Genomic DNA, 57,671 nt, shown 5'->3' with positions numbered 1-57,671 from the left:
ATCCTTTTCCGCTGATCTTTCCCCTATACTAATAATCATGAAGGCTTTTGGCCAAATATAATTACATAGATTTTTATCATACTCCAAAAATCCATAAATTTTTTCTCGCGCAGTGATCCAGTACTGGGGGGGCAGTTGCCACTATTATTTTAATCTCCTATAAGCTTACTATTTTTGCCAATCAATTCAACATACAAATTATTTAACCTCTCATATTCCCTGTCCCAGTTCGCCTTATCTTTTGCAATCTTCAGGTTCCTTTCGCCGAATGAACTCGCCAATTGACTATTCTCTAATAACTTTATAATAGCTTTTGCAGTCGTTTCCGGATCTCGTGGCGGAACAAGGAAACCATTAATTCCATTTTCTACCCACTCCCGATTCGCTGGTATATCTGTTACCACAACAGGTTTACCACACGCAAATGCCTCAAGAAGAGATACCGATGACCCGTCACTCAAGGATGTTGATACATATATATCAGCAGCATTAAGATATTCTGCCATTTCTGTCTCTGTAACTGACCCGGCAAAATGTACAAAATTTTGAATACCTGAATTGGCGACTTGTGTAATACAATCACCTCTATTTGGCCCATCCCCTATTAAAATCACATATACGTTAGGAAACTTTTTTGTTATTGTTGGTAACGCCTTAATAAAATACTCATTGCCATAAACAGGCATGAAATTCCTATTCATAAGCAAGATTGTTTTTTCTTCCAACCCCATTCTTGCTCTAACGTTACGCCCGGAGGCATTTTTATTGAATATATTTTGGTTAACGCCACACAATACCTTGGTTATCTTGTCGGATGAACAATGACTTAATTGGATAATTTTCTGTTTCACCAACTCACAATCACAAACTATTCTGTCAGCCTTTTTCAAGGTAAATTTTGTAGCAAAATTATCAAACTTCGATCGCTCAGGATTAATCAAAATATCAGAACCCCATGGCATAGAGATTGTCGGCTTAAAACCTGCAAGTGCACCATAGAATCCGTCATATTGTATAAAATTAGTGTGCAAAATGTCCGGTTTAATATTCTTTAATAGTTTTCTAAGATGAAATGCTATCTGAAAAGTCCATGTTATTTTTGCAAACTGAAATCCTAAAAAAGGAGCTATATAACGATTAAAAGCATATAGCCTTCTATAATAGTTGTACTTGTAAACTTTAACACCCTCGACATTAACAAGGTTGTTACCAAAATATGATATAAGAAATGTCTCATGGCCATACTCAACCATTTTAGATAAAAAGCGATAATCATGTATGCTTACGCCAGTAGAAAGATAAGCAATCTTCATAATCTAAACCTTATCAACTAACAATCTTGATGCATACAGTTCACTAATAACTTTTTCTGTTACTTCATTTTCCTGTCCATACCAAATAGGCAAACAAGCATGATGGGTAGTAATTGATTTCGAGTTCCCCAATGAATAATCATATACACCGGAAGTTTTTGTTTTTAAGGTAGGTAAATATTCACTTATCGGTATTTTTGCATTATAAACGATAAATTTATAATAATTGCCCAAAGAAGTTTTTGCATTTTGCTTAATGTAAGGAATAGATAATTCATTACACACTGCAATATACTTATCAGCTATTCCCTTTTTATTTTTAATAATTTCATCAGTACATTTTACAACTGCATAAATGAGCAACGCTTGAATTTCTGAAGGTCTATTATTATTACCAATCTTCATTTTCTGTTCGAATCTATCATATATAATAAAGCGTTTAATGTATTCCCCAATATCATCATGTTTAGTGATAACAATTCCTCCCTCTCCGGCTGGAACAGATTTGGTTGCATAGAAACTGAAAGCTCCCGCGTCTCCAAAAGTACCTGAATGTTTACCATTTATTGTAGCTCCGTAACTATGGGCACAGTCTTCAAGAAGAATAATATTCTCAGATCGGCAGAATTCAGCAATTCTCTCAATATCAGGGTTTATTATACCCCCTATATGACTGAGTAATATAATCATCTTTTTTTTATCACCAACAAAGTCTTCCACTGCTTGTTTTACTTGTTCGAAAGATGGCATGAGAGTATCTAAAGTACAGCCAATAAAACCGGATAAATGACAACCGGCAGAATAAACCATGGTCTTTACACCATACATCGTATTCGATTGCAGTAGCACTTCCGATCTATTAAAATATTCCTTGTAAATCAGCATCAACGCAACTAATCCGCTGCCGTTTGAAGATGTAGGCGTAGCGTGCTTTACACCGCAATATTCTGAAACGTGGTTTGATAATTCTTTATTCCACTTTCCCTCGGCAAGATTACCAGTAAAGAATATTTCATCAATGTTTTGTTTAAAGAATTCAACAGCACTTTGAGGAATCTTAATCATTCCCACAGCAGAACCTCCATTTATTTATTTTGATGATATGTATCATACCAAACTGTATTTGAAATTAATTGAGAATTAAATTTATTGTCATTTGAAGAGTTAAAATATTTTCTCGGATTCTTTTTATATACTTGTCTATAAAATTCGGGCGCAATGCTGAACCCTAAAGCAAACTTACCCGGAATTATTCCCCAAATATTCTGTCGTAATTTTAATATATGATATAAGTAATTTCTGGGTTGATCCTTAAAGGTAATTTCACTTTTTACTCCGTTATAAGTATGCAATACCTTTAGCTCGGGATTATATTCTTTGTGCTTTTCGATAACCTCTTTGATGTAAGAATCACATCTGTTGATATTTGAAAATGATATTCCGCCAATTAATCCAATACCATCACTTTTGGTTATGATGTTAATGCAATTTTCGGGGAAGTAATCTAATTCAACAAATGAATTTGTGTCAGGATGGATATTCTTCACAACTGCCAATGGGGCATAACTTATCTTTACGCTTGAATCAAAATGTTTAACGATATCGCCGCTAATACAAAGTAATAGTCTTTCAACTTCAAATTTCTTTTTTAAACAATTAACAAGAATTTTCCCTTCTTTTTCTTCAAAATTTACAAATTTATTGGAAGTTGAGATTTGAAGACCATTATTAACTGACTGACATATTAGATCATTAAGGATATTTCTTGAGTTCATTGTAAAGTCTGTTGTTTCACAATCAAAAAATTTCTCTCTATGCTTTAGAAGATTTCGAATTATTAAATACAATTCACGCTTTTTTAGCTTGAATTGATCTACAACACCTGCGCGCCTCCTTAGCCAGTCATGTTCTTTTATTTTGCCTATAAGGAAAACCGCTCTTGCAACACCAAGAACCCAAGGTAAGGTCCATTTTCTATTTTTTATACGGAACTTAAAATGAATATTATTATTCTCAAACCAAGGTCTTTCTTTTTGGCTAATCGCTAAACCCTTTTCGGTGGGTAATAAATTCATATTCCCATACGAACCATAATACTCTAATAGATCGTCCACAGCCCCAAGTATAAATTTTAATGTCTTTAAATTATCAGGAATTAGCGTATAGAGTGAACCTGTGTGCATCCATTCATGAAAATCGCGTGTTGTCTCGGAGGCCAGCTTTTCATTTTTTTCTATCAGTACCGTGCTATGTCCTTCTCGTGTCAAAATTTCTGCAGCAACTATTCCAGCTATACCGCTACCAATAACAGCCCACTCAAATTTTTTCATTATTAATATCCTTAAAGTATTCAACTGTATGTTTCAACCCATAATCTAAAGAATAAAATTCTGCTTGATCGATTTGCAGTAATTGATCAAGTTTATTAAATATTCCACTCGATTTTTCCGGATCACCCAAAGGAAGGGGTTTGTATATTACATCCGGTTTAAAATTAAATATATTACACAACTTCTGATATAATTCATCAACAGTTGTAGATAATCCTGTACCAACATTAATAAACTCACATACTTTATTTGATTTAGCTAAGTCCATTGAGCGAATTAAAGTTTTTACAATATCTTTAACATAGACAAAATCACGTGTCTGATAACCACCATTGATGGTAACCGGTAATTTATTTAAGAACTTATCGATGAAAACAGAAATAACCCCGGAATAAGGATTGGCCGGATCTTGTTTTGGACCATAGACATTAAAAAATCTGAGCCCTATAGAGCTTATTTGATATAATTCAAAAAATAATTTTGCATATTGTTCTAATACCAATTTATCTTGTGCATAAGGAGATAAAATCTCATAGATCGGTCTTTCGTCATCTCCGATAGGCAAATTTCCATAAATAGCTGATGAGGAAGCATAAACAACGGGTATGGCGTAATTTTTTGCTATTTCGAAAACCTTTAAGGAACTTGCTAAATTGTTATTACTGCTTTCATAAAATTCCTCAATCGAAATCGGAACTGAAGCCTGAGCCCCAAAATGGAAGATTCCGTCTAAATTCCCAATTTCTTGGAGGTTCACGTCTTGTATTCTTTTTCTTATGAAAGCCAATGATTCATGTATCGGTAAATTGCTTTCATAACCGCTTGACAGATTATCGTACACGCAAACTGAATGACCGATATTTAACAATTCTTCTGTTAAATGCGACCCTATAAATCCGGCACCACCAGTAACTATATATTTCATAATAGAGAGGTTTGTTTGTAAGGACTCCCCATAAGGCGGTAAAAAGGGAGCATGACCAACAGTATTCTTTCATCGTTCATGATAATCCTTTGTCAAATATTCAGTTGCGACATGCTGTGAGAGTACTGATAATCTTATAAAATCATTAATATGTTTTGTTATTTTGAACAACTATGACATTGATAGAAATCAAGCGATTTTTCGAAATATGTTCCAAAATTCTTTTTTCATGGACCGCAGATAGTAAACAAAATATTTCTTGTTTGGATGTACTATTCCGTTCCAAATCAGTAAGCCAAACCAAGACCATAATATTGCAATATAATTCAATGGATTCTTTTTAAATAATTTTCGAAAGATATAGACCTGAGCGCTGATTGCGGATCGAATATAAGCCTCTGTTCTATACCATGCTATTTTGCTTGGTGGTTGATTATGAAACAACTTTGCTTCTGGAGTGAAATACATCTCATATTTTTGTGACACTCGATGGGATAATTCTACATCCTCCCCATGGGAATATCCATTGTAGTTTTCATCAAATCTGAACTCCTCTAATGCCTCCCTTCGATAGCTCGTTATTCCCCCCGGTGCACAATAGACCCTGATTATTTTCGAAGAATGCCTGATTTCTGGTGATGCATAATCTAAATGGACAGTCATCCCAGAGGGTAACAATCTTGCGAGGCTATCATTTCGATCCAGCATAAACAAACGATAGAATAGCAACCGTCTTTTCCCTGATAAGAAAGACTTCGTAACATTCAAGTCGACGCCCTGTACACACCCAATAACTCCAGATTTGTCATCTTCATAGACCTTCAAGCTGTTTGCGATAAAGTCTTTATCTAAAATAATATCGTCATCGAAAAAGAAAATGATATCGCCAATGCACACATCTATCCCTTTATTGCGTTGTCTTGCCGAGCTGCGATCAAGCGTATGAATATATTTTATTGGAATCTTCTCGGTAGGATTGCAGTTTTCATAGAGTTTGCTTCGTTTGTCGCTTGAATCAACCACAATAATCTCATCCGGGGGTATCGTTTGCAGGTGGATTGATTTCAAACATTCAGCAAGCTCTTCTGTTCTGTTCCTCGTTGCAATTACTACCGAACAACTCTGCTTCATTAAGATAAAACCTCTATTAATGAATTGCTTTGCGACTGATCATCATACAGCCCCATATACCGTTGAAGCTGCATCGATACCCGGGCCGCATCGTGATGTTGTTTTGCAACACGGAGAGCATTAGCTACTATACGCTCGCAAAGAACACCATCAGTCTTCAACTGCAAGATAGCCTGCCTTAACAGCTCAATATCCGGACGATCTACGACTAAGGCAAACCCTTCTTCTCGCCCATATACCGCAACGTAACTGTATCCAGGGGCATGAACCAGGATAGGCCGGCCTGCTACCAGGTATTCGGGCAACTTACTTGGAGAAGCAGTACGAATGATCTCTGGACAATCCCACTCGAAAGCAAGCGGTAGAAATAAAATATCTGCAGACTGCTGTATCAAGGGGATTTCTTTCCGGGTAGCTTGTTTACATTCCACATTTGGACCATTTATCCCGAATTCTTTCAAATATTTTGGTGAATTGTTTGAATAAACAGTAAACTTGACTTTTAAATCCGGAAACTCATTAACCACCTTTACCATGTTGAGTATTGCATCTAACTGAGCTGCACTTGCCTCTCCGGTAAATACAATATTAAAATATTCTTGTGGTTTTTTACTGCACGGTGGTTCCGGCGAATAGGCACTAAAATCCGTGGAGTGTTGAATCAGTTCTGTATGTCGCCCATATTTTAACTGATAATATTCACAGGTAGGCTTGCTGCAAACAAATATGCTTTTTGCAACCCTCACAAGAATTGGCTCTGTTATCCTTTGCAGCAATGTTGTCCAACCTGGCGCTTTGCGGCTTCTCACAAAATAAAGGTCTGGCATATAGATGTACAATGGTTTTCGTGTAGCCCAATGTATAAAAAGTGCTGCGATCTCCATTTCACGATCAGTAACTGCAAAAAGAAGGTCTATCTTTTCCTTTCTTACAATCTGTATTCCCTTCCACACGATCATGGGTATTACCAGGAGTTCTCTGAAAATGCTACGAATATGACGCCATCCCTTGCCTTCTATTATCGGGTAACGGGTGTGGTAATATTTGCAGGGCATAACGGAGCCCATATCTTTAAACTGCCATATATGATCTAAACGTCCCATTAATACACAATATGAGTCAGGAGGAAAATATTTGAACAAGTTACCAAGTAATACGGCGGGCCCCACAACCACAGGAGGAAAACAAACACCAGCAATTATTAGAGTCCTTTTCATAGTTTTTCTGATGTGTGTAATTCAATCAGAATGTGGAGTGTCATGCCTTCTCTATTTCCCATACACCTGCTTCATCCACTCTATCGTTTTGGGTACGCCCTCCTCCAATATAATCCTGGGATTGTGTCCAAGGTCTTTCTTTGCCTTTGATATGTCAGGTTTCTTATTCATCGTATTGTGCTTGTCCTCAGGTAGATATTCCACAAGCGAATCATCTGCACCGGTATGTTTCAATACTAAATTACTGAGTTCTTTCACGCTCCTGAATTCTTTTCCACCAATATCATAAACCTCACTTTTTCGCTCATAATATTTTATATAGCACGTAATCGCCGTTTGAATGCACTAAACTCAAATATTTTTCCATCCCATTACTGAATAAAAGATTTTTTCTCGGGTCATATCCCAAATGTCCATTCTCATATAGCCGGATCAATACTCGATGATAATCCCAGGCTAACAGGAGATAATTTGCTTTATATTCCTCTTTTAAAATCTTCCTCCATTCTTCTACAGAGTCAACTTTGAGCATTTCCGATACCATCCAATTCCCGCTCAAAAAATTACAATCAAAATAATAGAATCTATTTTCCCATGGAGAAAAAATAGTTGAATTTATGGGCAAGTTATTGTTGACATATTCTGCCATAAAATAATAATCTCGAAGACTGTTTCTTAGATATTGTTGACGGCTTAATGATCCCAGCGCCACCTTGAATTTGGGGACATTCACTTTGACAAGAGCATATAGATTTTGAGAAAAGAATGAGAAAAGTAATATTAAAGTAATTATTTTATAGATTTTATGATCACTCCTTAATATTTTGTCAATCAAATAAGCGCATACTATGGCTAAGCCGACAATACCCACAAGAAAATAACGGCTTTGAACATGGAGAAAATAAAAGGTATAGATATAGATCATGCTAAATAGTGACAAATAAATTATAGGCTTGCTTATCCTTTTTAAAATAAATATTACCGGGAAAATAGCCAAATAAATTGGTGTTATACCTCCTTCCGCCAAGAATACATTCGTATTAAAAGTTAAATCCCAAGGATATTTGATAAATCCCATTAAAGACTTTTGGTGGCTTATTTCTGTAATAAATGATCTTCCAAAGAATTTAGTTAAATAAGGATAAATCGGATCTCCGGTTATGAACCAGGTTCTAATTAACCATGGGCCCGCTATAATTACTACGGGCAACAAAAAAATAGCTGATTCTGATAATATCCTTCCAATTCTTATTCTGTGTCTATAAATACTTTTAAAAAGAATAGGGATAAACAAGTACACGGCGAGGATTAAACCCGATAATTTTCCGGCCAAATAAAAGCCGGAAAAAATGCCACAAAGCAATAACCATTTTGAATCATTTTGTCGAAACCAATTAACGATAGAATAGACAGCTAAAACAGCATACAAGAGAAGCGCTGTATCCGGTTTGGCTGAAGACATGAAAGGAGCAACCGCAGGCTGAAACGATAATATTGCTATAGCCATCAGTCCTACACGAGCCGAAAACAAATTTGCAGTGCAATTATAAACAGCCAATAGTGCAATCATTGTTGAGCCTAATTGAAACAGTTGAGCAAGCGCATCTCTTCCAAAAAAAAGTGGAATTATGTAAAGCATCTCAAAGTTAAATGGCATTATTTTACCAAGAGGTATGTCTATTCCTGGTACCTGTTGATAAATAAGCTGTTTATATTTAAGAAATGCTTTAGGATCGGCGAGATGGTACACAAGGGAATCATACTCGGTTGGGGGACATAATGCCTGGATCATTAGAATAAGGATATATATTCCAATGATAGTGAAAATAATGATATTTAAATAGGGCCAATTTATTTGTTTTATCATTAATGATGACTTATTTAAAGATTTCAAAAAAGCGAATATCTTTGGAATAGAAGCTATAACCAGCAGAAACAATATTGGATATAAAAAGGTTGAATATAAAAAACCAAATGAAGCGATATAAAATATGAGCAACGAAATTAACCCTATCCCAATAGCATATGAAAAAACAAATGAATCAAACAGAGATGTTTTCTTAATTCTTAACAAATCAATAAGATAAGCTCCCAGCGCTGTAGATATAACAACAAACAAGAATAAGAGTAATAAATTAATCATGACGAGAATAGTATAGTCGTTAATTTTTTTATATAACCTGCTACATTCGAATATTTAATAAAATAAGTACCAAAAATGAAAAGCATCCATATTACACATAAAAGAGTGCCCAGATATTTAAATCTAAATTCCTCGTAACTATAATTATTTTTTTTCATCGTCAGATACTGTTTGATAGTCCCAACATAATAGTTTTTTCACTCTCATACCTATACTCTGTATGTTGCTTTCATCCACTCTATTGTTTTTGGCACGCCCTCCTCCAATATAATCCTGGGATTGTGTCCAAGGTCTTTCTTTGCCTTTGATATGTCAGGTTTCTTATTCATCGTATTGTGCTTGTCCTCAGGTAGATATTCCACAAGCGACTCGTCTGCGCCCGTATGTTTCAACACTAAATTACTGAGTTCCTTAACGCTCCTGAATTCTTCGCCGCCAATATTGTAAACCTCACCTGCCTTGAAATTTTCGCAGACATTAGAAAGAGTGGGGATAAAATCATCAATATACATAAAGACTCTATGATACCCTTCATATACTTGCCAGGGAATATTATGCAACGCCCTGTAACAAAATAAACAAACCACACTTCTGTAATGATGATAATGCTCCCCCGGGCCGTAGGCATTGAAAAACCGGCATCGGACGGTCTCAATGCCGTATCTTTTTTCAAAGTTCATTATCTGAACTTCATTGACCCATTTTGTGGTCGCATAATCGTTATGCTGAATGATGGATTTATTGAGAGGAATATCCTCCGAAAGAATTTCCTCGTGTTTATCCCCATATATCTCCGAGGAACTGGCGAATATGAGCCTGAAACCTTTTCTTTTTTGCCACTCAAGGATATTCCTGGTCCCTATTACATTTGTCTCCCACAATGTATCGTAATATTCCTCTCCATTGATACGTCCGAATTCAGCGGCAAGGTGATACACATAGTCGTATTGATTTGCCTCGAAAACTCTTTCCAACTGACGGTGGTTTGATACGTCTGCTCGAATATAGTTTTCGTCCCGCTGATGCTGCAGGTCGCACTGCCACACTTCGTGACCCCGCTTTTTCAGCTCCGCAACAAGAGGAACTCCAAGAGTACCTTTACTTCCCGTAACAAGAATCCTTTTTATTCTGTTTGTTTCCATTTGACTCACCTCTTTAAAGTTGTTTAGATTTATATCATTATTACTTTTGTTTACCTGGGTAGTGAAATTCATTATTATTATTTTCTTTGGATCCAAAGGCTGCCCGGTGAAAAAGATGGTTTAAACCGTGGGAATAGGTTATTAAGCTTGCTGCGGTACTTTCGGCTTAGATACTGGGCTGCAAGCTTTACTGTGAACTCTTGGTTATACATCAAAAAAGCGGTAACAACATATTGTTCGGTCCAAAAAAGATCATTTTTAACAACCCAATCATGAAAATAATCATTTGGAAGAAAAATATCATGAATATGGACGCAGCAACCCGATCCGATCAAAGGAAGTATATGAAAATAAAGATAGTTTACATCACTTCCATACTTTGCAACATGGCTTGTGTCGATAAATAAAATGTCATTTTGACCCAAACCAACAAATAAATCAGGCGATATTTCTTGAACCTGTTTTTTGAATATAACAATCTGCATTATTAATAAAATGTAAGAGAGAACGATTAGGATATGGCTCTATTATCGTATGCGTACATCCATATCCTCTTTTTTATTCTTTTCAATAGCATGCAAAGAGACCAGCGTAGACCACCCAGCGCCAATCTCAATGAACTTTTTCGGTTTTATTAATCGGATCATACCATACAAAAACTCCAGATCCATATCAAGAAAACTCTGATTCTTCTGGGGGTTAAGAACATCTTCGGGTAATTCATTAATCTCATTTGCAAAAGATGATATTTCCTCCAATAAACTTAGTTGTGCCGTATCGTTAAATTCTATGCCGTGACAAGGATATGGCTGTTTCCAATAGCCTTGCCCATTAATATACTCTTTATCTGGAATGGGGTTGTAAAAATGAGGTCTTGCGACAAAATAGCCTCTTGATTTTAATGAATCAATTGCTTTTTCTCGAATTATCTTCTTCACCAACTGCAACATTTAACTCATTCTCCTATCGCTAAGTTTGCCAAGATCTCTACAATTCGCTGAGATGCCCTGCCATCCCATAGTTCAGGGATGCTCCTTCTCATGCTTCCCTTGGACAAATTGTCCATTGTATCTTTTACAGCTTCTATTATTTGCCTGCTGTCATTTTCCACCAATCTATTTGTGCCCTTGGAGATAGTCACCGGTCGTTCGGTATTTGGTCGCACTGTCAGACACGGCACGCCAAGGTAAGTGGTTTCCTCTTGAATACCGCCAGAGTCGGTTAACACCAATTTCGCATGCCGCATAAGGGTCAAGAAATCGAGATATCCAAGCGGGTCTAAAAAAATGAGAGAGGTCGATGTTTGTAAATCCATATCAGCTATTTGTCCCCTGGTGCGGGGATGAACAGGAAAGATAACCGGCATATGCTTACTCAATTCAATCAAAGTACCTATAATTTCCTTTAGCGTTTCACTGTTGTCCACATTTGAAGGGCGATGCATTGTTACAAGCATGTAGCTTCTCGTTTCAGCCTGGCCATCACTTTTCAGCAAACCAAGTTCTTTCAGAATTAGCCGGTTGTCAGTTTTCGGTAACAAATGAACCAGCGTATCGATCATAACATTACCGACAAAGTAGATTTTCTCTTTTGGAATGCCTTCCCGCAACAGGTTTTCATTGGCACTTTCTTCTGTTGTGAACAAAACATCTGAAATCTGATCCGTCAGAATACGATTTATCTCTTCAGGCATGGTTCTATCGAAAGAACGTAAACCCGCCTCCACATGGGCAACACGAATTCCGAGTTTACTGCATACCAGCGCACAGGCAATCGTTGAGTTCACATCACCTACCACAACCACCCAGTCGGGTCTATTTTCAAGCAGCACTGATTCGAATCGGAGCATGATCTGCGCTGTTTGATACGCATGGGTGCCTGACCCGACCCCCAAATTAATATCTGGCTTGGGCAGATCCAGATCAGAAAAGAATACCTCCGACATGCTTTCATCATAGTGCTGACCGGTATGAACGAGGATTTGGGTGAACCTGTCGGGATATTTGCGCATCTCTCTCATGATGGGAGCAACTTTCATAAAATTGGGTCGCGCACCGACTATATGCATTATCTTTTGTGATTTCATTTCGTTAATCGGGTACAATTTAGAATTTAGAAATGAGAATTTAGAATTTATTTATAACGCCCTGCTAAACCATGCGAAGCAGGTCTTGACCAAGGTGATAAATGCTTTTTTTAGCCACAGATAACTGCGGATGAATGCGGATGTTATTTTTCTTTACCTGATTTGAGATAGAGCGGCAAATCAGGTAAAACAATCAGCGCCTTCGGTGCTATTGTTGAATGGATAGTTACCAGAAGATACTTTAACTCTGTGTGCTCTGTGAGAGATAAAGATTTTAAATCATTTTCCTCTCGCCCGTTCTCCCGTCATCGACGGGATCACTCGAGTCCGCAGAGGGCACCCCAGTGCAATAGAGTAGCAAATGCGTTACACGGGGTAAACTGAGAGGAGATATCTTTGCTGGAATGAGGAGAAAGATTCATTCCAGCAAACCCGCACATCCTGCGGGTAAAATTTACTTCTATCAGCGTCATTTATTTGGGTGCGCTCACCGTTGAGAAACATGGTTTTAAATGTTGGTTTGAGATTTAATTTACTTCTGCCCTGTAAGGGCATGGAGTGTGGACAGAATTCGTCTGTCTCTGAATTCTGTCCACCATTATATCTCATCTTTCTCTGCGAACTCTGCGTACTCTGTGAGAGACAAGGCCTTAGATTCTTTTTCATGCACTTCAAGTTTTGTATTTAAATCCGCATTTCGCAATCCGCAATTTCTTTTATCTGTGGTCTCTGTGAGAGATGATGTACAAGAACGGATGATATTTTCTTAGTACACTTCATCATGGCCACCTATGTCTACCAACAAAACTTCATTCTTGTTTAAAAACTTAAAAATGACTCTACAATCAAATGCTACACTGAAAGCCCAAAAAACCATCAAGCTTTCCCGTCAACTTATGGGTTCTCAGGCTGTGATTGAAAGGTTCCTTTGAAAATAGCTCAACAGCATCCCAGAATCTCTCTTTAAGTTCCTGATTATTTTTAACTTTCTTTTTGTAAATTCTTTTAAAGCCCTGATCCCAGGTAAGCTCAATCACTTTCCAGTTCCTTATATAAATCCTTCACGGTTCCTGCTTTCACTGCTCCTTTTTTCAAATTTGACATTGCTTCCTTTGCTCTTTTTGCAATTGCCAATCTCTTTGTCTCTATAAACTGTTTGGTTATAATATTAAGAGCGTATTCTTTGTCATCTATGGGCAATTCCTTAAAGTCATCCAACAATCTATCTAAAGTTGTACCGCTCATATTTTACCTCCCTGGTTTATGAAATACAGTTTTGCATTTTTTTGCGTTAATAGCGTTCATTGATAACTTATTATTCAGCCACAGATGGTAGCTGGATTAGGGATTAAAGGGCAAACCCGCACACCCTTGCGGGTAAAATGTGTATTAACAATTGGGGTCGGACCAAGGCACAAAAGGCACCTTTAAAGAAAGGGTCAAAAAAGCGAGCCGACTAACACATCAATAATGGAACCGGCATGATATAATAAACAAATCTCCATTTTCGTATTTGTACACAAGTCTATGTTCATCGTCAATCCTTCTTGACCAGAACCCGGAGAGGTTTTTTGTTAGCGGCTCCGGTTTTCCGATTCCTTTAAAGGGGCTTCTCGTGCAGTCTTTTATGAGATTATTAATTTTATTAACCATGGTTTTATCGACATTTTGCCAGTATGTGTACTGCTCCCATGCCTCTTTTGTGAAGTTGATCATGCCTTATAGTTCACCGGCAGAAATCGATACGAATTCCCGTCTTTTGAGCTGTTCCAACGATCTTTCAAGGGATTCACGATTTGCTGGAGTTGACATTAAGTATTCTGTTTCATCAAGACTGTCCGATATATTAATCTCAACAACATTATCGTTTTTAAATACACTCCTCAGCTTTTCAATGAGGCTTGAATCAAGATCGTTAAGTTTCACCACAAAACTCGCCCTGATCATTTGCACCTCCATTTATTAATCTTATTATAGTATAGCATGTTTCAAGAAAAAATTGGTTGTTGGTTGTTTTGATTGGGTCGTGATTATTACTTGGTGTCGGGCCACGCCATAAAAGCGGTCTTGAGTTTTGTCCAAGTAATTTCAATTTGTTACTCTCAGATGACCAACACCTTCCGTAGCGCCTTAGGCGCTATTGTTGAATGGATATTACAGTTACCCGAAGGGTGAGCTGTTTGGGCAGAATTTGCGGGGTATCCATAATTCTGACCAAAACCAATACATCTCTCATTCATCAGATTTATATCCGATCTTATCTGTGGCAAAAACTGCTTTTTTTAACTGTCGGAAACCTTGTAACCTTTCCCGTGTGATTCAGTGTCAGCACGGTGGGCGGCAAGATCGTCAGCTACTGCCCTGATCTCCTGTTTGAGGGATTTTTCCACATCATCAATCTTATCTGAGAGTTTCTTATCCACGGAATCAATCTTATCTGAGAGTTTCTTATCCACGGAATCAATCTTGTGGTTGAGGGCATCAACCTTGCCATTCACCAGGCCGATCTCTTCACGAAGCTCCTGCCTGGTATCTTGAATTTCCCTGTGGAGTACTTCGTGGCCCTCAAGGACAAGGTCAAACTTCTCTTTAATATCTTCCAGTATCATTTCAAGATGGTCTTTTTTCATATGTTACCCCCAAAATAATTACCATGAATTACCACTAATTACATTTATAATCTTCGTTACTTCCTCATCTTTCAATTATGGCTCATTCATTTCCCCTTTTTAAAAGCAGTGTTGTGTGTTGAGTTGTCCCTCCTCAGTCGGGATTGAATCGTATGAGTTGAAAAACATTTACTTCTAAATTCTTTCCTCTCGCCCAGTCGCTTACGCTACTTCGAGACGCAGAGTTCGCAGAGAGGAGATGTTTCTTAAAAATTTACTTGTGCCCCGAAGGGGCATGGAGTGTGGACTGTATTGACGGCTTATCACAATGCAGGACACAGGGCAAACTATCGCATTGTATTCATCTGTGTACATCAGATTTATATCTGTGGTTACATTTCCCTTGGATGAATCGCCTATTATATCTCTTACTGCTTCCATTATCAGCCTGCCGTCGTAAAGGACTTCAACGGTTTTGCAGCCATTCTTTTGAGGGTTCTTGTAACAGGGTCAACTCCTATGCCTGTATTTTCTAATGCCACTACACCGAGGATTGGCTCTGAATCTTCAGATCCAAATATTACTTGTGTTACTGTTTCCGATCCCATGAATGAAACTCTTGCAAATCCAAATTTGTATTCTACAGACTGCCCATTGGCTAATTCATATACTTCTTTTCCCTCAACCTTTATACCTGCTTTAATTAATTCAGACTCAGGGGCCATACAATCAATAGCTCCCGTATCAACTAAAAAATCTGCTTCGTATGGCTCTCCTGTTTTTTCTAAATTAGTTAATCTTGCTGTTATTCTTATAATTCTCATATTCAAACCCCACTTTTTTGATTTAAAGACAGTTTTGGTTAATCAGCGATTCGATATTTCCATTAGTTCTGACTTTTACCATTTCCTGATCCCCTTGCCCCTTGCCTGTCTTTTCCACCTTTCACCAAAGAATAATACAACTCTTCCATTTTACCCATCCAGTATTCCTGGTCGCCTTTTTCCTGTATCAATTGCAAATTTCTTTCAGCAAAGGATTTCCTCATTTCATCATTTTCCAACAGTGTAATAATGGAATCTGCAACCTGATCAACATTGTTCATGTCAACCAATAATCCATTCCAGCCATCTTGTATCCACTCTCTTACAGAAGGCAAATCGCTTATCACCGGGACATCCCCGCATGCCATCGCCTCCTGCAAGGCCATCGGTCCCGAATCCCTATCGGAGATTGAAACCATTACATCCGCAGCCCTATGGTACAGTGCAACTACATCATGATTGACATAACCTACTATTTTCACTGCATCCTTCACACCCAGATTCGATGCCAAACCAAGTAACTCATTTCCCTTTTCTGCAGGCGAATGCCAGATAAAGACAAAAACGATGTCATCAACAGACTTTCTTACCTTTGGTATGGCCTTTACGATCTTGTCCAGATTGTAGAACAAACCGGTGTTTCGAGGACTTAAGACAATCTTCGAGTCTGCCTGAAGGTTTAACATACGGCGAATTTCTGCCTTGTTTCCGTTTGGATTAAACACTCTTAAGTCAACCCCTCCATTGCGCGTAACATGAACTTTGCTTTTATCAGCACCGTGCACCACACATGCATCTATCAAAGCCTGAGACTCACCAGTTATTAAGTCGGCCTTCTTTATTGCGTATTTTGTCCTTATCTTTGTATAAAAATCTATATGTTCTTGTTTCCACAAAACGTCACCATTAAAAACCGTGACCATATAAGGATGAAAACTCAGATAAACACCAAGATATCCAGGGTACCAAAGGGTAAACGAATGAACAATGTCAGGCTTTATTTCCTTAACAATTTTTCTAATACGAATAATTTCATTCAGTTTGAAGAGCCATTTCCAGTGTACGTTGGAATAAGCGTCTTTATATCTCTCGAGGCGCGGCCTCAGGTCAGGTTTTCTCCGGAGGTCATATACTGTAACGCTAGGTATTTCTTTGGGTATATCTGTTAGTATCGAGACCTCATGACCCCTACTTGCCATCCAGGTCATCATCCTTTCTACATGGATGCTACTTGCCCATCCAATGCACAATATTCTTAATTTCTTCAAAGTGGCCATGGATAGATTCACAGATAAAAACGAATATTTTTCCTACTTACTTATAAAGTGTGACCGTAATATTTCAGTAATCAGTTTTTTTAGTATCGCAGTTAAACCGTACTAATTCCCCGGATAAAAGGCCGACAAAAAAGGCTACGATTATTCCAGCTATAGACTCAAGCCTCCCGTTTCTAATCGAGTAAAGCATTGCAAGGGCAAACAATGAAACAGATGTTATTCGATAAATGTTTATTTTAAGTAATTTCCTTAAGATTACTTTCAATATCAGGAATCGAAAGATTAGAAATCCTACCAAAACAAAAGACAAAAAGGAGAGGGCATTGACAAAATTTACTTTCAATTTCGCGATTTTTTTTATTGAAATTGCCTTGTCTGCTTCTAAATAGTAAAGCTTATCAGAAGGAATCATGGCTTTGGGGTTAAAGAAAGGAAGGGGCAAGAATAATTGTGGTAAAAACAGAGTGGTATAGAGCTTGTTTCGAGCCATCAGGCTTTCTGTAGTATAAGGATATTGCTTTGCAACGCCACCTATATTCATAATTTCAACATCATCTTGCTTTTTTAGTTCATTCAGAATCAATTTAAACGCTGACATCGATCTTTTTTTTATGTCATAATCGACTACATCTGATTCCATAAACTCGTATCGATTAAATACATTAATCACTATCGGATTTAAGAAATTGTACTTCTTTGCTTCTTTGACAGTTTTGATCAGATCTATCGTAGTGCATGTTGAAGGTAGAAACTTCAACTTTGAATCTCTTGAAATTACGCCATTTCTATTGGCCAACAATATTTCTATGCCCGCTTCTTCTAAGGCCGCCAATGCGTTTCGATCGTACTCTTTAGAGGAAACAAAGATCTTTACATTCTTTTTAAAAATACTCTCTAATTCCTGCTTCCCATGTAATATTTCTTTCTTTTGCTCGGATGCTAGAATAAATGAATACTCCAATTTTACTCCGCTTTTATTAAAGGCTATTGCCTCATCCAGGAAACCGTGCAAAGCAATTTCTACAATTCCCGCATCAGAAGCTTTTTTCAACGCAGTCTTTTCCTTTATTTCAAAAGGAATCGGTCTGTGGGTCTTAATGTCCCTCTCAAAGGGGATTATCGCAACCGTTAAGGGTATGTTTCTTTCCATGAATACATTCATAACCATATTATCAACAACCGGATCTGAAGTATTAGATACATAGTCGTACCTGAAACATACAATTACCTTTGAAAGTGCGCTCTCAGAAAATACGAAAATTGCAATAATCACCACAGCAAGGCAAAAAATCCATTTTGTAATTACTTTCATTTTTTTAGTTTAAAAGATTATTTTCTTGGAGAGCATTATAAATAGCTCTGGCAATAATATGGTTACCTTGAGGACTTATATGAGTTCCATCCATGTATAAATATTCACCGTTAATTTTCTTCTTTATTAGCGTTTCACGAAAAATATCGAAAATATCAATAACAATCAAATCTTTAAAATCGATTGCATCTTTTAGTTGGCTCAAGTTATGAATGTTAAACTCATAATAAGTCTTTAAATCCTGATTAGTCGGAAAAAAAAGAACTATCGGAATAAACTGTTTTTCTTTCGAATAATCTATGAACCTTCTTATTATGTGCTTTGTTGTTTCAATTCCACTCTTATTAATAACGGCAACTTTAGTATCGTAGTCTAAAACTACGAAGGGAGGTGATTTCTTGATAAAATTGGCCTTCACTAGTGCCCAGAAGAAGGGAAACTTGAATTTTGGAATGGAATTATAATAAGGATACCAGTAATCATACTTTTCGCATATTTGTGATACAAAATCACTATTTTTAAGCCTATACAAATCTTCTGGTTTCTTCACTGGATTTTCAAGAAGTACATATTCGTTGTCCTTAGCAGGAAAAAACATAGGCTTAGTGGAACCCCAAAGGTCGACTCCATAGCGTCCCATATAATAGACTGCTCGATAACGGTTAACATTGCGACCCAAATTCTCACTTAAAATTCCAAGTATGACTATTTTTGTGGGGCTATCACCATATTGCCTTTCAATTTTCAGTAATGCTTGATCTGTCCCGTAACCACTAACTCCAAAATTGTAAACTCTTGTCTTCGTCATATCAGACAAATAATATTGCCATGTTTCATCATCACAAACTTGATTACAAAAAGTAAAAGAATCGCCATAGGTTGAAATATATGCCATGTTCTTTGAACTGTTATTCGATCGCGCTCCATTATGATCAATATGATAACTCCAATCCTCATATATCTTTGAACTATAAGGCACCATGATCCAGCCAAGAACCGGATCGAAATCGTATAGAAAATTACCTTTTGTAAAGTTAGCTATGCCATCGTTTATCTTTGATGCAGTTATGATTTTTATTTTATTGTAAGGGATTAAATAATATTCTATTAAAATCCAAGAACATATCTCTACAGAAGTGTACATAATCAAAAAAAAGATAATCAAAAAAAGAAAAATCTTTAACCGTGCTCTTGAAGTCATTTTATGTTCATCACATCGGTTTATTATCATTTCAATGAAAGAGACATATCATTTTATGGAATATAGCAGGGGAATTCTACTTTTGCCGAAAGTATGGATACTCAGTTATGCCAGACTTCACGATGGCTTGGATTTAATATCAGTTTCTGAATAAACGGTGAGATATTCTTGAAATTATGCCTAGTTTTTTTGTCTGTTCCGGGTAGCAATGTTGTAAAAAGTCATTTTTGCTCCCTTCGATAATACCCCGCTGCTTTATGTCAGAGACTAACTTTAATGCTTTGTCGTACTTTTCCAGTAATGGCGTTACCGGGCGATCGTCGGTCTCAACAACAATTTTCGCTATGCGTTCTCCTGACTTCCCGTCTGTTTTAAAAAACAGTTGTCTTTCTAATTCCTCATTCAACTGTATCCGTTTCCCAAGATTGTTTTGTATTGCGCGAGGAAGATCTTTGGGGATGGTTACGGTTTCCACTAATCTTTGGCCTCTATTATCGGATGATAAAATCTCATTCTCAAAAATATCAATACCATATTCCTCAACAGAGGAACCAAGCATAATCGTTGGTTTGCCTAAAAGTAACGCATCAAATGTTGAGCCACTTAATCCGTCCGTTAAAACCAAATCACTTAGCCTGTAAAGAACTAATGGGTCCATATAGTCCCCAAAAACATTAATCTCGGGATAGGACATGAATTTGCAAAGTCTATCGATTTCCCCATTAAACGTACAATGATGCAGCTTGATAATGATATTATAATCGTTACTTAAGCCGAGCACTTCATCTGCGAAGGTGTTTATTGAAGAATACGTGTTCCACGTTGGCAAGTATAGCAGTGTCGGCTTGCCGTGATCTAATCTTGTCTCGATTTGCTCCAACAGAACTTCATCAATGTTGTCGTTAAACCAATCATCAAACATCGGGTTGCCTGCATAAAATATGTTATCATACCCCCTGCTCTTATATCTCTCTGACGCTTCCTCTCCGAAAGCTATGATGAAATCCATTAAATAGTTGAGTTCATATTTAAACTGCGCCTGTATATTTCGGGGAATACCATAGACAATTTTAAAAATTCTTACGTTATCTAATAAATGGACGCCGGTAAACATATGCGGACATATGATATTACGAACATTTTTTTTAATAAAATCCGCAAAATTATCTATATCAGCAGGTCCATAATCCACAACATTTACATGTTTCTGTTTCAAGAAAGAATACACATAATCATAAAGGCCCCTCGAACTCATACCGCCACCATATTCAACTATTGGCTTATCCGTTTGGGGGGGGATTAAAAAAACTGAATCCTCCAGGGATTCGTAAATGCTTCTAAAAACGTAGTAGTGCAATGGTACCATACAAACAAAAGCGTTCATCGCTGCTCCATTTAACGAATGCCCCGTTTTAAAAAAATCTCATCAGGATCGAGCAAATGTCGTGACAAGTGGAGCTCTTTAAGCGCCGCCTGTGCGAGTGCGATATTGGAGTCGAACGCCTTAAGACCATCCTTCTTGCTTCGGTCCAGCAAGGACGAAAGTTCGGTGCATCCCAAGATAGCCGCCTCAACACCACCTGCCCACAGCCGTGTGATCAACTCATCAAACTTAATGAGATTAGCATTGGTAATTGCACCGCGTATTTTTACATCTTCAATCATGCTCGAAACCATCATTTGTTCATCTGCGTTCAGCCGACGACACTGAAGGCTGAATTCTCCCGCTAATTTTCCATAGAGATCATGTAATGCAAGGGAAGCGGAAGTGAAAGGCGTAAAACTCTTGATACCGGCACGCTCTGCCAGCGCCAGCGTTTCACGCACAATGTGGGGTAGCGGGACGGGTGAATCCTTAGACCATCTTTCATACAAAATATGTGCTGTATTGCACGGAACAACGACCACAGTTGCACCTTGCGCGTATAACTCTCTTATGGTCGCAGCAATAGCTGGGGATGGGTCTATTTCTCCAAGCTGCAGATGTCGGCCACGGCTCGGCAATTTTGTATTGATATCCGCAATCACACGAGGGTAATGCCAGTCTCTCGTTGCTCGGATTCGCTCATACAGCACTTTGCAGAAATCTATTGTTGCCCAAGGTGCGACGCCGACAATTCCAAGCACACCTTCATTCTCGGGCCAATCTACTTCACCACCACTTGGTTTAATAACAGGCATTGTTTTATTTGACCTTGAAGAGATATACCCGCAGGCGTGTTTCAGGGTATTTGTTTAATGAACAACTCTCATCGAACATATTCTCATCCTTAATACGAGAGAGCCCGGCCTTATTGAACATCTCAAGATATTCATTTCGACTACGATATGTTGCCGAATAATGGACATTTAGATGCTCCGAAAATCTGTCGTTGATTTCGTATCGCCCCTCAATTCCCGTTCCATCCCGCAGAAGAATTATCGTTTCAGCATGACATGCCTGAATAAAGTTGGCCATCAATTTAGCTGCCTGGTCGTCGTTCATGTAAACAAACAAACCCGATATAAAGATAATATCGAATGATCGGTCCGCAATGTAATCCTCCGCTGGTGATACCACAAACTCTATATTCTGGACACCACGACATAGCGCTTCCAGTCGACCAATCTCGCTTAACGGCTCGGAATATTCTACAGCTACAATTGATTTTGCGCCATAATCGACAAATCGAAATGACCATTGTCCAACCCCAGCGCCCAAGTCGAGAATGTTTCGGTCTTTGATCTGTGGAAGCCAAGCAAAAACTTTCTCTGTTTCCAAACGAATTTTTAATTCGAGGTTATCAGCATCTTGTTCTAAATTAGCGATGCTCTCAAAAGGCAATGAATCATAAGTTTGTGCACGTGCATCCCAAAATCGTTTCACTTTGTCTTTTTCAATCATCTATATTTTGGACCTCCATTTAAACGTTTTTTTTGTTGGAATGAGCCTTGACGGTGCCAACATTCCAAAGGCATGAGCAGCACTTTCCAAACTGCGATCAGTGGCGCTAAGTCCCATTACACGGCTATCACAAAGAAAATCAAGATTGAACTGTGTAAGTTCGTTGTTTGACCGCCCCGGAATCGGCAACAAACGGATGCCAAGCGGTTTTTTCAACGAAAGAGACATCGCAGCAATATCTATCATCACAGCAGCAAGTTCCTCAGGAAAACTATTACCAGGCACGGGAACCATGTCAACACCACAAGCACAAACGGATGCCAAGGCAACGAGTCCATCCAAACTTATCAAGCGCCTGCTATTGGCGGATGCAAGACCATTGTCCTCGAGCAGTGAGTACATGACACCATTGAATCCTACTGGAAGTGCGCCGCTTTTCAGCAGCGCTGCTCGAATAACATCAGTTAAAATAGCGGTAATAAATACACTGCCATGACTCCCCACTGGTGCGCCACTCAACCTTTCCACAAGCGTTGCAACTGACATATGCCCATCGGGGAATGGTGAAAATGAGGCATCAATGCCGCGAAACTCACAACCAGAATCCTTTGCGATCCGCTCTCCTAATCGCTGAATATCAAATAAAATAGGTGCAAGCCGGGCTACAAGGTTATCGCGATAGCTGTCTATGTTTGGATACGGCCCCAATTCATTTGCAACTGCAAGTGCGACACCGGTGGTCTCAAGTGCAAAGCTGAACGCAACCTCGCCACCTTCATGACGGGAGAAAGGGAAAAAAGGTGCATTGGGTGGACAGCCGCAAGATGTGCCGACGCGAAAGTTATCGAACCCATTATTACTTCTCTTTGAAATTCGACTGATGAGCACGGCGACGTCGTTAATTGCAGGGAGAGATAGTCTCTCTGTATTGGCAACCATCAGATTCAAGAACAGTTTGGGAAAGCGGCTGATAATATCGATGGCAACACTTAATCGCTCGCGTCTTGAACCACCCGTGATAAAATCTAGTGGTAAACAGAACCACCTCACATTAGTCTCCGTGGCCAAGCCGTCAACGAACTTAATCATAGAAAGAATCAGACCTTCGTTCTCTCCTTCAATGCCAATAGGTGGAAGAGTATATCGAATAGTCCGTGGTGTCAATTGCACCTCACGAAGTAACTCGCCGGAAATCTGAAGCATTCGCTTAGAAGCAGCTTCAATTTTAGACTGTGACTTCGTACCTACAGGAATGCCAATGGTTAAGGATCTTATCATTTTGATCGAGTCTTCTGTATAAATCGCAGATAATCAGCAGGCGTATTAATTTCCACAAAGGCATGATTTTTTACCGGCACTGAATCAATTGGCTTTCCATCACAAGGAAGGGTCTGTGCAACAAAAAGATTGCCGTGTCTAACACATAACTGTTTCCAATTTTTCAGCAACGCCTCATCACTTATTTTAAAAAGACCAATAGCTTCCGGATGACTCATATCGCGTACTGCGCCTTGGTAAACTTCTGCGACAGTGTTGTCTTCACGCAGAATACAATGAATAGCCGTCAATGTACGATTCTCCCGCTGCTCGGTCAGCGCTATGTTTGGTCCACATTCATCGAGCTCGCTAATCAACGGACTGTCGATGAAGATGTCGCCGGATATTACATAGGATGGCTCGTTGTCCAAGGCCAAACCAAGACTCATAGCATTGTTGGAAAGCGCCCATTCATGATTGATGACATAATCCAACTGTGGATATTGCTGCATGATTTGTATTGCCCGGAACCCAACTACGACAGTTATCTTCTTTCCGTGAAAGGCTAATATCGCATGATCTAAGATTGTCATTCCAGTTACCGGATGTTTAATAAGGATCTTACTTACGCCATCAACCTGATGCCCGCGACCAGCCGCAAGGATAATAGCACGAGAAACTTTTCTCATCTTTTTAACTCCTCCAACGAATATTGACATAACGGTAACGGTTCCGGGAATCGATGTTTCACCGTCTTATAAGGATAAATATCCCCAACGAGCGCTCGCTCCGTAACTAACTGCCAGTCAAACTGGTATTTTTTGCGAAGGCTCCACACTTCGACTCTCGCATACTCATATTTTACTGCCGGAACCTTCTTCAACTCCAACGCAAGTGCCACTTCCATGCGATGTTGGCCATCGAGTACCAAAAAGTTATGGGCATCTATTGCGATTGGTTTAACCCAAAATTCTTCTTTCAATATCTTTTCCCTAAGCCATTCAACACGCCGGCGACTAAACCCTTCGATATGCCGTAAACTACCCACATCAACCAATTCGATCACCGGAACACCCACGATGTTACTCCTTTTCTCTTTGAACAGCCCGTTCATATCCTTTATCTGCTTTTTTATACGCTTCAATATCGTTAAACGAAGCCGCATAATAGTTACTCAAATCGAGCTCTTGGCAGGGAAACTTATTAATATTTTCTATCCACGGCATCAAGTAGAATTGTGCAATTGAACGCTGTATCGCTTCTTTCCGCACCGCGATATCCAAGGCTACTTCGTTTGCTCCAACATAAAGGGTTCCGAGCAATTTTTTCCAGCCATCGAATTGTTTGTCGTACTTTGGTGCATAAACAATATCTGTAACTCGGCCAGTTTCGTCAGTTTTCAAAGCCGCACCAGTTAAATTCGTACTATATTTCCCAATTGTTGCCCATTCTGATATTGAGGATTGTCGTGGTCCTATCAAACATTGCCAACCTGCCGGTTCAAGGATGATATCGGTTTCAATAATCATGTAACCTGCATCACGGCACAGCAAAGCATCGATACCTAAATCTACTGAAAGGATGTTAGTATCTGACTCATAACGCTGGTTGAATACCGTTTTAATTGCATTTCCATACTTAGCTTTTAGGAATAAATTAATATCATCACTTCGATAACCGGTGACAACAACAATATCATGTTTTTTCAAAATCATCAGATGATCCAGAAGATATTGCAATGCAGGCTTCCCCGCTATCGGCAACAAGGCCTTATGCGTCTGGGTAGTGAGCTGTGCTAAGCGACTGCCCCGACCAGCTGCCAAAAGTACAAAATTCTGTGGGATCACTTTAATTCTACCCCCTATCCATTTGATTATCCCATAATCCATCGCACGTTGCACGACCGACAATATTCTTAATCTTTAAACTAAAACTGGCCAATGCCTATATAAGTGTTTGATTTTGTGTGATGTCTTTTTAGAAACCGGTGAGGCTAAGAAATCATATCTCATCGTAATAACAGCGATAACACGAATAATTGGCGAGTTTTAGATGTTATCAAAGTTGTTCCACTGATGTGACAAATTTACAGCGCCGTCTGCTCCATAGCCATTGTAATTGTCATAATCATTTCCATTCATAGGTTCAATTTCAAACTCTGCCGCTCTCCCAATTCTGTCAATAGCAAGGTCTCCAAATTCTCCATATATTCCTGCCATGACATAATAAACACCCGGGCGCATCGGGAGAGAATCTATCACGCAGCTTAACGACCCTCTGTTATCGATAGAGTATTCGCCAACCCTGTTTTTATTATAATATGTGCCGAACACCTTTATCTCATCCTTATTCATTAAACCCACCCAGAAAGTAGGTGAATATATTTTCTTATCAGCTTCATATTCCAACTTCACTACTATTTTATCTCCGGGTTGGAATCTATTTGACCTGACGCCTTCTGAATTCAACACTTCTACGGCTGTAAATCGTACCTCCCCGGTTCCCCACCGGGTTTTTCCGCCCACGTATGATGTATCGTTGATAAAAGTTGATTTTGAGGTCATATACGATACGTATGCATTTATTACATCATCCGGATCACCTTCCTGCTCAATAACGCCTTTGTTTAACCAGATTACCCTGTCGCACAACCCTCGCACTGCGGAAATATTATGAGAGACAAAAACAATACTTTTGTTGCTTTTACGAATCCTGCCCATCGTATCGAGACATTTTCTCTGAAAATTCAAATCACCGACTGACAATATTTCATCAATCAGAAAAATATCGGGATCAATATTTGCTACTACCGCAAATCCCAGCCTGACATACATACCGGAGGAATATCTTTTTACCGGCGTATCCATGAAGCCATCCAATTCGGCAAATGAGACAATGTCATCGTATTTCTTATCAATATCTTTTTTGGCAAGCCCCATTATAGTCGCATTCAGATACACATTTTCCCTCCCGGTAAGTTCCGGATGGAAACCGGCGCCAACCTGGATGAGCGGGGCAACCCTGCCTAAGATATCTATACTGCCTTCTGTCGGGGCAGTCACCCTGGACAATAGGCGTAATGTGGTTGTTTTTCCTGAACCGTTGGCGCCAATTATACCAACGGCTTCACCTCTTTTTACAGAAAACGAGACGTCCTTTAAGGCCCAGAGGATACTGCTGGGACTACTTGTACTGCAGTTTTGAATTTTGAATTTTGAATTTTGAATTGCATGTCTCCCAGAGAGAAGGGACTTGAGGGAACGGGATATCTCTTCGCGGAGAGAGCCGTACCCGCGCTGACGGATGTTGTAGGATTTGGAGACGTTTTTGAATTGGATGACGATGTCGGACATAACAGGTAATTGCGGATTTAGAATTTCGAATTTAGAATTTAATGTACAAAATCGAGGGAATTTCTAATTTACAATTTCGACTTGCAGATTTAACGATTCATCGACGTTTCTTGCTGGTTTTACCGATAGAGGAAAATATGGCAAGAAGTTCGGTCGCCTCATTGAGAAGCCATTGCCGGTCAGAGGAATTACCAACTGTAGCTTTCTCGCATAATTCCAGCCAATATTGAGTTTCTGCAGCTTCTTTTTCAACTATTCCAATCTTGTTCACAAAATCTGGACGCGATACTGCTCGATTAGCTTCGCGGTAGTTTGCCCCAATTGATGTTCCCGACTTTAACAATTGATATCCTACTACGTCTGTAACCTTGCTCTTAGGTAACCCAGTCACAAATTGAATGATTCTGATTGCAAAATATTTCGTTCTTGTTTCGAGCTCGGCTTTATCCACTTTGGTTTATAAATTCGAAATTGAAAATTCACAATTCAAAATATCTTTGTTCACCTTTCTCTATTAAATCACATCTGCGAATTTGGACTCCATTTTTTTGAAATACCAGTAAGAAAAAAAGAGGACAATGAGCGTGACGATTGCTGATATGCCCATATAGTTCCAGTTTGGCGGGATACCCTGAATTATGACCCTTCTATAGCCGTCTATGATGCCCACCATGGGATTCATTAAATAGAAAGGGAGCAGTTTTTCAGGAACGACGCTGAGCGGGTAGATAACAGGTGTTGCATACATCCATATCTGGAGGAGAAAGTTGAGTGCAAAACCTACATCTCTATAAAATACATTCAATGCTGAGCCGAGGAATGAAATACCCGCTATTAAGAAGCATTGAAGTATAATCAGTAAAATTGCAATAAATGCATATGGGGTTATATGAACCTTGTAGAAGACCAACAGGAGTACGAAAATGGAGGAAGCTATCAGAAAATCTACAAATGAGGCGATAATCGAGGTAACGGGAAATATCTCTCTGGGAAAATAGATCTGCTGAACAAGGCTTGAATTACCGACAAGACTTGAAGTTGCTGACGAGACCGCGCCTGAAAAGAATTGCCATGAGATCAGGGCACAGAATGAAAACAGCGGGTAAGGAATACCATCGCTCGGGATTTTTATGAAGTACGAAAATATAACAGTAAATATAACCATCATGAAAAGTGGGTTCAGAATTGCCCAAAGAATACCCAATACCGACTGCTTATACCGTGTTTTTATCTGCCTTGCAGCCAATTGCAGCAGCAGTTCCCTGTAGTTATAGAGGTTCTTAAAAAACATCATGCAGTCTTATAATCTGATTGTATATGAAGTTTCAGTATGGCAGCAACGATAGACCAGAAAAGAAGTGCAAACAAAATGTCTGAGTTACTAAAGAATCTCATGGTAAAAAGCCCTGAAACCGCCCACATTGACAAAGATATTATCAAAGCCTCCGCAATATTTCTCTCAGAACCTGACATGCTTTTTGCCATGCTTGAAAGGCCGGTTCTGAAAGTCCTGTATAATATGAGAATATAAAATAAGAAACCTAACATGCCGTAGTTTAGATAAACCAATAAATAAAGATTATGCGGGTCGTGTTCATAATATCTGACAAGGTTTCCTAATATGTCCCTATAGAAATAAGATGATCGGGCGTATTCGGGTATATATTGAGACCACATGTCCGGCCCGATGCCAAAAAAAGGGAAATCAGCAATCATGTTGAATGCGGCACTCCAGATTGATGCTCTTTGAGTTAAGATTGTATCCCATCCTTCACCTGAGGCTATCTGGACAAATGTCTGTAACGCCCTATGGATGAAAGCAATTTCATAAAAATATTCAACAATTATCAGTGTTATTAATATAGTTAAAAAAGATCCGGAGAGTATAAAGTACGATTTTTTAATCATATTGGCCCGAAAAAAAAGAAAGTATTCAAATAATCCGAACAAAAGGGCAAAAAAACCTGTTCGCCAATTACTTAAAATAAGAAATATGATTAAAAATATCAAAGCACAAAAAAAGGAATTTCGTTTCCAACCGCTTAATCTACGCATCAAGGCTATATGAACCGGAATTAGGATGAGACACAAGGCAGGGCTAAAATTCGATTCTTCCGCTCCGTAAAGTCCTCCAGTTACGCTTGCCAACCCTTCCTTCTGAAACAAAAAATAAAGAGCAAGCAATTGGTGAATTGTTATACAAATAACTATTGAAAATAATAATTTTATTACATCATTTTCATTCTTCATTGATATCATGAGGATAATGAAAAATATGAACGGCAGAAGCAAATCCATACAGTAATATACGATACTATGCATTGGGTCTTTGGAAAGTAAGATATAGGTTAATGGTACAAGTACAAACAGCGCACATAGTTTAATAAAATTCTTTTCCTTTCGGGATAGCATAGCACTGCCCCTGTTTCCAAAAAGAAAACAGATGAAAATAATGACAAGACCGATAGCGTTGTAAGATATATAGATATCGTTAATGATTAAATCAAGCCAATGATATTTTACGTTTTCCCATTGTATAAAAGACAATAATGGTATCGCCAGAATATAAATCAGCACGCCATAAAATTTCTTTTCACTCAATAATATATAGCGAACTGACAGGAAAAATACATATAACAATGCGAAAAATGAAAGCATATTTATGATACTAAATTCGATTGAGTATAGTGTGAAAAATATGCCTGCTATCATCACAGGTATAAGAAGTAAAATCGAGCGTTTCGAAATCAGTTTTTGATCAAAGATAAAGATAGAGAAAACACTCTGACTGATTTCGCGGAACGAAGCCCTTCTTATATCGAAAGCGTTTAGTATCAATAGGATAAATAGACAAGGAAATACGGGCATCATATTTCGAAAAATACTTCCCAACGTTCCTTCCGCCATAATGTTGAATAATGCTTTGGCTGTTAGATAGCCAATCAACACAACTACCAGGAATTGCAAAACATCTTTGAGTGAATATTTTTTAATAATCCCAGCCATGGTTTTATATATTATGGTGATAGGTTAAAAAAGACAGGCAAGAGGCAAGGGGCGATAGGCAATGGCTCATGGTTCATAGCTCATGGCTGATATACCATTCCCCGGCTTTTTCCAAACCATCCCTCACAGAATACTGCGGTTTGTATCCTAAGAACATTTTTGCTTTGCTGATATCAGCAAGGGAATGGCGTATATCACCTGGCCGGAAATCCATGTAAATCAGTGAATGGTGAATAGTGGATGGTGGATGGTTGAGAGCAGGAACATCAGACACAAAGTGGGAAGGAAAGACGATATCGCGAATAAGCTCAAACAGTTCGTTCAGTGTTGTTCGCCCGCCGAAAGCTATGTTAAAAACCTGATTAAGAGCATCTATATTGTCTGTGCAGGCTGCAAGTATATTTGCCTGCACCGTATTCTCAACAAAACAGAAGTCTCTGCTCGTTTCTCCATCACCATAAATGTAAACTTCTTTTCCTTCTCTGAGCGCTGCAAACCATCGTGGAATTGCCGCCGCATAGGGACCATTCGGATCCTGTCGTGGACTAAAAACGTTAAAATAACGAAGCCCTATACTCTGAAAATCATAAACCCTCGCAAAAACATCCGCATATATTTCATTCATCTTTTTTGTTACCGCATAGGGAGACAGAGGCCGGCCCACCTTCTCTTCTACTTTTGGCAAATCGAGGTGATCTCCATAGACTGAACTGGACGTGGCATAGACAAAACGCTTTACCTCGGCATCCTTCGCGGCTACAATCATGTTCAAAAAACCGACGAGGTTGTTTTCATTCGTTGCAATGGGGTTCTCTATGGAGCGGGGCACAGAACCGAGGGCCGCCTGATGCAGAACATAATCTACGCGGTCACATGCTTTCTGACATGTCGCTAAATCTCTGATGTCCCCTTCTACGAAGGTAAAGTTACTCCACTGCCCTGGAGAAACGAGGGATTTGACCTCTTCAAGGTTGCTCGTGTGCCCGGTCAGGAAGTTGTCCAATCCAACAGCCTGTTGGTTCAATTTAAGGAGGGCCTCGAGGAGGTTGGAACCAATGAATCCAGCCACACCGGTGATGAGCCACTTCTTCGGTGAATGGAGCAGTTTTTGTTGTAATTTTTCGTATTGATTCATAATGCTAAAATTCCTTTCCTCTCGCCCACTCCCTGCGGTCGTTCGAGGCGCTGAGTACGCTGAGAGCAGATGTTTTTTGCTGGAATGGGTAGAAAGATTTATTCCAGCAAACCCGCAACCCTGCGGGTAAAATTTAAGACCGTCCATCTTTTGTCCGCCTTTGTCGAGCGCAGCGGGCGGCAAAAAAGAGTTTTTTTCTTCGGGCTCTGCGCCTTTGCAAGAGACAAAATCATTGTGGGATTGCTATTCACTATCAGCTATGAGCTTCCTTTCATTTCTTCTTTCAGCCTTCTAATGTGCCCTCTTCCCAATCCCTTTACTTCACATTCCAATTGAAGATACCGTTTGATCTTTCCATCGTCGAGGATACCGAAACAATCAACAACAGCTATAGGTTTTTGGGCTAAATCCACAATCTCATCCGGATCAAGATTCAGGTATTCTTCATGTCGGACAGCAAGAACAAGGACATCAATGTCTTTAAGGGCAGCTTTAAGATCGTTTAAGACCACAAGATCATTTAACCTCTTCTGGTTCCTGAAAAAGATACTTTTGTTGTTATCGGGATATGATTCCTGGTTGGTAAACTCCCACCATTGCTCTACATAAGGATCGTGGACTCGTATCTCTGCACCCATCTCTGTAAGCCTACGGATGAGTATCTCTGAACCGCTGTAGCGTGTGTCACCCACATCCTCACGATACGAGGCGCCGAGAACCAATACCTCTGCATTTGCTATGGGTTTATTCATATTCCGCAGAGCATCACGGACAAGCTGTGCCGCATGGAGAGCACGGGTATCATTTATATCTATAGCAAGTGGTGTTATCTTGAAAATATCGTCTTCAAAGCCGAGGATATGTTTATATGCCCAGATACCGAGACCGCCGTCTTTTGGAAGGCAGTAACCGCCGATACCGGGACCGGGAAATATCATGTTATTATGGGTAGGACGCACTTTGATCGCTTTAATTACCTTCATAATATCTACGCCATTCTGTTCGGCAAATCTACTCCACTCATCGAGGAAGGCAAGTATGGTTGCACGGTAACTATTTTCAACAATCTTGGCCGTTTCCGATTCTATGGGTCGGTCAAGAACAGTAAGGGGGAATTTCTTAGTATTGAGTACCTCATTTAAGAACTTAACAACCCGCTGTTTCGCTTCCTCGTTGATACCGCTGCAGACGCGCCAGAAATCCCTGATGGATGCCACGTAGTCGCGACCGGGCATAACCCGCTCATAACTGTGTGCAAGGAGGGGATCACTTTCGATGCCACGCTGACGGAAGATCTTCTTCATGGCAGGAAATGCTACCTGCTCTGTCGTTCCCGGGGCAACGGTTGTTTCAATGAGGACAAGACATTCCGGTTTAATACGCCGGGCAATGATATCAAAGGATTCCTCCAGGGCGGTCATCTCAACATGGCCGGAGCGAACATTTCCGAGTTCTGTTTTTGTATAATCGAGCTGGACATCGACTATCACGACATCTGCAAATTGTAGGACATCATAAGTAAAGGTAGCTGTGAGGGTCTTCTTGTCAAGAACGCAACGCCGGATCATGGGGTCTACTTCAGGGTCCTCGGCCCTAACAGGAGAAATTCCCTCGTTGAGCTTTGGAATTTTCCAGTAACTACGCGGGCTGGGCCGCTGCATACCGATGACAAACTTGGAGGGGGTGCATGATTCATTTACAGTATCGGCAACAATCGCTGCCATAACGGCACCGACAAAGCCAACACCCATGACAACGACGATTTCCTGGCCTTTTGCGTGGGCTTTGGAGACAAGCTTTTCGATACGGGCAAGTTCCTGTTTGTAGTCATCTTCTGTTGTTGGTAACGTGTATTGTGTTCCATCCGGAGCAATTGAGATATTATGGCTCATTCATTTCCCCTTTTTTAAAATGCAGTGTTGAGTTTTGGGTGTTAAGTTGTCCCTCCTCAGTCGTGATTGAATCGTATGACTTCAATAAAACATTTACTTCTAAATTCTTTCCTCTCGCCCAGTCGCTTACGCTCCTTCGAGACGCAGAGTTCGCAGAGAGGGGATGTTTCTTAAAAATTTACTTCTGCCCCGAAGGGGCATGGAGTGTGGACAGAATTCGTCTTTCTCTGAATTCTGGCCACAAGCATATCTCGCTTTTCTCTGTGACCTCTGCGGCTCTGCGAGAGATACATATATCTTTTGTCTTTCATCCCTGTTCATCTGACTCTACCACTACTTTTCTTACAGTCTTATAGTATAAATGTTAGCTCATGACTGGCGACTCATGATTGTGAACCGTGAACTGTGAACCGTGAACAGCTTCTGATTTGGATGCGGCATATTGATGTATACTGAGAAAGGCGTATTCTTCTGTCTTCTGGATATACCAGATGAGGGCTTTGGCAACAAGCGCAGCAAGGATGATGCCGATGATGATATAGATAATCTTCTCTTTGCCGAGCGAGAAACTGAGTTTATTTTTAAGACGAACCTTGAGGCTGCGCTTGGGGCGCACCTTTTTGCGTATCATCTTACCGTGTTTGTGATGAGAATTTTCTCAGACATGTTAGGGATTAGGGATTACAAAAACGCATAGCGCATGGAGCAGAGCGCATGGAGCAAAAGACAAGTAATTGAGTGAATAAGTGATTGGGTAAGTAAGTGATTGAGTGAATAAGTGATTAAATAATTAAATAATTCATTTAGAATCTTGAATAATCTTTTTTTGTTTCTTCTGGGAAGCAATGTAACTATTAAGCACCTTAATCAGAGAATATCCTTCTTTTTTATACGTATCAAGTAGATTCTTATCAATATAACCTTCATCGAAACATTCATTAAAATCGTCTATCAGTTCACAAATCGATCCTCTCGATTGCCTACAAAACTGTATATTTTCCTGATAGTGATATCTGCCAAAACCCTCTGCTATATTATTTGTAATGCTGAGTTTTGCCCGACTCATCTGGCTTTTTAAATTATATTTTTCGCTATCAGGCAACATCTTTATCAATTTGCTTATATTTTTGTTAAATTCTCTTGCAAGGCTATATACGTACAAATCTTCGAAAGATGTTATTGAAGATGGCATCTGTTAATTACTCAGTTACTCAATCACTTAATCACTCAGTTACTTATCGCTACAGCTGTGCTGCGGCAGGCTACCGCCATTGGCATGGATTCATGCCCGAGCAATTTCTGTTTGAGATGTCCTTGGTGTTGCCCCATTTAATTAATGTCAAATACCGCTAAACATCTGCGGTTAATCAAATACCTTATATTCTACCATATTTGCTTGCTGAGTGCAGCTATCTGCCTTCTCCTGCGCTATGCGTCCTTTCTCTCACTCAGTTACTTAATCACTCAATCACTCATTCACTTAATCACTTATTTACTCAATCACTTAATCGCTCAATCACTTAATTACTTAATTACTCGTCTCTCTATTGTTTTTCCCTCTATCACTGCCTGCGGTATGGTGGTGACCATTGTCAATGCCTTTTCTCTGCCGACTATCCGGGAAGCCATTTCGACTGCCCCGGACAGGACCGGCGGTCTGCGGATCACGTCATGACAATCAGTGGCAATAATGTGCACCATATCATACTTTAACATCTTTTCCACAAAACCCTTTATCCCTTTGCCGAATTCGCCTGTTACACTCATGGCAGTGACCTGTGACAGGGCTCCTTTTTCGAGCAGTTCATAAATAACCTCACTATCCTGCTGAATCTGCGATACTCTCTCGGGATGGCTGATAACGGGTGTAATCCCCTGCCCGATTAAATCGAGAATCAACTTCTTTACGGCATGGAGCGGAAAAAGGTCCGGGAGTTCCAGGATAATGTAACGCTTATTATCGTTCACTGTAAGCGCTTCACCCTTTTCGATAAGACTGGTTAATGCAGGGTATATCCGGACATCAGACCCGGGGACAATATTGAGTAAAATACCGTTTTTATCAAGTAATTCCTGCAGTTGGAGGGACTGTTCCTTTATTTTTGCTGTATTATTTTTGTATACGCCATTCAACGTATGCGGCGTGGCAACTATGGTCCTTATGCCATCATCGAAGGCCATCCTGCACATCTCAAGGGATTCATCCCAACCACGCGGCCCGTCGTCAAGATTGGGGAGTATATGCGCATGAAGGTCGATCATGTTTCCTTCTTGTCTCTATGCTCCGGCTTTCTTTTAAAAACAGTGGATATGATATTCTTTAAATCCATCATGTTCTTCACGGGATGCTTATTTCCGTCGCCCCTCATTCTCGTCTTTTTCTTCTGCCCGTCCTCGCCGTAATAGTTTCCGTAATGGTAATAGTATCTTGAGTAATACCGTGAATAGTACTTGTAGTAAGGATAGTAATAATTCTCCTTCTGGAAGTCAACATCATTGAGGACAACGCCAAAGATGTTTGCGTTCACCTCTGAAAGCTGATGAATCGCCGACTGGGCAGCAGGTCGTGGCGTTACACCCGTTTTTATAATCAGGACAACGCCATCCACATAGGACCCGATCTCGACTGCATCGGTAACAGATGTAATGGGCGGCGAGTCAAAAATCACGATATCGAATTGCTCCTTCATTTTTTCAATAAATATATCCATATGACTGGAAATGAGGAGTTCTGACGGGTTGGGGGGAATCGTCCCGCAGGTAATCAGTTTTAAATTTTCCACTTGGGTATCCCGGATGATTGAAAACGGTTCTTTAGCATCTACGAGAATCTCGGAGAGGCCGGGCTCGCGCTCCACCTTAAAAACAGTATGGGATCTTGGTTTTCTCATATCTGCGTCGATGAACAGCACCTTTTTGCCAAGCTGGGCAAAACCGACGGCCAGGTTCACAGACAGAATTGTCTTCCCTTCGCTTGGCAATGCCGATGTGACAAGAATAACCTTTTTTTCGCTATCCGATGAACTGAAGAGGATATTTGTTCTCACCGTCCTTATCGCTTCAGCAATGGATGAGCGCGGTGCATCAAGTAAAGGGATCTCTTTTTTATCCTCCCCCTGTGATGAAGGTTCAAACTTCCCCAGAATGCCGAGGAGCGGCACCTCAAGGTACTTTTTGACATCATCAGGGGATTTGATTGTATTGTCAAGGTATTCAAAGAAAAAGGCAAGGCCTACTCCAAAGGCAAGGCCGGAGACAAGGGCAAGAAGGAGGTTCTGCATGATTTTCGGTTTTACCGGACTGTTCGGCACCCTTGCAGGGTCAATAACCATAATATTGGATATGCTGATGCCTTCTGTCACATTTGTCTCTTTTATCCTCTTGAGCAAAGACTCATAGAGGGAACGGTTTGCATCAACATCCCGTTTTATAATATTGAATTCGCTTTCCTTTTCATTAAAATCCAGCACGGCCTTTTTCTGTGCTTCCAGTGCGCCATGCAAAGACCTTTCGCGTGCAACAGCCATCCTGTATTCACTTTCTATCGATTGCGCAATCTTCTGAACTTCCTGTCTTATTTTATTCTTCAACTCATTCAATTCCGAGTTAAGCCGTATAATTTTCGGGTGTTCCGGCCCGTACTTCTGAGATAGTTCATAATAACTACCTGAGATTTTTATATATTCGTTCTTTAATTGGCCAATGAGATAGCTTGACACAACAGCAGGCAGTGCCTCAATTGTCTCGGGATTTCTGCTGAGATTTTTCATCTCATTATACTGGTTTTCTTTTGCAAAACGCTCGGTCTTTGCTGCACCCAATGCTGTATTCAAATCTTTCAGTTTCTGAGAGTCAACATTGTACTTTTCATCCATATCTATCGCAATAACACCCTGTTCTTTTCTGTAACTCTGCAGCTTTGTCTCTGATTCCTCCAGTCTCTCTTTTACTTCTTTAATCCGTGTGGATAGCCAGCCCGTTGCATCCTGGGATGCAGAGAACTTCCTTTCGAGGTCGCTTTCTATATAGAGCCTCGCATGGGCATTTGCGATGGTTGCAGCAAGCTTTTTATCAGCAGAATCAAAGCTCACATTTGCAAGTCTGCTGCTCCTGATAGGTTCAACCTTCAGTTTGCCGAGGTAGTTTGCAATAAGGTTATTCTGCGCTGCCTCTGTTTCTTCCTTAACCGGGCCGAATTCTTTATTGTCTTTGAGGTTCAGCGCCCTGATGACCTTTAAGGCAAGGGCATTGCTTTTCAGAATATTATACTGTGTCTGATAGTAATCAATATCGGACGATTTTATATCGAGGATTTCTTTGATATTGGTGACATTGGGGTTTTCCTTGTCTATAAGTATCTGTGCCGTTGCCCTGTACACAGGCGTCACGGTGAATGACCGTATTGCTACGGAGAAAAAGATTACGAGAAAGACCGTTGCCACCACCCATCTTCTTTTGAATATGACATGAACATAGTCCATTAAATGGGGTTCTTCTATCTGAAACATCTTAGGCATGAATAATTCCTCCTACGGTTGGTGAAAGGTAAACAGCGCATAGCGCATGGCGCATGGCGCAAGAAGCATAGCAAAGACGCATGGAGCATGGCGCAAAGCGCATGGCACATAGTGCATAGTACAAGAAGCATGGAGCATAGCGCATAGTGCAAGGCGAGTAGAGTATAATTCATAGTGCTTAGTGCTGATAGTAGCTGATATTTTCATAGGCGTATTACAGATCAGAAGAAGCTTTCAGGCACTACAATGATATCCTCAGGCAACACCATTTCATCCAGGGTTACCCGAAATTCCTTCCTTTCCCCTCCCTTCACGCGGATGATACGGGTTCTGTTTATCGCTGCCTTGTTAGTTTTTCCTCCCGCTGTTGCAATGGCTTTTAGAACTGTCAAGCCCTTTTCCAGAACAAATTTCCCCGGCTTCATAACCTCGCCTGAAGCGAAAAAGAATTCCGCCTTCGGTACGTATACAGTATCATTAGGTTCTAAAAGGATATTCTGTGATAAATCTCCTTCGAGGAGTTTCTTCATGTTGATGGTTGTGATTTCGTCCTTCCGTGCATCTTCAATGGGTACAGGCATATTGCGCTTTACCTTTGGTCTCACAATAATTATTTCCGAGGCCGCATCTGCAGTCGGACCGCCTGCAACGGAAAGGATTTCAAGTAAACTCGTCCTGCCGGTAAGTGGATAGGATCCCGGGCCCTTTCCGGCTCCAAATAATTTTCCTCCCACTTCCCCCATTACATAAACAACCTTGCTTTTGACCTGCGTTACAAATATCGACACCTGAGGGTTAACGATATACTTTCCGGAAAGGGCCTCTACGATCTTTTTTTCAAGATCGCCGACACTGAGGCCGTCTGCATAGACTTTTCCAATGAGAGGAAAGCTGAACCACCCATCGCGGGACACAAAAAATTCTTTTGTTAAATCTTCGTGATCCCAGACCGTTATTTTGATAGTATCTTCCGGGCCGACTACGTAATCTTTATCGTCTTCGCGTGATGTTACAAATGAGGACTTTTTTAAGGTTTTATCAGATTGTTTTACAGCACTATCAGTTTGTTCACTGGAATCTGCATTCCCCGCAGCGGGGAATGCAGATGTTTGCAATAAAGTTAAAAAGCAGACTTGAAAAACAAGCATGAAAAATATAATCGAAACTGTTCTTTTTCTTTTTACAAATAACATTATTTTCCTCATAGTTACTGTTTTGCAGTGACAACAAACTATCTATTAAAAATAAACAGTTCAAATTTTACACCATAATCATTTAAAGCACAATTGATAACAACAGACCGATTCTGTTTTCCTTCCATCCTTCAATATCGATATTGCTGTCGTATAGGCTATAGTCATAATGAATCCCGAGACTCATGCCTTTTCGGATGACATAGTCAAGGCCCAGGCCGAAAGCAGGGATGTTTACACTCTGCTTTACTATGCTTTGACCATTTGTACGGTTAGCAACATAAGTGCCATATTGAGCGTAGCTATTGTTTGTATAGGAAATGTTTGCCTTTGCAACAAAGTTTGAAGGTAACTGGTGGTTAACGGCAAGGCTTGCGCTTGTTGAAACATAATAGTCGCCGTAAGCTGAATTGAATGCGGTGTAAGATGTGGCTATCGGTCCTCTGAATGCGTTGAAGATAACAGTCGTCCGCTCTGTAAAAGCATAATTTACGTTGCCCATAAACCCTATACCATTCCAGTTTGGCACAGAACCTCCTTTAAATCTGGCCTCAGTATAGCCGATTTTGAAGGTTCCCTTGATCCTTGCTGCAGGTTCCCATGCAAGACCTGTCCATAGATTGTAAACCTCTGAATTGACATTGGTGGTTACATAGCTGGGTCGTGAATAGTCCCTTTGCTGGTAGCTGAACTCCAGAAGGGCAGAGGTGAGGGGGAGGAAGCGATAATACAGTGCCACACCGGGTTTGTTCTGTTTGTAATCATCCCACTGGGCACTCGTCTGACTCGGGCTGTAGCCTTTCGTCTCGTATTCATAGAAGGCTTTGACCTTATACCGGTCGGCTAACTTGTATGAAGCCTCGATGCCAGTGGTATTCAGGGTATAGTCATCCGTCATGAGGTAGATAGCACGGGGAGGGTTTGCTGCCTTGATGAAATCATTCCTGAGGAGAACATTCAATCCGCTGCCAAAATTAAAACCGACGGCTGCATGTAGCAACTGATCCTGGTTGTTAAACTGGTCAAAAACGTTGTAAGTTTTAAGGGCTGCATTATAATTCAGATGGAACAGGTGTGTCCCGAAGGGAAGAAAGAGCCTGATTCCCGGGGTTACCGTGTTAACGGTATCGCTTCTGTTTCCGCTTGATGTATACCCTTTGCCGTTATAGACTGTGGGTCCCCACATGTTGTTCCTCTGAAACACGTTATCGGTCCATGTCTGATCGACGTAGACATAGGGGTGGATCTTCAGCGCCCCGAGCTTAATATTGCCGGGGATGGAATCAGGGTCCATCATGCCTTCCGGGGCTGCAGCATACACAGGAATTGTAAAGGCGAAGATTACAATCGCAAGGAAAAATAAAGTGCAGCTTTTCTTCGTGATATCAAATCCCTTCGTATTTTTTTTTCTTTTTATATTCATATTTTTACCCCCCCCCCTCCTTATCTACTTGGACTTGTCGGTGGTGGTGGTGGAGGTGGTGGTGGTGGAGGTGGTGGTGGTGGAGGTGGTGGAGGAACTGGTGTCGGTGTTGGAGTTGGGGTAGGAGTAGGTGTTGGAGTTGGGGTAGGAGTAGGTGTCGGTGTAGGAGTTGGTGTTGGAGTAGGTGTCGGTGTAGGAGTTGGAGTCGGAGTAGATTCTGGTGTTGGTGTCGGTGTAGGGGTTGGGGTAGGAGTAGGGGTTGGGGTAGGAGTAGGGGTTGGGGTAGGAGTTGTTGACTGGGCTACACCCTGCGTGATCTGCATTGTAGTTGCGCCTGCCTGTGTAGCAGCGCCGGTAATTGTAACAGTTTGTGCCGGGGCTGCTGCCAATGCGCCTGCTACAATGTTAGTTGCCTGTGTTGGGGCTGCGATGATGGCGGCATTAGTAATGTTGCCTGCCTGAGTCGGAGCTGCTGTAACGGCGGCATTAGTAATGTTGCCTGCCTGAGTCGGAGCTGCTGTAACGGCGGCATTAGTAATGTTAACAGCCTGGGTTGGAGCTGCGATGATGGCTGCGGAAGTAATATTACCTGCCTGGGTCGGGGATGCGGTGACGGCCGAGGAAACCGTATTTGTGACCGTAGCGCCTCCCTGAAGCGCACCATTTACTACTGCCGTAACATTAGCCTGTGTAACCCCGATTCTGACAGCAGCCTGTATTGCCGATGATTGTTGTTGTGCTGTGGCCGATGCCCTTGTAATCTGAGCAACTGCACCCTGCATTGCCTGGGGTGGCGTCGGCGGTATAACGACTGATGTAAAAGATGATGTGCCGGTCGTTACGTTTTGTAACTGTCCAGGGAAGTTAGGGTTGGACATGTACCCATTCCCCACTGTCATCAAAGCACCGGTTACCCCGCCCACATGGGCAATATTCGCAGTGGAACCTCTTATCCCGGCAACGGCAACAGGGGTATGCACTTCGAACTTGTGGCCCCCGGGAGAGGCTGATGCCTTCTTAATAAAGTCTTCTCCGGTAGTGGCCTGCACCTTTCCTTCTGGCAGTTTAAAAATGTTGGAGGTCTTCTGATGTGTAACGGTATATTCAGTAATCTCAAAGCGGGTATTTTCTGCAATTTTCACAACATTTTTGTTGTTGAATGTAATTTCTATCCCGCTCTCCCCCCTTGTTCTGTAGTGGTCACCTACATCGACAGAATCACCCATTTTAACAGGGGTGGCAACGTTTTTATGCGCTTTTAATACGGTAGCAGAGCCTTGAACCTGTGTAATCTTTCCAACGTGCGCTGCATCAGCAATGGAAAAACAACCAAATAAAAAAAGGATTGCACAGAAAAACATAAAACCCTTCGTTAGATAAAAAATGTTTCGTTTTTTTTGTTCCATGGCTTACCCCGCTTTTTTAATAAAAATACCTTGGTGCAGTGCTCCAAGGGAAAAATAATATTTTTTGTTTGTAATACTTTAAAATTACAAAAGCAACTTTGTCAATATGTTTTTCTTAACTACCCCATACTCTTAATCAGCCATAATATTTTGAAATAACATGATTATTCCATACATGACATCTTTAAGTACGGTCTGGCACTGTTTATGCGTGTGCATGTAATGTGTAATTGTGACAAAAACTTAAGATATTTTTTTAATGAACGATAATAAAATAAGGATACGAAACTATAATACTAATGATAAAAGCTCTAATCTCTCTCACAATGTTCTTAATCGGTATACATGATTTCTTCAACATCATGCGTATATCAGTCAAAACAGGCATAAACTTTTTGTTTTACGCCATTGTTGCTGTTGTATGTGTAAGCTGTGCCACACTGGAACCGGGTAGTGCTGAGTCATATCAACGTAAAAGCGTTTATCTTGCTGGAATCCATGGTACCCAGAAACCTGTTGTAGATGGAAAGACTGCTCAGGGACAAGATGTAAAACCTGATAAGGTATACGCGGCACCTTATAAAGAGCGTCTCAATACTGATAGTGCCATTATTCCGGCTGACAAAAAGAGTTCGAAGAGTTTCTTTGAAAAATATTTCGGCTCAAATAATGATGGGTTCTTAAAAAAGAGACAAAACTCGTATGATGAATATTATCGGGCATATGATGAATTGGCCTATACGCGCGAAATTGATGAAACGTACACTATTACTGTAACCATCCGTGTTGTTGGAGATTACAGTAAATATCCATATAGTCAATTTGCCAAGCAGAAAAGGTATGGATACTATGATCCTGCCACAAATACGATATGGGTACTTGGGAAGAAGTTAAATGGCCAAGTTATAGCCAATGAATTTGCTCTTGGGCATGAAATGACACATTCATTAAATTTCTCTTATGGTTCGATTGCAGACCCGGATCGTTTTGCTGAATTGACAGAATGAACAAAAAAGATATTATTAGTATGGTACTTTAGTAAATAAATGCTGAATTGACAGAATGAACAAAAAAGATATTATTAGTATGGTACTTTAGTAAATAAATTAGGTGACAACGAGGTTAAGGAGTCACCAAGTGGAGCAATTTTTATACAGGGACCTAACGGTACGGTTTTTCTACATCTGGACATAAGCCGACCTCTTAAATCCATAATGGAAGCCTGCACCGGGACGACAAGTTGGGGAATTTGTATACTACGTGCTACTTCTTATTTTCACCGTCCATAATAAATAAAGGGGGGCTGGAAAGTCATATTGCATCATATATAGGTCATATTATTCTTGACAGTTAATAATGCACTATATATAATTCATATATGCTTTTTAATATCGGTAAACAAATTCGGCAGGCCCGCAAGAGTCGCAAGGTTTCCCAGGCGGATGTGGCAAAAGCATTAGGGATGAGTCGCACAACTATCGGACAAATCGAGAGCGGCTCTGTACAGGAGATCGGCGTACGGAAACTAATCCGAGTGTTGGAATACCTGGAACTGGAACTGCGTGCCCGTCCAGCAGGCAAACCTCCGACGCTGGAGGAACTCCGTGAAGAGGAGGTCCGCTGATGCCGGGCGTCTCTTTGCTTGCCGTGTGGACCGCAAACAGGCGGTCGGGACTTATTGCCCGCGAACTGGGTCAGGAGTATGTGTTTGCCTATTCCCCGGATGCCGACACCAGCGCGCAGGTGTCTTTGACCATGCCGGTGCGCCTGGAAAGTTGGGTAAGTCGCGATCTACACCCCATATTTCAGATGAACCTGCCGGAGGGGGCACTACTTGAGGCGATTCGTCGGGCTATTGCCAAGGTGGTGGGAAATGATGACCTGTCGATCCTACGAGTGACCGGAGGAAACCAAGTTGGAAGAAACCGATTTTCACTCCCGAGCAACAAGTCGCCACACATTTCTGAAACTCCAGAATCGCTGGACGAATTGCTTACCTATCCGGACACAAGAGAGCTTTTCCACGAACTGGTGGACAGATATGCCCTCCGTTCCGGGATTTCCGGGGTCCAGCCAAAAGTCTTGCTGGAGGCCACGGAACGCGCTGCGTTGACATCGTCCGGCTACATCGTCAAGTCCTGGGGCACTGATTACCCATACCTTGCCGCCAACGAGCACTTTTGCATGACGGCTGTAAAACGGTCCGGGCTGCCAACACCGGAATTCTTTCTCTCAGACAACGGCGGCCTATTTATTATGCGCCGGTTCGATGTTGCCCCCGATGGCTCTTTTATTGGCTTTGAGGATATGTGCAGCCTCCAGGCCCTCGGAACTGCACATAAATATTCTAGCAGCTACGAACGGGTAGCGAAGAGCATCAGGGACTTTATCTCCGGTGACCACCTGATGGCGGCCAGAGAACAATTTTTCACGACGCTGGTGCTGTCGATTATGCTGCGAAACGGTGATGCCCACTTGAAAAATTTTGGTGTCCTGTATGCCTCACCCCTGGACGTTGTGAAACTCGCGCCGGTGTACGACATAGTGACCACGACAACATACACCAGAAAAGATGTGCCGGCTCTCTCTCTTGCAGGAACAAAAAAATGGTGGTCGCGCAAGGTGCTGGAGCGTTTTGCAATGACCCATCTTTCCTTGCCGATAGGAACGATCTCCGAGACTTTTAGCAGGACAGCCGAAGCAGTGACGGAAACGAGGAGGATGATTCCTGGCTATTTTGCCGAACACCCCGAATTCCGTGAAATCGGTGAGCAAATGATGGCGGAGTGGGAAGAAGGAGTAAAGGGACTTGTTGGCTAATACAAGCACACAATCATTAACCCTTCAAATTGAAGGTCCACAAAATTTAAATTTAGGGTGCAAATAAAACTAAACAGAACCTGCCAGTATATATAACGTACAGGTTTCATGATATTTCTTTAAGCATATCTCAAATTATTCCTGTTCGCGTGGAAAACTGTCTATAAAGCGTAATATCTCTGAGTGGGCTATTCCTTTTTCACGTTTCTTTGATATAATCAACCTTTCGCCTTCATCGAGCACTACGTCATTTCTCTCATTGAACAAGCGCGCCAATTCATCCTTTGTGACTGTAACATCCCTTATTTTCTCAAGAAGACTGTCGCTGACCTCTCTGTCACCAATAATAATAGATTTATTTCCAGTCTTATATTTAGGTAGCTCCAGCCTAAGTTCGCGATCTCCAAGAATAGGACCCATAATGATCTTTCTTCGTTTAAACAGAAAAATATTCCGATTTGCGTCCTGACAAGCAATTGCTACTACAGGGTTTTCAGCAATGGTACCCTGAGTTAAACTGTGGCGAAGTTTAGTCAATTTGTTGCCAAGTCTTGTGTTGGAGAAGAGGAAACATAGTTCTAATACATAATTCTTTTCTGCAAGAAAATATATGATCTGAAAGTTTAAGCCGGGAAGAAACAGATTCTCGGGGAATTCCATTTTTATAAGTTCTTGCGACAGGAAAGGATTTACAGAAGGATCGATTAGATAGTCCGGGTTTATGTTTATGGATATTGCCATTTTACGAAGAGTTTCCATTGAGAGGGAGGCTGATCCTTTCTCGAAAGCATTAACTGCCTGATGTGTGACTCCTGCCGCTGCTCCAACCTCGCTTTGGGTCTTGCCTTGCATTATCCTGGACAGTCTGAATAACTGATTGTAATTCATATATGATTCTTATATCATAAAAGTAGTTGCAAATCAAATAAAAATGATTTTAAATTTGTCTTGACATCTTAATGCAAATAAAATATATTGGTTTTGCAATTGCATTTTATACCGGCAGGGGTATTTATTATTTGTAATGGCGGTAGCATATCAACATGGGGGCTCAACGTTACAACTACATCGTGGCGAAGTCGGATCCAGAGCCCCCATGAAGGATTATCCAATCAATGATCTGAGGGCATACCGGGACAATATTACAAAAAAATGGAACGACATCATAAACACTCCGGTGCATCAAGTTTATGAAATAAGCGATGAAGAGGAAGAAGCCTTCAGAACTTCTTTCAAACTTTTGTTCTCAAAGGTAGGCGAGATACCGGGATCATTTTATCGCAGAGTTTTGTTCGGGGCGGTTAAATACGCGTTACTCTATCATATTCTTTTTAAAAAGCCGGACATAAAGTTCGACGCAAAAGACATCGGGTGGGCGGCAAGGATTTCAGTTTTGCACCTAAACGATGTGAAATGGTTGCTTGAGGAACACGGATTGAGTGATTTGGAGCACATCATCCGGAGAGTCGAGGTGTTGAAGGAAAAATGCGAAAAACAGGGGGAAAAACTAACTACAAGATACATATCTAATATTATTAGCAAAACAGCGTTAAGGAGGTTTTAATATGAAAATTATTGATGTCAAGGAAGCTTCGGAACTGCTTTGCACTAAAAAAAGCACGATTTACGCTTGGGCGGAACAGAGCAAGATCCCACACGTTAAGATCCATGGATGTCTAAGGTTTGACCAGGAAGAATTGATTAAATGGATCCAGAGGCAAAAGAAGGAGATAAAATAACCTTGCCATGATTATCAGAAAGATGATATATGCTTTTAATCACAGACCGGAAGCCCCATGGAAAGGAGGGTTAAGTTAATGGGGCTATATAAACGGGGAGATACATACTGGATGAACGTCATGCATAACGCTAAAAGGATCCAAAAATCATTGGAAACCGGAAACAAGAGCCTTGCACAGAAGATTTACGCCAAAGCAATCACCGAAATGACGGAAAACCGCTATTTTGACGGAGCGGAGGCCAAGAGAATGACCTTCGACCAGTTGATTGAAAAGTACATGAAATCCCATGAACACATGAGAGACAGAACCAGCCTTAAAGCACTGAATGCTTTTTTTTCAGGAAGAAACGTGCTGGAAATCAACTCAAGGTTTGTTTCCGATTACAGAGATCAGAGAAAACAGGCGGGCAGGAAACCCGCAACGATCTATCAAGAGCTTTCTTTCTTGAGAAGGGTCTTTAATGTGGCAATTCGCGAATGGGAGCTATTGAAGGACAACCCGGTAAGCAAGCTGTCCTTTTCGGTTGGAAACAAAAACGCAAGGACACGCTGGTTGACTCTTGCAGAGGAACAAACCTTGCTGGAATGCGCTACTAACCCCTATTACCTCAGGGCTTTGCTCATATTAGCCTTGCACACAGGCATGAGGCGAGGAGAGATCCTGAACATTAGATGGGAAGATGTAGATTTTGAAAGGAAGCTTATCACCGTTATGGAATCCAAAAACGGGGATAAGCGGGGCATTCCCATGAGCAACCTTGTCTTTCAAACCTTAAAAAGCTACAGGGAAAGAGGCATTAAGGGCAAGGTATTCAACATCAGCGTAAGGAGCATCAGGGAAGCTTACGACAAGGCAATATTAAAGGCAGGGATAAATGATTTTCATTTTCATGATTTAAGGCATACGTTTGCAACAAGACTTGTCCAGAACGGTGTTGATCTTTACAAGATAAAAGAGATTCTCGGGCACAAAACAATCAACATGACGCTAAGATATGCGCACCACTACCCGGAATCTTTACGGGGAAGCATAGAAATACTGGACAGGTTGAGTTGCTACAATTTTGCTACAATTGAGCAAAAAAAGGAAAAAACAGGTTGACTTTGAGAAAAAAACCTCTATAATGTTAACTACATGCCGGAGTGGTGGAACAGGCAGACGCGCCGGACTCAAAATCCGGTGAGGGCAACCTCGTGCGGGTTCAATTCCCGCCTTCGGCATTCTATTAATATTAGTTACTTACAAGACAATTTACCCAACCTTCCGATAGCTTGAAATTGCGATTGTGCCCAAAACTGTGCCCGCCTCAATATTTTCAACAAGTTTTTCATGTTCTTTATGAAGGTCTGAAACTTTTAAAGCGGCAACTTTCAAATCTTCCTCATTTACAATATTATATCTATCAAAGACCGATCTGGTCTTGTGCCCTGATATTTTCATAGCAACCTTTTCAGGAATGCCCGCCCGGATCATGTTTCTTACCGCTGATCTTCTGAGGTCGTGCAGTAACTTGTCATGCTTCCACACTTTTTTACTTTCACATTTTGGACATATAACTTTCTGTCTCTCCTTTTCGTCTGCTTCGAATACAGTATTACATTCCTTACATTTGAATGTAGGCTTGTACCCACACGCCCTTAAGGCCTTTTCCCACACAAATCGAAAGTCTTTAATCCTTTCCCCTTTCCTGTGAAATACGTGAGCCCCGTTTTTATTCTTTTGTTGTTCAAGGATGGTTTCATGAAGTTCCCCGGCAAGATAAAGGATCCGGGCTTCATCATTCTTTGTGGTTCCGGCTTCAAGGTTAATGGTCCGGTCGAAAAGATTAACCTGGCTCCATTGCAAGGATAATATTTCCTCTTTTCTCATTCCGGTGAAATATCCCATTTTAAAAACGCCCTTCATGTAGTCCGGGAGCTTGTCCAGTATTGATACATATTCCTCATAAGAGTAAAAGCCTGTCCTGACATTATTTTCCTTCAACATAGGGATATAGGGCATACTTGCCACAATTGGCGGGGTCTGCCTTAGAGCAAGAGAGAAAGACCTTTTCAAAGCCGCAAGGGTTCTATTGATTGACCCGTTAGCCATCCCTTCATCTTGCTTTTTGGTGATATATTCCTTTATCCTGTTTGTTGTAATGTCGGTGGCCTTACAGTTTCCAAAAAAGGTTTCAAGGTGTTTGAAGCTGAGCTCTGCCCTATCAAGTGATTTTTTATTATTAATTTTATAATCCAAAAGAAAACCATCTTTTAGATCGTTAAAACGTGTTCTGTTGACTTGTAAGCCTGGGAACTTACCTTCTTCAACCTGTCCTTCCCGGAGCTTCAAAAGCCTTTTAGCCTCGGTTTCCTTTTTGGTGTTTGCGCTTTCCCGGTAAGGCTTGCCAAGTCTATAATATTTGATCCATAAGGTTTCGCCTCTAAGATATATGCTTCCCATTTTCTTTTCCTCCCTTTTCCATTTCCGTTTTTCGTTCACATTCTATGGCCTGAAGTGCAAGCCATAAATAAGATGGGATTGACGCCCTTAGGCCTCGTTCCCATCTGCTTACAGTCATAGTATCAACATTCAACCGTTTGGCAAGCTGTGATTGACTGAATCCGTTTTTACTTCTCCATTCTATGAGGTCTTGCGGTAGCATGTTTATATATTACATAGACTATCGGTCTATGATTGTCAAGTTATTTTATTAGAATCCAAATCGTGTCTTGTTCTGTTCAATCCATGCTTCCATGTCTAATACGTCAACAAATATTCTTTTACCATCTTTAATATAAGGTAGCTTGCCCGCCCATAACATTTCACGGACACTCCATGTGCTTCTACCTAAGAATGTGCCCGCTTCTTTTATATTATAAAGTCTCTTTGTATCAGGCTTTTTCATATACTCTCAAAGGATTGTATATCCTATGTATCATTTTAAACCCTTATCCACTATAGCTTTATAAACCCTGTGCCTAAAATTGTGCCCGTAAATGAATTATATTGTTTCATCTTGCCTTTGCCTTTTCTATGTTTGCATATTGCCATGAGTTAAATTCCTTACCTCTATTGTATTACTTCCTGTAGCATAGGTTTCTTGTTACTTCCAGAACCTAAAAGGGATAACTTCCGGCTTGTTTCAATCTATTTTTCTGACCCTGGGCCTCTTTGACTGTTCCTTATCTTTTCGGAACGGTTGTGAATAAATACAATGGGAATGAAATTATCTCGCGGTCGCGCGTACCATCGAACAGGGTACAATTATAATGTGTTGCTCTATGGCCCCTTCGCCGGTGACAATTGTTTGCCTTCGAGATAATCAATATACTATCGTTTACCAAAGACAGCTTTACCGTGTTCTTTAATCCATTTCAAATCTTGCATACCTCACTCAATATCGTTAAGCAGCAAATTCAATGTAAACTTTTCGAGAACCGTCAATCGTGCAATCAATTCAACAAGTTCTTTTGTGCTCATCTTATCAAAAACCACAGTAAGAATTTCAAATAGCTTTTTTTCATTCATTTTAGCACCTCCAAGGCTTTTTGGATTCTTCTCTCTACTGCCAAATTCACCAGCTATAGAAGGCACACCGCTCTTCCTGTCCTGCTAAACTCAATCACTCCGCCATCGGTTCCGGTAATTTCCTGTCTGTCTCTCCAATGTTTTGGGCTTCTGCTTTTTAGCCAAAATATTGTGCGGTAACATCCGGGTTAATATTCTGTGTAGGGTACCTCCACAGGTTTACCGTCACAACGGACGATCTTCATCCGCTGCCTTTCAAAGCATTGCCCTGATAACCTCGTGTTGGTGTTCTGAAATTATTTTTACTGAAGGCGTATTTGTCAAAATCATAAATCGTATCGAGTACATCTTCGGGTATGCCCTGGCCGCTGTCGAATATGGCAAGACCGCCCGCACTCAAAGTTATTTCAATCCTCTTGCCCTGGCATTCGTTTATTGCATCAAGAGCATTGTCAAACCAGTTCCTTAAACACAGCGAAAATCCATCTTGATTCGTCAAGTCCTGTTAATTGACCTTGGTCCTGATGGAACGAAATATTCAGCCTGCCTGTTTGACGTTAAGACATCACGCATCTGTTGCCTCCTTTAAAACTTGTAAAATACGCAATTTTGAAAATATGGCAATGCAAGTCTGTAAAATCGTAAAATCCAAATTTTACAAGTTTAGTCATTTTTGAAATCTCTTTTGCCGGTCGAATCTCTTTTGTCGAAAAACAGAGTATGTCCTATTATTTTTATTTCACACATAACCGCTACCCCTTTTGTCCCTGAAATAATTTGTAGACAGTTTTGTAGACACCCCATTTATAGGGGTTAACCATTCGTAATCATAGATGAATGTGTGATTGTATATTATATACACACAAAAAAACGCACACACGGAAGACACATCCTCGTGCCTATAGGGGCTGCAAAAGCATACTTTTACCAATAATATCATATTGTTATGCTCGTTTTTAGGGGTGTCTACAGTTTTGCCTACATTTTTTCTCATTCGCTCACCAAAATGTAAACCTTGTGTTTTTGGTCGTAGAAAACTTGTTTATCGGTAAGAAGATTTTCAAGGGCATTGTTCCACAGGTATAAACCGCTTCGATGGGCTGAGGTATTCTGCTGTAACTTACGCCTTGCCTGTGGCTCCAGCTTCAATTTACGCTTTATCCGTTCTTCAATTTTTGCAGATTCGTTGTCTACGTCAATGGGGTCAAATTGTTGTCTTGTCTTGTGCTCCCACTCAACAAGTTCAATCGCAAGTTTGATGATAGGGGTATCAATCTCTTCCTTGAGTTCATTGACTGCAAAAAGAAGCATGAAACATAGCGCATACTGGTCAAGCCTCACTGCATGTACCGATTTGTGGTCTAATGATATCAATATTTTTATGAATTATATTAGCTATTTACAACGTTGTAATAAAAACATAAGACTAATTGTCCCTCTTCTGTCCCGCATTATTTTTCAAGGCAATAAAAAAACCTGAATCTCTCCGAGGATCATGTACTTTTTTATGCATTCTCTGTTTTAAAATATTCATTGATATCATCCTACCATATAGCTCCATGTCTAAACGTGCTCTATGTGCATCCTGAAGCATCTATATCCTTAAAACTGTCCGGGGACAGGTATGACGCCCCAAAACGGACAATGAACCACTTGCCATGCTCGAAGGGTATTTCAGCCTCAACCGAACCCGGATCAAAGAAAAAGGCTTTCCAACGTGCCGTTTATGCACTCCAGGATTCCAGGTTGGTTGAAACGCTGGATGATTACTGCTGGCCTGCAAGGGACAGGGGACATTGACGGGACATGTCTCAAGACAATAGGGGGACAGATTGTGTTAACCCCTCCGTCTGACTAATAGTTGCTACACAATAAACAACAGGTCTCTACGTTGCCCTGTAATCGATTTAATTGAATGCTGGTGCCCTATTCACGTCTAAAGGCAAAGGATTCGAAATGGCAGCCGTTCTCGGGTTGCTCTTTGTGCCTTGCGTTTCCCCCTGTTGAGAATTATTTTAGCTGAAAATTCCTCAATACGGGATCGCAACGGCAAATGTTCCCCCCGGACTGTTAAAAAAAACAAAAGGCTTGAATGCCCTTCCTCAAATGCTTCTTCATCTGGAGTATTGTTCCGGGGGGTCGGGTCATCCGGTAGCGGGGATATCAGGGATTTGCAGCAGATGGGTTTTTGTAGTGACTTTCACTTAGTAATACTCAGGGGTAACCATAGTGAAAGTTGAATTTGCCTGTTATTTAGAACACCTACAACTGTTGTATAGGGGTATTTTGGTCTTGATAGTGGATTACGAAAAGGAATGGTTGGTTTTATTAACATCATAGCGGGAGCAAGAAACGAGACTTTACCCCTAACCCTCCTTCCACATCACTTCGCGGAACGAACCGCCAGCACGCGAGCAGCGTAGAAAGGGACACTGGGGGCTCCCAAGTACTCGTTGCCAGACCGGAAATTGACAGTCCACGCATCCTCACCCCGAGTTTCCGAGGCCCATGCCCAATTATCTTTATTAATATGGAAAACAGGGTCTGCACCACCTTTCATTAATTTATTATATATGTTTTTCAGTTCCGATCTGGTGGGCAGCCTCCATCCGCCGCCGCCAAGAGAGAGGTTCTGTGCATAGTCTTGGGCCTGAAACCAACTTACACGCTGATTCTGCGCGGGCACCCACTGGAGCCCCGACTGATTGTCTGTTATGATGCCATCGCTTGACACGGTGAATCGGATCGTAATAGGTGACGGGAGTAAGCTTGTCTGTCCTTCGGGACCGCTCAGTAGATTTACTTCGGCAGACATCTTCCATTTATCCGACAATGGAAAAATTGAATATTCCGATGCGGGGAAAAGCTCCTTGAACAGGAAGACTCCATCTGAGCCGGTTGTGGTTTCGAATCGCTCATATCCCTTGATAGGCTGTACCTGTTTTGCGATGATTTTTACCCCGGACATGGGTTGCCCTTTGCCGTCAAGCACCTTTCCTTCGATACCCGATTTCTTCCCTCCACATCCAACAAACAACCCGATAACGAGAACAATAAAGAAAATCCTAACCGCTGGTTTCATATGGTGCCCCTTTTTCGTTGAATATACCTTACACCTCGAAAGCTGTCAAGATTGTATAAGCTTCAAAGATGGGGACAATTGAGGTCTGCAGCAAAAAGATAACCTTGGGGACAGGGGAAATTTCCTTGCCGGGTTGCCGCCTGCATCTCATCGGAAAATTTCATATGGTCATACCGATAAAGAGATATGTTTTTTAAAATATACCTCACTTAACCAAAGCAAATCCACCATGTAAACTACCGGTATCAGGGTATATTGCTGGGCTTTGGCTCACGTTCAGCCGTTTTGCCTCATCCTCCACACGTGGTTTTATGTACTCATATACGTCAGGGATAGACTTCTTCCCCTCTTTTATTGCCTTCAGGAAATAGTACGTAAAAAGCCCATGCTCTTTGTCTGGTGACGATGTGCTGATCTGTTCCCCCTGTGTAGCAGAAAGCACAACTGTGTTTTGAGGAGGGGCATTCGTCTTCAAGGTAATTACAGCTGGACGTACCCCCTTGGCAAGGACAGACCGACCGCCCATACCCGAAAAACATGTGTCGAGAGCAACAATGATCTCATTTACTTCAAGCTTTCTCAGGTTTTCATATAGTTTTTTAAGAGAATACCCGGTGTCCGAGATATATTCAGGATCACCATCATAAGGAACAATATATGCCTCGCCTGTCTTCGGGTCAGGTGCACCATGGCCAGAGTAATAAATGAAGACCTTGCTTTCCTTTTTCGATCTATTGGGGAGCCATCTTTCAATTGTCTTCTGAATGTCTGTGCGAGTTGCGTTTTCATTCAGGAGGTACTCGGTATTTCTTGGGGAAAATCCCATGGCTTCCAGATAGTTTTTTATTAGCTTTGCATCATTGTATGAATATTCTGATTTTGGGAGATTCTTCCGATATTGCTCGATGCCTATTACAACCGCCACATCATTTGGCCCGAAAACCTTCTCATCTTTAGTGAATTTAGGGACTACATTTATATTCGTCTGATCAGTTTCTGTTTTTATTATCGGTAATGGGGTTTCTTTCGCTTCAATCTTGACAATCTTTATTTCAGGCGCTTCTTCGTTAATTACTAACTCAATATTTGGTTTAACAGAAAATCTTTCCTGTTTTTCATCAATTCTGAAAAAAATAGGCAGCGTATTTGAACCGGAATACCGTCGTGTAACATTTATAGTGAAATTAGCCTTGCTTGACGCTCCCGGCGAAATACTACCAATTTTAAATTGATTCTCTCCAAATAACACGATCTCTTTATTCTGAGATTCTATCGTTGCGACAATATCCCTCGCTACGCCAATTCCCGCATTCTGTATCGTTAACGCTATATTTATTTCTTTACCTTTAGTAATGATCCTCTTGCCATCTACATCTTGAATCTCTACTTTTGCCACTTGAAGAAGAGGAGGTACAAGTTCTTTTGTTTTGAAAGAAATTGCAACCGGCTGAGAATCAAAACCGCCTTCTTCCGATAAAGTAGCTTTGATAATTACACCTGATGTGGGAATATCTTCGGATGCAGTTATGTCAATAGAAAATGTCTTTTCTTCGCCGGATTCAATGGTGCCTATATGAAGTTTGCTGCGGAAATTCATACCATTAATAGAACTGGCATTGCCTTTGGCGTCGATTGTCTCGATGAGTAAAGCGACTCCTAATGCTTCACCCTTACCGTTATTTTTTGCTTTAACAATGATCGAACCCTTTTCTCCTGCATCAAGAGCTCCGTTGCCCGATGGTTCACTAAATGATATCGAGCTGATTAATAAATCGGGTGATGCTTTTCGTTGTTTTGTGGTTACTGATGGAGGTAAAGTATCTTTCTTGGCCGTTTGGGTGGGTATTCCTGGTGTAGTGAAGACCTCGTTTTGCGATCTTGTTCCCTTATCAATAAGGAGAACGATATTTTTCACATTGTTTAGATAGTTATGTTGGACATTCATTTTGCCTTGGACCATCGTACTATAGAAATTTTCTGCTGAAATTTCATCAATTGAAGAAGCATGCTTGGGCGAATTTGTATAATAAAAACCTTTTTTGTCTTCATCATAAAAGAACATGCTTATATCGCCATTTTTGCTAACCTGTAATATACCGGCAGTTGATGTATATTTTATACTGCCTTTCAAAACCAGAGTCGACCCATTGATTGTTGATGGACTGGTAAAAGTCACTCTTTTATCAAATTCGTTGTATATATTTTCATTTATCTTTAACTTGTCCATGATGGTAGTCTTTACGTTTAAATCGCTTAGAATTTCATAAGGGTATTTGCCAACCATCTTGAATATTTCCGAAACTGGCAATACCTTTCCTTTTTTGCCAGTCCAATTGTCTATTGTTTTCAATTTTGTTATCTGGCCATCTTTATAGATGATCTGTTTGTAAATTTTCCTTAACAAATTTTCAGCCACAAGTAGAGTAACTGTGTCACCTTTTTGCTCGGATTTAACAACCTTACCGCCAATATCTTTAGAAACCTTAACCTTATTGTCGTGGTAAACTGTCAAAAAATAATGTGGGTAGCTTTCACACGCATTCCCCCCACATGCTTCCTCAACTATAACTGCTACTCCATTGCTTAAGAGGAATGCCTTCTCAAGGAACATAACTTGATCACTGCCCTTATAAATCGGTTTTCCATCAAGTAAGACACTGTAAGGTTCCCAGTCTCTACCTAACCTTTTCAAGGTAAGCTTCTTTCCGTTAGGTAACAATAAAGTATCTTTATAGGCAAAAACAGGCGTGATGAACAAAGAAATCATGAGCAGAACGATTAAAATGATTTTCATATTTTTTCCTCTGTACTCTTGCAATTAATTAAAATTATATGACCACGTGTAGTCTTCCTGTGTCAGCCAAAAATCGTTTACATCACCTAAAACAAGAAAACGATGAGTACTGCCATGACAATATTGACAATTATCAATCCCACAAACGTAAAATGCAATACTTTATTTGAACCCCTATTCATGTTGTCCTTTACAAAATCAGCAGAATTTTTAAATCGTTCTCTTCCCTTTATCCATCTCGACGGCACTATTGTTTCATCTTCTTTGAAACAACTGTTTTGTCTTTGACTATGAGGAGTTGACAAGCCAATTAGTTCTTCAATTTTGGCAGTTACACTGACTTCCTCAAGAAATCCCTTATAGTAGCGGTTGCACATGCAAATTGCCAATACACTGAGATAAACGTTGAAAATAGGGCCTACTACCAAAAAACAGGTTTTAGATGAGTTCGCATTAAGCATAGCAACAAAACCGGCGATGGTTGCCGCTGTTACAACTGCAATAAATGTCAAATAGTGTTGGGCATGTTGTCTATGGAGATTCATCGATGCCAATAGGTTTTTTCTAAATATTTCATAGATTTTGACCATATTATCAGAAGACAATTCTATTTGATCTCTTTCATCCATTGTGGACTCCTTGGTCTACTTATTATTTACATCCTTTTGCTGGCCCTCGCCAACCAGCACAAACAACACTATCCGGATTCTTTAACAAAATAGACACTATACATCCTTTACCAAGTCTTGTAATTATCGAGATATGTTCCGTAGTCTGCTGCAGCAATCTGTTCAGGACTTGGTGAAAAAAAGATGCGCATCCAAAGACTATGGCACAGAATATAATTACACACAAAAAAACAAAAAATTATTTTTTCATATTTACCTCGCAATATAATTAGGAATAGTCTATAAAATCGTGGCAATTTATACCACCTCTTTCATAATATGAAGATCAGCCAGAGCAGTATCGCCTCGTTCTGTCACGCCAATAATTTCTTTAGTTCCGACACACCTAACCACGGTCTTCGTCTATGCAACATTCGATGGCAGTTGGAGCAAACCAGAGCTATGTCCTCGACCCGCGTCTTCCTTCTGCCATCGAGTTCACTGAGAGGCAAGAGGTGGTGGCCCTCGATATAGTCACTTCCTATCTGCCCATAGACTGAATGAAAACTAAAGTAGCATACTTCGCAACAGAGCTGTCCGTTATTTTTTTGTCTGAAATTCTCTTTAGCCAGTCTTATGACCACCTGGCTTCGTTCTCTCGCCTTATGTTTTCGCTCAAACTCTTTCCCTTCAGGGAACTCAGCTTCGGCTGAAAGCCCTGTGGGCGCCTCGATACGGAGCATATCCCTGCCAAGTATGAATTTACATCTCTTCCCGGCTGGTTTGGTTTTTATTAAATCGATAAGTTGTCGTGCGTTCTCGAACTGATGGCCTGTAAATTCCGACATCGAGGATGCATAGTCACCGTTTCCGGCATCAAGCAGTTCGAAACCGCCTTCAATACGCGTTCCCACTTCCTTTTGACTGCTATGGACTCTAATTCGCAGGCCTTGATTTTTTTTCTCTCTTCCAACAAGAATGTCACCAGCCTTTGCACCGGTGTGTTTCACTGTATCCGGTTTTGCCTTGGAAGACATCACTCTCCTTCTAATGATCTCGATATTTTATAGTCTCGGGCTATAAAGTTTCTTCAACTGCTCCCTGGTAAAATTATACAATCAATAATTACAAATTCAGAACCCATAAAACAACTACCTATGGGATGTGACAACCCGAAACCCGTAGATGCTGCCCCTGTACGACGGACTGTTGAAGTCCCGGTAGGAAGCCCGGACGTTCCCCGGATTGTAGCCCCACCCGCCGCCACGAAGGACCCGGGTACTACCAATAGAAGGTCCTCCGGGATTGTCTCTGGGGCTGCTGGAATAATAGTCTTTACCGTACCAGTCAGACACCCATTCCCAGACATTGCCGGACATGTCGTAAAGACCGAGGGAATTGGGTCGTTTCCGGCCTACGGGGTGGGTTGTTTTGCTTGAGTTAGAGGCGTACCAGGCATAGCTTCCAAGGTTTGAATTGGAGCTTGTGCCTGCATATTTCTCTTTCTTACCGCCACTACGGGCTGCATATTCCCATTCT

Annotated in this window: 57 protein-coding genes, 1 tRNA gene and 2 pseudogenes; 7 read left to right on the top strand and 53 right to left on the bottom strand. The window is 40.7% G+C overall.

The window, feature by feature from the left end:
* Positions 1-149: 149 nt before the first annotated feature.
* From NTX75_03865 to NTX75_03660, 42 genes and pseudogenes are all read right to left on the bottom strand, one after another.
* Positions 150-1,313 (bottom strand): glycosyltransferase family 4 protein, encoded by a 1,164-nt coding sequence (locus NTX75_03865; GenBank protein ID MCX5815364.1) that lies wholly within the window; start codon positions 1,311-1,313, stop codon positions 150-152.
* A gap of 3 nt (positions 1,314-1,316) precedes the next feature.
* Positions 1,317-2,378, bottom strand: a complete 1,062-nt coding sequence (locus tag NTX75_03860; protein ID MCX5815363.1) for a DegT/DnrJ/EryC1/StrS family aminotransferase — start codon at positions 2,376-2,378, stop codon at positions 1,317-1,319.
* 20 nt (positions 2,379-2,398) lie between these two features.
* Entirely contained in the window at positions 2,399-3,643 is a 1,245-nt protein-coding gene (locus NTX75_03855) for an NAD(P)/FAD-dependent oxidoreductase (GenBank protein MCX5815362.1), read from the bottom strand.
* Entirely contained in the window at positions 3,630-4,568 is a 939-nt protein-coding gene (locus tag NTX75_03850; protein MCX5815361.1) for an NAD-dependent epimerase/dehydratase family protein, read from the bottom strand. The genes NTX75_03855 and NTX75_03850 overlap by 14 nt, the downstream gene beginning before the upstream one ends.
* Before the next feature lie 189 nt (positions 4,569-4,757).
* Entirely contained in the window at positions 4,758-5,699 is a 942-nt protein-coding gene (locus NTX75_03845; GenBank protein MCX5815360.1) for a glycosyltransferase, read from the bottom strand.
* Complete coding sequence (locus tag NTX75_03840) at positions 5,699-6,802, bottom strand: hypothetical protein (protein MCX5815359.1); 1,104 nt, start codon at positions 6,800-6,802, stop codon at positions 5,699-5,701. The genes NTX75_03845 and NTX75_03840 overlap by 1 nt, the downstream gene beginning before the upstream one ends.
* A gap of 165 nt (positions 6,803-6,967) precedes the next feature.
* A pseudogene (locus NTX75_03835) lies at positions 6,968-7,210 on the bottom strand (NAD(P)-dependent oxidoreductase).
* A gap of 10 nt (positions 7,211-7,220) precedes the next feature.
* On the bottom strand, positions 7,221-8,990 hold the full coding sequence (locus tag NTX75_03830; GenBank protein MCX5815358.1) for a glycosyltransferase family 39 protein: 1,770 nt from the start codon (positions 8,988-8,990) through the stop codon (positions 7,221-7,223).
* A 278-nt stretch (positions 8,991-9,268) separates the two neighbouring features.
* Positions 9,269-10,186, bottom strand: a complete 918-nt coding sequence (locus tag NTX75_03825) for an NAD(P)-dependent oxidoreductase (GenBank protein ID MCX5815357.1) — start codon at positions 10,184-10,186, stop codon at positions 9,269-9,271.
* A 92-nt stretch (positions 10,187-10,278) separates the two neighbouring features.
* Positions 10,279-10,686: a hypothetical protein gene (locus NTX75_03820; GenBank protein MCX5815356.1), complete on the bottom strand. Its 408-nt coding sequence runs from the start codon at positions 10,684-10,686 to the stop codon at positions 10,279-10,281.
* A gap of 42 nt (positions 10,687-10,728) precedes the next feature.
* On the bottom strand, positions 10,729-11,151 hold the full coding sequence (locus NTX75_03815) for a hypothetical protein (protein MCX5815355.1): 423 nt from the start codon (positions 11,149-11,151) through the stop codon (positions 10,729-10,731).
* A 5-nt stretch (positions 11,152-11,156) separates the two neighbouring features.
* Entirely contained in the window at positions 11,157-12,287 is a 1,131-nt protein-coding gene (wecB, locus tag NTX75_03810) for a UDP-N-acetylglucosamine 2-epimerase (non-hydrolyzing) (GenBank protein ID MCX5815354.1), read from the bottom strand.
* Between the two features lie 766 nt (positions 12,288-13,053).
* Positions 13,054-13,324 (bottom strand): annotated as a pseudogene (locus tag NTX75_03805) (type II toxin-antitoxin system mRNA interferase toxin, RelE/StbE family).
* Complete coding sequence (locus tag NTX75_03800) at positions 13,317-13,532, bottom strand: hypothetical protein (GenBank protein ID MCX5815353.1); 216 nt, start codon at positions 13,530-13,532, stop codon at positions 13,317-13,319. Before NTX75_03800 ends, NTX75_03805 begins: the two are co-directional and overlap by 8 nt.
* 219 nt (positions 13,533-13,751) lie before the next feature.
* The gene (locus NTX75_03795) at positions 13,752-14,003 is read right to left on the bottom strand and encodes a Txe/YoeB family addiction module toxin (GenBank protein ID MCX5815352.1); all 252 of its coding nucleotides are present in this window, start codon (positions 14,001-14,003) and stop codon (positions 13,752-13,754) included.
* A gap of 3 nt (positions 14,004-14,006) precedes the next feature.
* On the bottom strand, positions 14,007-14,234 hold the full coding sequence (locus NTX75_03790; protein MCX5815351.1) for a hypothetical protein: 228 nt from the start codon (positions 14,232-14,234) through the stop codon (positions 14,007-14,009).
* A 335-nt stretch (positions 14,235-14,569) separates the two neighbouring features.
* A complete protein-coding gene (locus tag NTX75_03785; GenBank protein MCX5815350.1) occupies positions 14,570-14,917 on the bottom strand; it encodes a hypothetical protein in 348 nt (115 codons plus the stop codon).
* A gap of 201 nt (positions 14,918-15,118) precedes the next feature.
* Positions 15,119-15,337: a hypothetical protein gene (locus NTX75_03780; GenBank protein ID MCX5815349.1), complete on the bottom strand. Its 219-nt coding sequence runs from the start codon at positions 15,335-15,337 to the stop codon at positions 15,119-15,121.
* A gap of 2 nt (positions 15,338-15,339) precedes the next feature.
* Positions 15,340-15,720: a clan AA aspartic protease gene (locus NTX75_03775; protein MCX5815348.1), complete on the bottom strand. Its 381-nt coding sequence runs from the start codon at positions 15,718-15,720 to the stop codon at positions 15,340-15,342.
* A gap of 62 nt (positions 15,721-15,782) precedes the next feature.
* Entirely contained in the window at positions 15,783-16,997 is a 1,215-nt protein-coding gene (locus NTX75_03770; GenBank protein ID MCX5815347.1) for a glycosyltransferase family 4 protein, read from the bottom strand.
* Between the two features lie 64 nt (positions 16,998-17,061).
* On the bottom strand, positions 17,062-18,309 hold the full coding sequence (locus NTX75_03765; GenBank protein MCX5815346.1) for a DUF2334 domain-containing protein: 1,248 nt from the start codon (positions 18,307-18,309) through the stop codon (positions 17,062-17,064).
* Between the two features lie 4 nt (positions 18,310-18,313).
* Positions 18,314-19,510 carry a hypothetical protein gene (locus NTX75_03760; protein ID MCX5815345.1) on the bottom strand — a complete coding sequence of 399 codons (1,197 nt, stop codon included), beginning with the start codon at positions 19,508-19,510 and terminating at the stop codon, positions 18,314-18,316.
* Positions 19,511-19,649: 139 nt separating this feature from the next.
* On the bottom strand, positions 19,650-20,894 hold the full coding sequence (locus NTX75_03755) for a CDP-glycerol glycerophosphotransferase family protein (GenBank protein MCX5815344.1): 1,245 nt from the start codon (positions 20,892-20,894) through the stop codon (positions 19,650-19,652).
* Between the two features lie 11 nt (positions 20,895-20,905).
* Positions 20,906-21,691, bottom strand: coding sequence for an aspartate/glutamate racemase family protein (locus tag NTX75_03750; GenBank protein ID MCX5815343.1), 786 nt, complete (start codon positions 21,689-21,691; stop codon positions 20,906-20,908).
* A gap of 4 nt (positions 21,692-21,695) precedes the next feature.
* On the bottom strand, positions 21,696-22,394 hold the full coding sequence (locus NTX75_03745) for a class I SAM-dependent methyltransferase (GenBank protein ID MCX5815342.1): 699 nt from the start codon (positions 22,392-22,394) through the stop codon (positions 21,696-21,698).
* Positions 22,395-23,672 carry a DUF711 family protein gene (locus NTX75_03740; GenBank protein MCX5815341.1) on the bottom strand — a complete coding sequence of 426 codons (1,278 nt, stop codon included), beginning with the start codon at positions 23,670-23,672 and terminating at the stop codon, positions 22,395-22,397.
* Positions 23,669-24,340 (bottom strand): NTP transferase domain-containing protein, encoded by a 672-nt coding sequence (locus NTX75_03735; GenBank protein MCX5815340.1) that lies wholly within the window; start codon positions 24,338-24,340, stop codon positions 23,669-23,671. Before NTX75_03735 ends, NTX75_03740 begins: the two co-directional genes overlap by 4 nt.
* Complete coding sequence (locus NTX75_03730) at positions 24,337-24,765, bottom strand: hypothetical protein (protein MCX5815339.1); 429 nt, start codon at positions 24,763-24,765, stop codon at positions 24,337-24,339. Before NTX75_03730 ends, NTX75_03735 begins: the two co-directional genes overlap by 4 nt.
* Positions 24,734-25,498: an NTP transferase domain-containing protein gene (locus NTX75_03725; protein MCX5815338.1), complete on the bottom strand. Its 765-nt coding sequence runs from the start codon at positions 25,496-25,498 to the stop codon at positions 24,734-24,736. Before NTX75_03725 ends, NTX75_03730 begins: the two co-directional genes overlap by 32 nt.
* 201 nt (positions 25,499-25,699) lie before the next feature.
* Positions 25,700-27,004, bottom strand: coding sequence for an ABC transporter ATP-binding protein (locus NTX75_03720; protein ID MCX5815337.1), 1,305 nt, complete (start codon positions 27,002-27,004; stop codon positions 25,700-25,702).
* Positions 27,005-27,101: 97 nt separating this feature from the next.
* Entirely contained in the window at positions 27,102-27,455 is a 354-nt protein-coding gene (locus tag NTX75_03715; GenBank protein ID MCX5815336.1) for a four helix bundle protein, read from the bottom strand.
* A 63-nt stretch (positions 27,456-27,518) separates the two neighbouring features.
* Positions 27,519-28,298 (bottom strand): ABC transporter permease, encoded by a 780-nt coding sequence (locus tag NTX75_03710; protein ID MCX5815335.1) that lies wholly within the window; start codon positions 28,296-28,298, stop codon positions 27,519-27,521.
* Positions 28,295-30,010: an O-antigen ligase family protein gene (locus tag NTX75_03705; GenBank protein MCX5815334.1), complete on the bottom strand. Its 1,716-nt coding sequence runs from the start codon at positions 30,008-30,010 to the stop codon at positions 28,295-28,297. The genes NTX75_03710 and NTX75_03705 overlap by 4 nt, the downstream gene beginning before the upstream one ends.
* 73 nt (positions 30,011-30,083) lie before the next feature.
* Complete coding sequence (locus NTX75_03700) at positions 30,084-31,145, bottom strand: SDR family oxidoreductase (protein MCX5815333.1); 1,062 nt, start codon at positions 31,143-31,145, stop codon at positions 30,084-30,086.
* Positions 31,146-31,402: 257 nt separating this feature from the next.
* Positions 31,403-33,037, bottom strand: a complete 1,635-nt coding sequence (locus tag NTX75_03695) for a nucleotide sugar dehydrogenase (protein MCX5815332.1) — start codon at positions 33,035-33,037, stop codon at positions 31,403-31,405.
* A 364-nt stretch (positions 33,038-33,401) separates the two neighbouring features.
* Positions 33,402-33,668, bottom strand: a complete 267-nt coding sequence (locus NTX75_03690; protein MCX5815331.1) for a hypothetical protein — start codon at positions 33,666-33,668, stop codon at positions 33,402-33,404.
* A 168-nt stretch (positions 33,669-33,836) separates the two neighbouring features.
* Positions 33,837-34,229 (bottom strand): four helix bundle protein, encoded by a 393-nt coding sequence (locus tag NTX75_03685; GenBank protein MCX5815330.1) that lies wholly within the window; start codon positions 34,227-34,229, stop codon positions 33,837-33,839.
* Positions 34,230-34,561: 332 nt separating this feature from the next.
* Positions 34,562-35,299 (bottom strand): hypothetical protein, encoded by a 738-nt coding sequence (locus NTX75_03680; GenBank protein ID MCX5815329.1) that lies wholly within the window; start codon positions 35,297-35,299, stop codon positions 34,562-34,564.
* Entirely contained in the window at positions 35,296-37,554 is a 2,259-nt protein-coding gene (locus NTX75_03675; protein MCX5815328.1) for a polysaccharide biosynthesis tyrosine autokinase, read from the bottom strand. The genes NTX75_03680 and NTX75_03675 overlap by 4 nt, the downstream gene beginning before the upstream one ends.
* A 221-nt stretch (positions 37,555-37,775) precedes the next feature.
* Positions 37,776-38,747, bottom strand: coding sequence for a polysaccharide export protein (locus tag NTX75_03670; protein MCX5815327.1), 972 nt, complete (start codon positions 38,745-38,747; stop codon positions 37,776-37,778).
* Positions 38,748-38,829: 82 nt separating this feature from the next.
* On the bottom strand, positions 38,830-40,170 hold the full coding sequence (locus NTX75_03665; protein ID MCX5815326.1) for an outer membrane beta-barrel protein: 1,341 nt from the start codon (positions 40,168-40,170) through the stop codon (positions 38,830-38,832).
* A gap of 20 nt (positions 40,171-40,190) precedes the next feature.
* A complete protein-coding gene (locus NTX75_03660; GenBank protein ID MCX5815325.1) occupies positions 40,191-41,576 on the bottom strand; it encodes a FecR domain-containing protein in 1,386 nt (461 codons plus the stop codon).
* A 299-nt stretch (positions 41,577-41,875) separates the two neighbouring features.
* Here NTX75_03660 and NTX75_03655 point away from each other — a divergent pair, with 299 nt between their 5' ends.
* From NTX75_03655 to NTX75_03645, 3 genes are all read left to right on the top strand, one after another.
* Positions 41,876-42,583, top strand: coding sequence for a hypothetical protein (locus tag NTX75_03655; protein MCX5815324.1), 708 nt, complete (start codon positions 41,876-41,878; stop codon positions 42,581-42,583).
* Positions 42,584-42,954: 371 nt separating this feature from the next.
* On the top strand, positions 42,955-43,200 hold the full coding sequence (locus NTX75_03650) for a helix-turn-helix transcriptional regulator (protein ID MCX5815323.1): 246 nt from the start codon (positions 42,955-42,957) through the stop codon (positions 43,198-43,200).
* Positions 43,200-44,396: a type II toxin-antitoxin system HipA family toxin gene (locus NTX75_03645; GenBank protein ID MCX5815322.1), complete on the top strand. Its 1,197-nt coding sequence runs from the start codon at positions 43,200-43,202 to the stop codon at positions 44,394-44,396. Before NTX75_03650 ends, NTX75_03645 begins: the two co-directional genes overlap by 1 nt.
* A gap of 135 nt (positions 44,397-44,531) precedes the next feature.
* On the opposite strand, the gene NTX75_03640 is transcribed toward NTX75_03645, so the two are convergent.
* Positions 44,532-45,284 (bottom strand): helix-turn-helix transcriptional regulator, encoded by a 753-nt coding sequence (locus tag NTX75_03640; protein ID MCX5815321.1) that lies wholly within the window; start codon positions 45,282-45,284, stop codon positions 44,532-44,534.
* 136 nt (positions 45,285-45,420) lie between these two features.
* Between NTX75_03640 and NTX75_03635 the strand changes: the two genes are divergently transcribed.
* The 4 genes from NTX75_03635 (at position 45,421) to NTX75_03620 (ending at position 47,358) form a co-directional block, all read left to right on the top strand.
* Positions 45,421-45,960, top strand: coding sequence for a hypothetical protein (locus NTX75_03635; GenBank protein ID MCX5815320.1), 540 nt, complete (start codon positions 45,421-45,423; stop codon positions 45,958-45,960).
* Position 45,961: 1 nt separating this feature from the next.
* Positions 45,962-46,135, top strand: a complete 174-nt coding sequence (locus tag NTX75_03630; protein ID MCX5815319.1) for a helix-turn-helix domain-containing protein — start codon at positions 45,962-45,964, stop codon at positions 46,133-46,135.
* A gap of 78 nt (positions 46,136-46,213) precedes the next feature.
* A complete protein-coding gene (locus tag NTX75_03625) occupies positions 46,214-47,239 on the top strand; it encodes a site-specific integrase (protein MCX5815318.1) in 1,026 nt (341 codons plus the stop codon).
* A 35-nt stretch (positions 47,240-47,274) separates the two neighbouring features.
* A tRNA-Leu gene (locus NTX75_03620) sits at positions 47,275-47,358 on the top strand.
* A 31-nt stretch (positions 47,359-47,389) separates the two neighbouring features.
* Here NTX75_03620 and NTX75_03615 read toward each other — a convergent pair.
* From NTX75_03615 to NTX75_03570, 10 genes are all read right to left on the bottom strand, one after another.
* Positions 47,390-48,580 (bottom strand): tyrosine-type recombinase/integrase, encoded by a 1,191-nt coding sequence (locus tag NTX75_03615; protein ID MCX5815317.1) that lies wholly within the window; start codon positions 48,578-48,580, stop codon positions 47,390-47,392.
* Positions 48,581-48,830: 250 nt separating this feature from the next.
* Positions 48,831-49,025, bottom strand: coding sequence for a helix-turn-helix domain-containing protein (locus tag NTX75_03610; GenBank protein MCX5815316.1), 195 nt, complete (start codon positions 49,023-49,025; stop codon positions 48,831-48,833).
* 485 nt (positions 49,026-49,510) lie between these two features.
* Positions 49,511-49,648: a hypothetical protein gene (locus NTX75_03605; protein ID MCX5815315.1), complete on the bottom strand. Its 138-nt coding sequence runs from the start codon at positions 49,646-49,648 to the stop codon at positions 49,511-49,513.
* A gap of 241 nt (positions 49,649-49,889) precedes the next feature.
* Positions 49,890-50,147, bottom strand: coding sequence for an ATP-binding protein (locus NTX75_03600; GenBank protein ID MCX5815314.1), 258 nt, complete (start codon positions 50,145-50,147; stop codon positions 49,890-49,892).
* Between the two features lie 491 nt (positions 50,148-50,638).
* Positions 50,639-51,022: a hypothetical protein gene (locus tag NTX75_03595; protein ID MCX5815313.1), complete on the bottom strand. Its 384-nt coding sequence runs from the start codon at positions 51,020-51,022 to the stop codon at positions 50,639-50,641.
* A gap of 1,009 nt (positions 51,023-52,031) precedes the next feature.
* Positions 52,032-52,730, bottom strand: a complete 699-nt coding sequence (locus tag NTX75_03590; GenBank protein ID MCX5815312.1) for a DUF1566 domain-containing protein — start codon at positions 52,728-52,730, stop codon at positions 52,032-52,034.
* A gap of 205 nt (positions 52,731-52,935) precedes the next feature.
* Positions 52,936-55,524 (bottom strand): caspase family protein, encoded by a 2,589-nt coding sequence (locus NTX75_03585; GenBank protein ID MCX5815311.1) that lies wholly within the window; start codon positions 55,522-55,524, stop codon positions 52,936-52,938.
* A gap of 86 nt (positions 55,525-55,610) precedes the next feature.
* Positions 55,611-56,153 carry a hypothetical protein gene (locus tag NTX75_03580; protein MCX5815310.1) on the bottom strand — a complete coding sequence of 181 codons (543 nt, stop codon included), beginning with the start codon at positions 56,151-56,153 and terminating at the stop codon, positions 55,611-55,613.
* A 353-nt stretch (positions 56,154-56,506) separates the two neighbouring features.
* Positions 56,507-57,169: an HNH endonuclease gene (locus NTX75_03575; GenBank protein ID MCX5815309.1), complete on the bottom strand. Its 663-nt coding sequence runs from the start codon at positions 57,167-57,169 to the stop codon at positions 56,507-56,509.
* A 114-nt stretch (positions 57,170-57,283) separates the two neighbouring features.
* On the bottom strand, positions 57,284-57,671 hold a 388-nt coding region (locus NTX75_03570), incomplete at its 5' end, for a formylglycine-generating enzyme family protein (GenBank protein ID MCX5815308.1).

The organism is Pseudomonadota bacterium (genome assembly GCA_026388315.1).
GTDB lineage: Bacteria > Desulfobacterota > Syntrophorhabdia > Syntrophorhabdales > Syntrophorhabdaceae > MWEV01.
Note: the sequence above shows the minus strand (reverse complement) of the source record. Positions and strands in the feature narration are given on the sequence as shown.

Bases quoted from the DNA above. Each gene is read 5' to 3' on its own strand.
- NTX75_03820 (MCX5815356.1), bottom strand. From the start codon at position 10,686: ATGCAGATTGTTATATTCAAAAAACAGGTTCAAGAAATATCGCCTGAT.
- NTX75_03685 (MCX5815330.1), bottom strand. From the start codon at position 34,229: ATGCCATCTTCAATAACATCTTTCGAAGATTTGTACGTATATAGCCTT.
- NTX75_03735 (MCX5815340.1), bottom strand. From the start codon at position 24,340: ATGAGAAAAGTTTCTCGTGCTATTATCCTTGCGGCTGGTCGCGGGCAT.
- NTX75_03800 (MCX5815353.1), bottom strand. From the start codon at position 13,532: ATGAGCGGTACAACTTTAGATAGATTGTTGGATGACTTTAAGGAATTG.
- NTX75_03695 (MCX5815332.1), bottom strand. From the start codon at position 33,037: ATGAGCCATAATATCTCAATTGCTCCGGATGGAACACAATACACGTTA.
- NTX75_03640 (MCX5815321.1), bottom strand. From the start codon at position 45,284: ATGAATTACAATCAGTTATTCAGACTGTCCAGGATAATGCAAGGCAAG.
- NTX75_03720 (MCX5815337.1), bottom strand. From the start codon at position 27,004: ATGTCCGACATCGTCATCCAATTCAAAAACGTCTCCAAATCCTACAAC.
- NTX75_03670 (MCX5815327.1), bottom strand. From the start codon at position 38,747: ATGTTATTTGTAAAAAGAAAAAGAACAGTTTCGATTATATTTTTCATG.
- NTX75_03855 (MCX5815362.1), bottom strand. From the start codon at position 3,643: ATGAAAAAATTTGAGTGGGCTGTTATTGGTAGCGGTATAGCTGGAATA.
- NTX75_03765 (MCX5815346.1), bottom strand. From the start codon at position 18,309: ATGAAAGTAATTACAAAATGGATTTTTTGCCTTGCTGTGGTGATTATT.
- NTX75_03700 (MCX5815333.1), bottom strand. From the start codon at position 31,145: ATGAATCAATACGAAAAATTACAACAAAAACTGCTCCATTCACCGAAG.
- NTX75_03655 (MCX5815324.1), top strand. From the start codon at position 41,876: ATGATAAAAGCTCTAATCTCTCTCACAATGTTCTTAATCGGTATACAT.
- NTX75_03775 (MCX5815348.1), bottom strand. From the start codon at position 15,720: ATGAGAATTATAAGAATAACAGCAAGATTAACTAATTTAGAAAAAACA.
- NTX75_03645 (MCX5815322.1), top strand. From the start codon at position 43,200: ATGCCGGGCGTCTCTTTGCTTGCCGTGTGGACCGCAAACAGGCGGTCG.
- NTX75_03610 (MCX5815316.1), bottom strand. From the start codon at position 49,025: ATGAAAAAGCCTGATACAAAGAGACTTTATAATATAAAAGAAGCGGGC.
- NTX75_03745 (MCX5815342.1), bottom strand. From the start codon at position 22,394: ATGATTGAAAAAGACAAAGTGAAACGATTTTGGGATGCACGTGCACAA.
- NTX75_03630 (MCX5815319.1), top strand. From the start codon at position 45,962: ATGAAAATTATTGATGTCAAGGAAGCTTCGGAACTGCTTTGCACTAAA.
- NTX75_03590 (MCX5815312.1), bottom strand. From the start codon at position 52,730: ATGAAACCAGCGGTTAGGATTTTCTTTATTGTTCTCGTTATCGGGTTG.
- wecB (MCX5815354.1), bottom strand. From the start codon at position 12,287: ATGAAATCACAAAAGATAATGCATATAGTCGGTGCGCGACCCAATTTT.
- NTX75_03795 (MCX5815352.1), bottom strand. From the start codon at position 14,003: ATGATCAACTTCACAAAAGAGGCATGGGAGCAGTACACATACTGGCAA.
- NTX75_03740 (MCX5815341.1), bottom strand. From the start codon at position 23,672: ATGATAAGATCCTTAACCATTGGCATTCCTGTAGGTACGAAGTCACAG.
- NTX75_03605 (MCX5815315.1), bottom strand. From the start codon at position 49,648: ATGAATGAAAAAAAGCTATTTGAAATTCTTACTGTGGTTTTTGATAAG.
- NTX75_03865 (MCX5815364.1), bottom strand. From the start codon at position 1,313: ATGAAGATTGCTTATCTTTCTACTGGCGTAAGCATACATGATTATCGC.
- NTX75_03845 (MCX5815360.1), bottom strand. From the start codon at position 5,699: ATGAAGCAGAGTTGTTCGGTAGTAATTGCAACGAGGAACAGAACAGAA.
- NTX75_03615 (MCX5815317.1), bottom strand. From the start codon at position 48,580: ATGGGAAGCATATATCTTAGAGGCGAAACCTTATGGATCAAATATTAT.
- NTX75_03625 (MCX5815318.1), top strand. From the start codon at position 46,214: ATGGGGCTATATAAACGGGGAGATACATACTGGATGAACGTCATGCAT.
- NTX75_03780 (MCX5815349.1), bottom strand. From the start codon at position 15,337: ATGGAAGCAGTAAGAGATATAATAGGCGATTCATCCAAGGGAAATGTA.
- NTX75_03580 (MCX5815310.1), bottom strand. From the start codon at position 56,153: ATGGATGAAAGAGATCAAATAGAATTGTCTTCTGATAATATGGTCAAA.
- NTX75_03815 (MCX5815355.1), bottom strand. From the start codon at position 11,151: ATGTTGCAGTTGGTGAAGAAGATAATTCGAGAAAAAGCAATTGATTCA.
- NTX75_03840 (MCX5815359.1), bottom strand. From the start codon at position 6,802: ATGGGACGTTTAGATCATATATGGCAGTTTAAAGATATGGGCTCCGTT.
- NTX75_03760 (MCX5815345.1), bottom strand. From the start codon at position 19,510: ATGACTTCAAGAGCACGGTTAAAGATTTTTCTTTTTTTGATTATCTTT.
- NTX75_03690 (MCX5815331.1), bottom strand. From the start codon at position 33,668: ATGATACGCAAAAAGGTGCGCCCCAAGCGCAGCCTCAAGGTTCGTCTT.
- NTX75_03650 (MCX5815323.1), top strand. From the start codon at position 42,955: ATGCTTTTTAATATCGGTAAACAAATTCGGCAGGCCCGCAAGAGTCGC.
- NTX75_03710 (MCX5815335.1), bottom strand. From the start codon at position 28,298: ATGATGTTTTTTAAGAACCTCTATAACTACAGGGAACTGCTGCTGCAA.
- NTX75_03770 (MCX5815347.1), bottom strand. From the start codon at position 16,997: ATGGCCACTTTGAAGAAATTAAGAATATTGTGCATTGGATGGGCAAGT.
- NTX75_03635 (MCX5815320.1), top strand. From the start codon at position 45,421: ATGGCGGTAGCATATCAACATGGGGGCTCAACGTTACAACTACATCGT.
- NTX75_03680 (MCX5815329.1), bottom strand. From the start codon at position 35,299: ATGATCGACCTTCATGCGCATATACTCCCCAATCTTGACGACGGGCCG.
- NTX75_03660 (MCX5815325.1), bottom strand. From the start codon at position 41,576: ATGGAACAAAAAAAACGAAACATTTTTTATCTAACGAAGGGTTTTATG.
- NTX75_03850 (MCX5815361.1), bottom strand. From the start codon at position 4,568: ATGAAATATATAGTTACTGGTGGTGCCGGATTTATAGGGTCGCATTTA.
- NTX75_03790 (MCX5815351.1), bottom strand. From the start codon at position 14,234: ATGATCAGGGCGAGTTTTGTGGTGAAACTTAACGATCTTGATTCAAGC.
- NTX75_03585 (MCX5815311.1), bottom strand. From the start codon at position 55,524: ATGAAAATCATTTTAATCGTTCTGCTCATGATTTCTTTGTTCATCACG.
- NTX75_03785 (MCX5815350.1), bottom strand. From the start codon at position 14,917: ATGAAAAAAGACCATCTTGAAATGATACTGGAAGATATTAAAGAGAAG.
- NTX75_03675 (MCX5815328.1), bottom strand. From the start codon at position 37,554: ATGCCTAAGATGTTTCAGATAGAAGAACCCCATTTAATGGACTATGTT.
- NTX75_03575 (MCX5815309.1), bottom strand. From the start codon at position 57,169: ATGTCTTCCAAGGCAAAACCGGATACAGTGAAACACACCGGTGCAAAG.
- NTX75_03755 (MCX5815344.1), bottom strand. From the start codon at position 20,894: ATGAACGCTTTTGTTTGTATGGTACCATTGCACTACTACGTTTTTAGA.
- NTX75_03665 (MCX5815326.1), bottom strand. From the start codon at position 40,170: ATGAATATAAAAAGAAAAAAAAATACGAAGGGATTTGATATCACGAAG.
- NTX75_03860 (MCX5815363.1), bottom strand. From the start codon at position 2,378: ATGATTAAGATTCCTCAAAGTGCTGTTGAATTCTTTAAACAAAACATT.
- NTX75_03705 (MCX5815334.1), bottom strand. From the start codon at position 30,010: ATGGCTGGGATTATTAAAAAATATTCACTCAAAGATGTTTTGCAATTC.
- NTX75_03730 (MCX5815339.1), bottom strand. From the start codon at position 24,765: ATGAACGGGCTGTTCAAAGAGAAAAGGAGTAACATCGTGGGTGTTCCG.
- NTX75_03750 (MCX5815343.1), bottom strand. From the start codon at position 21,691: ATGCCTGTTATTAAACCAAGTGGTGGTGAAGTAGATTGGCCCGAGAAT.